The sequence below is a fragment of the Psychrobacter proteolyticus genome (genome assembly GCF_039762275.1).
Lineage (GTDB): Bacteria > Pseudomonadota > Gammaproteobacteria > Pseudomonadales > Moraxellaceae > Psychrobacter > Psychrobacter proteolyticus_C.
This window is the reverse complement of sequence record NZ_JBDLOB010000002.1, coordinates 403,699-461,369: the sequence shown is the minus strand read 5'-3', so window position 1 is coordinate 461,369 and position 57,671 is coordinate 403,699. Positions and strand designations below refer to the sequence as shown.

The 57,671-nt window shown below is 41.1% G+C and carries 47 protein-coding genes (2 of these 47 only partly in view); 39 read left to right on the top strand and 8 right to left on the bottom strand.

Annotation, left to right across the window (positions count from 1 at the left end):
• The 5 genes from ABFV72_RS04990 to ABFV72_RS04970 all read left to right on the top strand — a co-directional run.
• On the top strand, nt 1-636 hold the 3' portion of the coding sequence (locus ABFV72_RS04990; RefSeq protein ID WP_102078269.1) for a LytR/AlgR family response regulator transcription factor. Its footprint begins 102 nt before the window's first position; only the last 636 of its 738 coding nucleotides appear in the window; the start codon falls outside the window, past its left edge; its stop codon occupies nt 634-636.
• Nucleotides 637-864: 228 nt separating this feature from the next.
• Nucleotides 865-1,899, top strand: a complete 1,035-nt coding sequence (hemC, locus tag ABFV72_RS04985; protein WP_347162669.1) for a hydroxymethylbilane synthase — start codon at nt 865-867, stop codon at nt 1,897-1,899.
• A gap of 110 nt (nt 1,900-2,009) precedes the next feature.
• A complete protein-coding gene (locus tag ABFV72_RS04980; RefSeq protein WP_347162668.1) occupies nt 2,010-3,011 on the top strand; it encodes a uroporphyrinogen-III synthase in 1,002 nt (333 codons plus the stop codon).
• 60 nt (nt 3,012-3,071) lie between these two features.
• Nucleotides 3,072-4,106: a hypothetical protein gene (locus tag ABFV72_RS04975; RefSeq protein WP_347162667.1), complete on the top strand. Its 1,035-nt coding sequence runs from the start codon at nt 3,072-3,074 to the stop codon at nt 4,104-4,106.
• Nucleotides 4,107-4,158: 52 nt separating this feature from the next.
• Nucleotides 4,159-4,650 (top strand): acyl-CoA thioesterase, encoded by a 492-nt coding sequence (locus tag ABFV72_RS04970; RefSeq protein ID WP_347162666.1) that lies wholly within the window; start codon nt 4,159-4,161, stop codon nt 4,648-4,650.
• Between the two features lie 143 nt (nt 4,651-4,793).
• Here ABFV72_RS04970 and ribBA read toward each other — a convergent pair whose 3' ends face one another.
• Nucleotides 4,794-5,906: a bifunctional 3,4-dihydroxy-2-butanone-4-phosphate synthase/GTP cyclohydrolase II gene (gene ribBA, locus ABFV72_RS04965; RefSeq protein ID WP_347162665.1), complete on the bottom strand. Its 1,113-nt coding sequence runs from the start codon at nt 5,904-5,906 to the stop codon at nt 4,794-4,796.
• Nucleotides 5,907-6,252: 346 nt separating this feature from the next.
• Nucleotides 6,253-7,542 (bottom strand): replication-associated recombination protein A, encoded by a 1,290-nt coding sequence (locus tag ABFV72_RS04960; RefSeq protein WP_347162664.1) that lies wholly within the window; start codon nt 7,540-7,542, stop codon nt 6,253-6,255.
• Nucleotides 7,543-7,993: 451 nt separating this feature from the next.
• Here ABFV72_RS04960 and ABFV72_RS04955 point away from each other — a divergent pair, with 451 nt between their 5' ends.
• The gene (locus ABFV72_RS04955; protein WP_347162663.1) at nt 7,994-8,527 is read left to right on the top strand and encodes a type IV secretion protein Rhs; all 534 of its coding nucleotides are present in this window, start codon (nt 7,994-7,996) and stop codon (nt 8,525-8,527) included.
• Between the two features lie 220 nt (nt 8,528-8,747).
• A complete protein-coding gene (locus ABFV72_RS04950; protein WP_347162662.1) occupies nt 8,748-9,680 on the top strand; it encodes a hypothetical protein in 933 nt (310 codons plus the stop codon).
• Nucleotides 9,681-9,812: 132 nt separating this feature from the next.
• Here the strand turns inward: ABFV72_RS04950 and gltA are convergent, their stop codons facing one another.
• A complete protein-coding gene (gene gltA / locus ABFV72_RS04945; protein ID WP_347162661.1) occupies nt 9,813-11,093 on the bottom strand; it encodes a citrate synthase in 1,281 nt (426 codons plus the stop codon).
• A 1,016-nt stretch (nt 11,094-12,109) separates the two neighbouring features.
• On the opposite strand from gltA, the gene sdhC reads away from it, so the two are divergent.
• The 15 genes from sdhC (at nt 12,110) to ABFV72_RS04870 (ending at nt 33,878) form a co-directional block, all read left to right on the top strand.
• Complete coding sequence (gene sdhC, locus ABFV72_RS04940) at nt 12,110-12,496, top strand: succinate dehydrogenase, cytochrome b556 subunit (RefSeq protein ID WP_082624524.1); 387 nt, start codon at nt 12,110-12,112, stop codon at nt 12,494-12,496.
• 2 nt (nt 12,497-12,498) lie between these two features.
• Nucleotides 12,499-12,903: a succinate dehydrogenase, hydrophobic membrane anchor protein gene (gene sdhD / locus ABFV72_RS04935; protein ID WP_057762261.1), complete on the top strand. Its 405-nt coding sequence runs from the start codon at nt 12,499-12,501 to the stop codon at nt 12,901-12,903.
• Nucleotides 12,904-13,233: 330 nt separating this feature from the next.
• Complete coding sequence (sdhA, locus tag ABFV72_RS04930; protein ID WP_347162660.1) at nt 13,234-15,084, top strand: succinate dehydrogenase flavoprotein subunit; 1,851 nt, start codon at nt 13,234-13,236, stop codon at nt 15,082-15,084.
• A gap of 225 nt (nt 15,085-15,309) precedes the next feature.
• Entirely contained in the window at nt 15,310-16,020 is a 711-nt protein-coding gene (locus tag ABFV72_RS04925) for a succinate dehydrogenase iron-sulfur subunit (protein ID WP_055123743.1), read from the top strand.
• A gap of 914 nt (nt 16,021-16,934) precedes the next feature.
• Nucleotides 16,935-19,811: a 2-oxoglutarate dehydrogenase E1 component gene (locus ABFV72_RS04920; protein ID WP_347162659.1), complete on the top strand. Its 2,877-nt coding sequence runs from the start codon at nt 16,935-16,937 to the stop codon at nt 19,809-19,811.
• Nucleotides 19,812-19,965: 154 nt separating this feature from the next.
• Nucleotides 19,966-21,213, top strand: coding sequence for a 2-oxoglutarate dehydrogenase complex dihydrolipoyllysine-residue succinyltransferase (odhB, locus tag ABFV72_RS04915; RefSeq protein ID WP_101204629.1), 1,248 nt, complete (start codon nt 19,966-19,968; stop codon nt 21,211-21,213).
• 261 nt (nt 21,214-21,474) lie between these two features.
• On the top strand, nt 21,475-22,929 hold the full coding sequence (gene lpdA / locus ABFV72_RS04910; RefSeq protein WP_347162658.1) for a dihydrolipoyl dehydrogenase: 1,455 nt from the start codon (nt 21,475-21,477) through the stop codon (nt 22,927-22,929).
• Between the two features lie 158 nt (nt 22,930-23,087).
• On the top strand, nt 23,088-24,254 hold the full coding sequence (sucC, locus tag ABFV72_RS04905; protein ID WP_057757869.1) for an ADP-forming succinate--CoA ligase subunit beta: 1,167 nt from the start codon (nt 23,088-23,090) through the stop codon (nt 24,252-24,254).
• A 147-nt stretch (nt 24,255-24,401) separates the two neighbouring features.
• Entirely contained in the window at nt 24,402-25,277 is an 876-nt protein-coding gene (sucD, locus tag ABFV72_RS04900; protein WP_347162657.1) for a succinate--CoA ligase subunit alpha, read from the top strand.
• A gap of 297 nt (nt 25,278-25,574) precedes the next feature.
• Nucleotides 25,575-26,864: a hypothetical protein gene (locus ABFV72_RS04895; protein ID WP_347162656.1), complete on the top strand. Its 1,290-nt coding sequence runs from the start codon at nt 25,575-25,577 to the stop codon at nt 26,862-26,864.
• Nucleotides 26,857-27,906 carry a hypothetical protein gene (locus ABFV72_RS04890; protein ID WP_347162655.1) on the top strand — a complete coding sequence of 350 codons (1,050 nt, stop codon included), beginning with the start codon at nt 26,857-26,859 and terminating at the stop codon, nt 27,904-27,906. Before ABFV72_RS04895 ends, ABFV72_RS04890 begins: the two co-directional genes overlap by 8 nt.
• A gap of 17 nt (nt 27,907-27,923) precedes the next feature.
• Nucleotides 27,924-29,300, top strand: coding sequence for a bifunctional cytidylyltransferase/SDR family oxidoreductase (locus tag ABFV72_RS04885; protein WP_347162654.1), 1,377 nt, complete (start codon nt 27,924-27,926; stop codon nt 29,298-29,300).
• A 70-nt stretch (nt 29,301-29,370) separates the two neighbouring features.
• Entirely contained in the window at nt 29,371-30,681 is a 1,311-nt protein-coding gene (locus tag ABFV72_RS04880; RefSeq protein WP_347162653.1) for a glycosyltransferase family 2 protein, read from the top strand.
• A 45-nt stretch (nt 30,682-30,726) separates the two neighbouring features.
• Entirely contained in the window at nt 30,727-31,869 is a 1,143-nt protein-coding gene (locus ABFV72_RS04875) for a hypothetical protein (RefSeq protein WP_347162652.1), read from the top strand.
• Between the two features lie 92 nt (nt 31,870-31,961).
• Nucleotides 31,962-33,878, top strand: coding sequence for a polysaccharide pyruvyl transferase family protein (locus tag ABFV72_RS04870; protein WP_347162651.1), 1,917 nt, complete (start codon nt 31,962-31,964; stop codon nt 33,876-33,878).
• 49 nt (nt 33,879-33,927) lie between these two features.
• Here ABFV72_RS04870 and ABFV72_RS04865 read toward each other — a convergent pair whose 3' ends face one another.
• Entirely contained in the window at nt 33,928-34,917 is a 990-nt protein-coding gene (locus ABFV72_RS04865; protein WP_347162650.1) for a hypothetical protein, read from the bottom strand.
• 145 nt (nt 34,918-35,062) lie between these two features.
• Here ABFV72_RS04865 and galE point away from each other — a divergent pair, with 145 nt between their 5' ends.
• The 4 genes from galE (at nt 35,063) to ABFV72_RS04845 (ending at nt 40,184) form a co-directional block, all read left to right on the top strand.
• Entirely contained in the window at nt 35,063-36,124 is a 1,062-nt protein-coding gene (gene galE / locus ABFV72_RS04860; protein WP_347162649.1) for a UDP-glucose 4-epimerase GalE, read from the top strand.
• A 69-nt stretch (nt 36,125-36,193) separates the two neighbouring features.
• Nucleotides 36,194-37,078 carry a UTP--glucose-1-phosphate uridylyltransferase gene (locus ABFV72_RS04855; protein WP_347162648.1) on the top strand — a complete coding sequence of 295 codons (885 nt, stop codon included), beginning with the start codon at nt 36,194-36,196 and terminating at the stop codon, nt 37,076-37,078.
• 3 nt (nt 37,079-37,081) lie between these two features.
• Nucleotides 37,082-38,761 carry a glucose-6-phosphate isomerase gene (pgi, locus tag ABFV72_RS04850; RefSeq protein WP_347162647.1) on the top strand — a complete coding sequence of 560 codons (1,680 nt, stop codon included), beginning with the start codon at nt 37,082-37,084 and terminating at the stop codon, nt 38,759-38,761.
• A gap of 37 nt (nt 38,762-38,798) precedes the next feature.
• Nucleotides 38,799-40,184 (top strand): UDP-glucose/GDP-mannose dehydrogenase family protein, encoded by a 1,386-nt coding sequence (locus ABFV72_RS04845; protein WP_347162646.1) that lies wholly within the window; start codon nt 38,799-38,801, stop codon nt 40,182-40,184.
• 102 nt (nt 40,185-40,286) lie between these two features.
• Here the strand turns inward: ABFV72_RS04845 and ABFV72_RS04840 are convergent, their stop codons facing one another.
• The gene (locus ABFV72_RS04840; protein ID WP_347162645.1) at nt 40,287-41,774 is read right to left on the bottom strand and encodes a phosphomannomutase CpsG; all 1,488 of its coding nucleotides are present in this window, start codon (nt 41,772-41,774) and stop codon (nt 40,287-40,289) included.
• 139 nt (nt 41,775-41,913) lie between these two features.
• Here ABFV72_RS04840 and mazG point away from each other — a divergent pair, with 139 nt between their 5' ends.
• The 8 genes from mazG to yjgA all read left to right on the top strand — a co-directional run bounded on the left by mazG (nt 41,914) and on the right by yjgA (nt 49,515).
• The gene (gene mazG / locus ABFV72_RS04835) at nt 41,914-42,780 is read left to right on the top strand and encodes a nucleoside triphosphate pyrophosphohydrolase (protein ID WP_347162644.1); all 867 of its coding nucleotides are present in this window, start codon (nt 41,914-41,916) and stop codon (nt 42,778-42,780) included.
• Nucleotides 42,764-43,138: a ComEA family DNA-binding protein gene (locus ABFV72_RS04830; RefSeq protein ID WP_347162643.1), complete on the top strand. Its 375-nt coding sequence runs from the start codon at nt 42,764-42,766 to the stop codon at nt 43,136-43,138. Before mazG ends, ABFV72_RS04830 begins: the two co-directional genes overlap by 17 nt.
• A gap of 166 nt (nt 43,139-43,304) precedes the next feature.
• Nucleotides 43,305-45,533 carry a polynucleotide adenylyltransferase PcnB gene (gene pcnB / locus ABFV72_RS04825; RefSeq protein WP_347162642.1) on the top strand — a complete coding sequence of 743 codons (2,229 nt, stop codon included), beginning with the start codon at nt 43,305-43,307 and terminating at the stop codon, nt 45,531-45,533.
• A gap of 1 nt (nt 45,534) precedes the next feature.
• Complete coding sequence (folK, locus tag ABFV72_RS04820) at nt 45,535-46,056, top strand: 2-amino-4-hydroxy-6-hydroxymethyldihydropteridine diphosphokinase (RefSeq protein WP_347162641.1); 522 nt, start codon at nt 45,535-45,537, stop codon at nt 46,054-46,056.
• Between the two features lie 119 nt (nt 46,057-46,175).
• The gene (gene panB, locus ABFV72_RS04815; protein WP_347162640.1) at nt 46,176-46,976 is read left to right on the top strand and encodes a 3-methyl-2-oxobutanoate hydroxymethyltransferase; all 801 of its coding nucleotides are present in this window, start codon (nt 46,176-46,178) and stop codon (nt 46,974-46,976) included.
• A 57-nt stretch (nt 46,977-47,033) separates the two neighbouring features.
• Nucleotides 47,034-47,936, top strand: coding sequence for a pantoate--beta-alanine ligase (gene panC, locus ABFV72_RS04810; RefSeq protein ID WP_347162639.1), 903 nt, complete (start codon nt 47,034-47,036; stop codon nt 47,934-47,936).
• Between the two features lie 51 nt (nt 47,937-47,987).
• Entirely contained in the window at nt 47,988-48,953 is a 966-nt protein-coding gene (gene rapZ / locus ABFV72_RS04805) for an RNase adapter RapZ (protein ID WP_347162638.1), read from the top strand.
• Nucleotides 48,954-49,002: 49 nt separating this feature from the next.
• Nucleotides 49,003-49,515 carry a ribosome biogenesis factor YjgA gene (gene yjgA / locus ABFV72_RS04800; RefSeq protein WP_057757930.1) on the top strand — a complete coding sequence of 171 codons (513 nt, stop codon included), beginning with the start codon at nt 49,003-49,005 and terminating at the stop codon, nt 49,513-49,515.
• A 198-nt stretch (nt 49,516-49,713) separates the two neighbouring features.
• Here the strand turns inward: yjgA and ABFV72_RS04795 are convergent, their stop codons facing one another.
• Nucleotides 49,714-50,334 carry a thiol:disulfide interchange protein DsbA/DsbL gene (locus ABFV72_RS04795; protein WP_347162637.1) on the bottom strand — a complete coding sequence of 207 codons (621 nt, stop codon included), beginning with the start codon at nt 50,332-50,334 and terminating at the stop codon, nt 49,714-49,716.
• Nucleotides 50,335-50,839: 505 nt separating this feature from the next.
• On the opposite strand from ABFV72_RS04795, the gene ubiG reads away from it, so the two are divergent.
• The 4 genes from ubiG to ABFV72_RS04775 all read left to right on the top strand — a co-directional run bounded on the left by ubiG (nt 50,840) and on the right by ABFV72_RS04775 (nt 53,782).
• Entirely contained in the window at nt 50,840-51,667 is an 828-nt protein-coding gene (gene ubiG, locus ABFV72_RS04790) for a bifunctional 2-polyprenyl-6-hydroxyphenol methylase/3-demethylubiquinol 3-O-methyltransferase UbiG (RefSeq protein ID WP_347162636.1), read from the top strand.
• Nucleotides 51,668-51,734: 67 nt separating this feature from the next.
• Entirely contained in the window at nt 51,735-52,445 is a 711-nt protein-coding gene (locus ABFV72_RS04785) for an HAD family hydrolase (RefSeq protein WP_101204604.1), read from the top strand.
• 75 nt (nt 52,446-52,520) lie between these two features.
• Complete coding sequence (locus tag ABFV72_RS04780) at nt 52,521-53,357, top strand: YciK family oxidoreductase (RefSeq protein ID WP_347162635.1); 837 nt, start codon at nt 52,521-52,523, stop codon at nt 53,355-53,357.
• 158 nt (nt 53,358-53,515) lie between these two features.
• Nucleotides 53,516-53,782, top strand: coding sequence for a DksA/TraR family C4-type zinc finger protein (locus tag ABFV72_RS04775; RefSeq protein ID WP_101204603.1), 267 nt, complete (start codon nt 53,516-53,518; stop codon nt 53,780-53,782).
• Nucleotides 53,783-53,863: 81 nt separating this feature from the next.
• Here ABFV72_RS04775 and ABFV72_RS04770 read toward each other — a convergent pair whose 3' ends face one another.
• Both ABFV72_RS04770 and ompR read right to left on the bottom strand, forming a co-directional pair.
• Nucleotides 53,864-55,102 carry a CobW family GTP-binding protein gene (locus tag ABFV72_RS04770; protein ID WP_431192075.1) on the bottom strand — a complete coding sequence of 413 codons (1,239 nt, stop codon included), beginning with the start codon at nt 55,100-55,102 and terminating at the stop codon, nt 53,864-53,866.
• Between the two features lie 79 nt (nt 55,103-55,181).
• The gene (gene ompR, locus ABFV72_RS04765; RefSeq protein ID WP_347162634.1) at nt 55,182-55,940 is read right to left on the bottom strand and encodes an osmolarity response regulator transcription factor OmpR; all 759 of its coding nucleotides are present in this window, start codon (nt 55,938-55,940) and stop codon (nt 55,182-55,184) included.
• 378 nt (nt 55,941-56,318) lie between these two features.
• On the opposite strand from ompR, the gene ABFV72_RS04760 reads away from it, so the two are divergent.
• Nucleotides 56,319-57,671 carry the 5' portion of a Tex family protein gene (locus tag ABFV72_RS04760; RefSeq protein WP_347162633.1) on the top strand. Its footprint extends 1,194 nt past the window's final position, so only the first 1,353 of its 2,547 coding nucleotides appear in the window; its start codon is at nt 56,319-56,321; its stop codon lies off the right edge, out of view.

Sequence of the window (57,671 nt, the reverse complement as noted above, 5' to 3'; positions counted from 1 at the left end):
GCAGAAGCCATCGTCGCTGTAAAAACCCAGCAGCCAGATATTATATTATTAGATATCCGAATGCCTGAAATGGACGGCGTGCGTTGTGCTCAAGAACTTGCCAAACTTGAGCATCCACCAGCGATTATATTTGTGACGGCATACGACCATTATGCGATCGCAGCATTAAAAGCCAATGCAATTGGCTATTTGTTGAAACCTGCAAACAAAGATGAGCTACTAGAGGCATTAAACAAAGCAAAGAACTTAAATGCCGCTCAATTAAATGAAATTCGCAAGCTTGAAGACCCGACAGCACGTCCGATACGTGAACATATCGCTGCTCGTACGCATCGCGGTGTTGAACTGATTAAGCTAAAAGATATCTACTATTTTGCAGCAGATCAAAAATACGTTAAAGTGCGTCACAAAGACGGCATGGTATTGATTGATGAAACGCTAAAAGAATTAGAGCAAGAGTTTGATGATCGTCTGTTCCGAGTACATCGCAATGCCATCATCAACCTTAGTTATTTGGACTTTTTAGAAACCCTAGACGCAGGTCAGTATCAGATACGTTTTAAAGGTATTGATGAGACGCTAGCGGTCAGTCGTCGTCACTTACCTGCCTTACGTGATAAAATCCAAAGCATGTAATAGGCTGTCCTGATAGCGACCAATCATTCCATATCATCAAACCCTTATTTATGCTTAAATAGGGGTATTTTTTTGCGTCAGCATCTACTATTAATCATTTGAGTCGCCTATGCTTTGGCAAACTTGCCCTATCGAGTAATATCGATATTACTCATTATAAATATGAATAGTACTGACATAGGGACTATAGCCACTATAGTATTAGTATCGAACTTATTGAGGCCCTTTATGAGCAATCCGCAGCAACCTGTTTTGACTACTCTAAATATCGCTACACGTCAAAGCCCTTTAGCCTTATGGCAGGCCGAGCATATTCGCGATCGTTTATTGACGTTGTATCCTGATATGACGATTAATTTACTAAAAATTGTCACTAAGGGTGACAAGATTTTGGACACGCCTTTGGCCAAAATCGGTGGTAAAGGATTATTTGTAAAAGAGCTTGAACAAGCGCTGTATGACAAACAAGCCGATATTGCAGTGCACTCGCTAAAAGATGTACCGATGCAGCTTCCCGAAGGCCTCACATTAGGCGTCTACTGTAAACGCGCCTCACCAACAGATGCCTTTGTCTCTAATACTTATAATAGTATTGATGAACTACCACAAGGTGCAGTCGTTGGGACATCAAGTTTACGTCGTCAATGCCAGATCAAAGCCTATCGTCCTGACCTGCAAATCAAAACTTTGCGCGGCAATGTTGGCACCCGTTTGGGCAAGCTGGATTCAGGTGAATACGATGCCATTATTCTGGCAACGAGCGGCTTGCAACGTATTGAGTTGGACGAGAGAATACGCGGTGAGCTTGATATCGCAGCTTGCTTGCCTGCAGTTGGGCAAGGTGCCTTAGCAATCGAATGCCGTGAAGGCGATGAAGAAGTCCTCAAATTACTTGCACCACTCAACGATGATAAAGCCCGTATTCGACTTATCGCTGAGCGTGCTCTGAACCGTCATTTAGAGGGCGGCTGCCAAGTACCGATCGCCGCGTATGCAGTTCTGCAGACAGCTGAAGAAACCAGTGTTAATAATGATAACAATGGCGATAACGGCAATAACGATAGTGGGAATGTGCTATGGCTACGCGGTCGAGTGGGTCAGGCCGATGGTAGCGAATTGTTGAAGGCAGACAAACGAGCTACGTTGGTTGGGACACAAGCCGAGCAAGAAGCCCAAGCCAACCAATTGGGTATCGATGTCGCAGAAATGCTACTTGCTGATGGCGCAGGAGATATTTTGTCAGCCATTTATCAGCCTGAGTAGTAAAAGTACAGTCGCTATAGGTTTGATTAACAGTAAGATAGGCTGATCTAAGCATCAGCCATTTTTGTATACTTAAGCCTTTTTCACTCGTTTTTTGTCATGGTATATCGATGTCATCAATGCCAACTCAATCTACATACATAACTTCTCATAAGAACTATTCTAATGAGAAGTCAAAAGTAATGCCGCAAGTTGTCATCAATACTCGCCCAGTAGAGCGAGCAGCACCGTTGACTCAGCATTTGCAAGCGGCAGGATTGACAGTGGTTGAGATGCCAATGTTGACGCTACGACCACGTCCAACAACTGATCTAGATATTGCATTAATGCATCAGTGGCTGGCGGGGGAGTACAAAGCGCTTGTTATCGTCAGCCCAACTGCTGCCGCTTCAGGGCTAGTCGCTTGGCAATCACTTGAACATGAAAAGCGTAAATACAAAACGAAAGACGGTAATGACAAGTACGCACAGAGTTTACTAGAAGGGTTATCCCTACCTAGTCCTCTAATTGCAGTTGGTGAAGCAACAGCGGCAGAGTTTAGTCAGGTGCGTATAGATACAACGAGCTATCAAATACTTCAGCCTGAGACTGCCAATAATGAGGGCATGCTAGCAATGCCTGAAATCGATAGCTTACAAGCAGGCGATAAATTACTGATATGGCGCGGGCTTGGTGGTCGACGATTATTGGTTGATACATTGCAGACGCGCGGTGTACATATCGATAGTATTGCTTGGTACGAGCGTACGATGCCTATCGATGCATTGACTCAGTATCAGCAGTGGCAACAAGCATTTCTTACTCATAGTACTGCGTCAGATATTGCCCTACTGAAGCAGCCAAAGCCAATTGTCGTAATCAGCAGTGCGGCAGCTTTTGAGCATTGGTCAAATATTGTCAATGACAGTCAATCAACGACGGTCGATGAAGAGCAAGATTCTGATGCAGTGGCTGATATAGAGCAGCGGCTTTCGCTTACATTAAAAGATTTTACCTACGTTGTGTTGGGTGAGCGTCTTGCCAATATGGTCGCAGCACAGCAGTTGAACTACTGGCGAGTAGAAGATTTGTCGCCAGATACGATTCTCTCAGCCATTCATTCTAAAATATAATACTTTAAACTTTCCATTTGCTTTAAACATGTTTATCTATACCAATAACGGTACTGCCTTATGTCAATGAATTCTGAGTCCTTATCTAAGGATCCTTCTACTGTTCAGCAGCGCCGGCAAGCAAATATTTTGCTGCTACGGATGCAATGGCTGGTTATCTTATTACTGATCGCTGCATTATTGTGGCTATATATTAGTCAGCAGCGCTTTCAGCATAGTGTCAACGATCGTTTGCAGAGCAATGAGCAAGTAATCAGTCGATTAAACGAAATGGACGATCGTCTATTTGCCATGAGTCAGCAGACGCTGCCAGAACCTAGAGTTAAGGCCAGTAGCCAAGCGCAGAATCAGTTGGACTTGTTGCGTATCCAAATCAAAGCTGCTGATAGACTGTTGGCGGATAGTAATGACAGTGCCGCGATTGAGTTATTGCGAGGTCTACATTGGCAGTTATCGCAAAGCAGTAATGAGATTGCACCTGCGCTAACCATCGTTATCAAGCAAAGTTTGCTAAAAGATATTGAGCATCTGCAGGCCCAAAGCTCTCAGCCAAGCCCATGGCAAATACAAAATCTTGCGATTCAAAATATTCAGGAGTTTTTGCACAGTCATGAGCGTCTTGGCAGCTATGAAGGTACGGATTTACAGCGTCGAGAGCTGGTAGATGCAGCTATTAAAAATAAACAGCAGCTCAAAACAACCAATGCTACTGATGCCCCAGCGGATAGTGGTACAAACTTAACGCGTCGTCAGCTCACTATTCATGAAGTCATCATGACGTTAAATTTAGCAAGCCAAGCCAGTAATATGCGTAAGCAGGATCAACTGGTCAGCTATTTGACGCAAGCACGCAAACAGTTAAAAACGTTGGTGCCTAAGGCATCAAATAGCGACAATAAAAAGTCAGCACAAGCTGGTGCGATTGGCATTGTACAAGCTGATAAAAAACCAATCGATGGTCAAAGTAATCTTGAGACAATGAAAGCACCGAGTGACATACCAGAAGTAATTGTATGGCTAAATCAGTTGATTGCTCATGCACCAAAACCAACGCCATTATTGACGACAGAAATTTTGGATAAGCCGCAACGCTAACGAGAGTTAGTCGCAATAGTTAATACAGAAAATATAAAACGTAAGGTAAGCAATGACCCATTCTAATGAAAGCTCAACATCTATATCTGATACAGCAAACGAACACCGCCCTGAATTACTAGCTCATTATCCTGTTATTCATTATCAGCCGATACAGTGGGGAGAGATGGATGCCTTCAATCACCTGAACAATGTGGTTTACTATCGTTACGCTGAGTCAGCACGTATCAGTTATCTGCATGCGCTAGGTATGTTTGATGGCAGTATGGTCACTGTTTTAGCCCAGTCTAGCTGCCAGTATGTACGCCCAGTTACCTATCCTGATACGTTATTATTAGGAGTTCGTTGTAAGCGTTTAGGCAATACAAGTATGGCGATGGAATATAGTTACTATAGTACCGCGCAAGAGATCATCGTTGCTACGGCAGAGGCCGTGGTAGTGCGTCTGGATAGTGATGGAAAAGATAAGTTGCCATGGACAGCAGCAGAGCGTCAACGGCTGCTAGCACTGGAAGCCAAGTTTGGTCATACGCCTGAGCTTTAGGTTGGTTCCTATGTGAGTCGATTGTTCATTTCTTCAAAAAGACTATTATAAATTAAAAGCTAAAAACAAAAAAAAGGCACGCTAACATAATGTCAGCGTGCCTTTTTTATCACTCATTCTGCAACTATTTTCTTACACAGTCGTTAGTCTTGCTGCGGTGCATGAACAAAATCAACTACGTTTAGATCAAAACCTGACAATGCAAAAAACTTCATTGGTGATGATAATAAGCGCATATCACGCACCCCTAAATGACGTAATATCTGTGCACCAACACCGATACTACGATATGGTTGTTGCGTAATGGTTGATTGAGACTCGTTGACCGCGGCTTTGTCCAGCGCATCTCCTAAATCAACTGGCTGATTGCTACCAATCCATACCAGCACACCACGATCTGAAGCACTGATTTCTTCTAGTGCTGACTGTACGCTCCAGCCACTACGGCCAGTCATATCGTTTTTAGCTGCAAACAAATCGCGTAATGGGTGGAAACCGTGTACACGTACAGTGCTGACGCCTTCGCTGACATCACCTTTTACCAAGGCTAAATGTGTTTCTTCAGCCCCAAACTCACGGAAGCGATGTAGCGTAAAAGTACCGTGTTCAGTTTCAAAAGGATGTGACTCAATCTCTTCGACCGTTTGCTCATTAGCGATACGGTAGTTGATAAGGTCAGCAATCGTGCCTATCTTAATGTCATGCTCTTTTGCAAATATTTCAAGGTCGTCACGGCGCGCCATCGTACCATCTGCATTGATAATCTCTACAATCACCGCTGCAGGCTCTAGACCTGCTAAACGTGCTAAATCACAACCCGCTTCTGTATGGCCTGCACGGTGAAGAACACCGCCGTTTTGCGCCATAATTGGAAAAATGTGACCAGGCTGAACGATGTCTTCAGGCTTCGCTGACGAAGATACCGCTGCCTGAATAGTACGTGCACGATCACCAGCAGAAATACCCGTGGTGACGCCTTCAGCAGCTTCAATCGAGACAGTAAAGTTGGTGCTAAACTTCGCCTCGTTACGATCTGACATCAGTGGCAGTGCCAATTGCTGGCAACGCGCTTGTGATAAGGTCAAACAAACTAGACCACGCGCGTGAGTAATCATAAAGTTAATATCTTCAGGGCGCACATGGGACGCTGCCATGATGATATCACCTTCGTTTTCGCGGTCTTCATCATCCATCAAGATGACCATTTTTCCAGCACGAATGTCTTCGATAATCTCAGGGATTGCATTTAAACTCATAGTAAATCTCAATATTTTATTATTTATAAATAGGTGTCATTTGGAATATAGGGCTCTATCTGCTTATTGTAGCAGTAGGTAATACAAAGCGCTGTTACGGTCAAGCAAAGCGCTACTACGGTCAAGTAAATCGCGCTATAAGCAATATAATTTGATATAAAAGTGACTCGCTTAATTGCTTGTATATATCATTATGAGGTTATTTTAACGCTTTTCAGCGTCATGTGCTGCGCCATCTTCCCACTATATCGTTCAGTATGTCAAAAATAGTCATAAATATTATCAATGACCATTAAAACTGACTCATAAATCTAGGCGCCATCTTTTTTATTGATCTATATCACAGTTAATCATTGCTCGCAGCTTGGCTTTTTAACCAATCCATAAATTGCTTACTGTGCTGCTCACGCTGATTATCTGCAAACTCATAGAAACTGGTACCAACCAAATTATCTGGTAAGTAGCTTTGAAGGTAGTAATGGTTAGGATAATCATGCGGATAAGCATAACCTTGACCGTAGCCTTGACTACGCATCAGTTTGGTGACGCCATTGCGCAAATGTAGCGGTACAGGTGAAGCATCTTTTTCAGCCAACGCCATTGCAGCATTGATCGCTTTATAAGTGCTATTGCTTTTGGCACTGGTCGCTAGATACACCACAACTTGCCCTAAAATAATACGCGCTTCTGGCATACCGATAGATTGCACACTACGCAATGCCGCATCAGCTAGGAGTAAGGCATTAGGATTAGCATTACCGATATCTTCACTGGCCAAAATCACTAAGCGCCGCGCAATAAAATCTGCAGGCTCACCGCCTACCAGCATACGTGCCATCCAATACAATGCCGCATCCGGATCTGAGCCACGGACTGACTTTATCATCGCTGAGATAATATCGTAATGCTGCTCACCATCTTTGTCATATCTTACCAAAGCAGTCTGTGCCACTCGGCTGACCAATTCATCATTGATAATCAACGGCGACTGCTTGGTATCAGCGGTCTGAATGGCTAACTCTAATAAATTTAGCGCTTTTCGAGCATCACCGTGAGCCAGCTGACTAATAGTATCTTTTGCTTGTAAATCGACGGTCAACTTTTTGAGTATATTGTCTTCTGAGAGTGCTCGTTGCAGCACGGTACTTATCTGCTCAGGTGTTAATGGCTCTAAACGATAAACTTGGCAACGTGATAGTAGAGCATTGTTGACGCTAAATGATGGGTTTTCAGTGGTAGCACCAATCAGAGTAATATCACCAGACTCTACCGCGCCCAAAAGTGCATCTTGTTGGGCTTTGTTAAAGCGATGAATCTCATCAATGAATACCACAGGTGATTCAAATGCCAGTGAGTCTTTATTATCTAAGACTTCACGTAACTGTTTGACCCCAGTATTTAATGCAGAAAGCGCATGAAAAGGTCGATTGACGGCATCGGCTAATAACATCGCAATGGTCGTTTTGCCAATACCTGCTTCACCATGCAGGATAATAGATGGCAGATGCCCTTGCTCTACTAAACGTCGTAGCGGTGCACCAGCTGCTAGCAAGTGCTCTTGACCAATGATATCGGTAAGAGAAGTAGGGCGCATACGCTGAGCAAGTGGGGTATCGGCATGGAAGTTAGGTGACATAAGACTCTCTATCGAAAAATGAAAAAGCTATTTACTAGCTGCAAAGGTAGTAACGGCAAGGTCTCTATAGTTAAATTCAAATAACAGCATACTAGGCTAACTTCACCATTCTCATTGGGTTTCGACACTCGTATACGTTTGGCATGATTTTCGCAGCAATTTTATAATAGTAATGAGTATTAGACATCAGCAGTAGAAGTAAGCTAGTTTATAAGGATGGTACTTGTTATAGGCTATACAGGCTAGGCTAACGCAAAAATATGTTAATGAAAGCTATCTAAGCGTATAGCTTGTGTCCGGAGCACTTTAGTTTTCACCATTTACCTATATTAACGGCTCTACTATTACCAGTCCTACCGTATCGATGAGAAAAGTTGGCTAATTGCGACTGTTAACTATTAACTATTAAACACTAAAAATGGCTTATCAAATATAAGGTATTACATTAACGATGTCTGAACCGATTCTTAAACGCTTATTCAATCGCTACTTGCGTAGTGATACAGGCAAACAGCAGTCACGTTATCTGACAGCTGGCGAGATAGCATTGGCGTATTCAGTATTTGGTGACAGCATCAAACTCGATGCAGTGCAATTGAAGACAGCATGGTGGGTACTAAAACATTATGCCGTTAGCCCCAATGGCAATATTTATTTTAATGCTGTCGATTGGATTGCGGATTTTAGCGAAGCTCCACTGAGCAAACAAAGCTGGCTTATACACGAGCTAACGCACGTATGGCAGTTACAGCAAGGCTTAAAGGTTGTACGCGGAGCAATCATCAACCGAAAATACGACTACGTGTTAGAAACAGGTAAATCATTTTTTAAGTATGGTATTGAGCAGCAAGCACGCATGGTTCAAGACTATTTTGTACGTCGTCAGCGTGGTCAGAACTGCCAAGAGTGGGAAGCTTGTATTCCATTTTTGACGGTGCAGTCTATTGTTAAGGCAAAAAATACTGATGATCTATCAGTCCTCTAGTTTTTAAAAGTAATAGTAAGCTTGGCTTATGAGAAGTCCTAACCGAGCTATAGAACGATTAAACTATATAGCAATTGAGATACAGGTCAGTTGGATAAATACTAGATAACTATATTGGACGATTTAACAGTTAATTGTATTGCTAAAAATCAAAAAACAATGAACCGTAATTGTAATTTACCCTTTAATAATTTTGCTTTACCAAAGGATATGCACTCTCATGTTTAAATTTTTGTCAGTAAAGCCTAATGTTGATACCCGCTACCCACCGACTTTGCTTGTAGCCGCACTGTCAGGAGTGTTGTTTTTGACAGGCTGTCAGCAGTCTGACACAGCGCCTGTAGCTGATGACAGTCAAACCAGTGAAAAAACAAGCGTAGAAGACAGTCAGCCTATGCCAAAAAGTGACTCAGCTGCTGCGCGCATAAAACAATTTCAGCCGATATATGTCGCACAGGCACAGAGTTTACAGAGACGATTGCAAGCAGAATATGAGTCATTGCAAGCGGCAGATGCGTCAGACAGTGAGGAGCTTTTATTACTGAATACTAATAATAGTGAAAATACAGATAGTAATAACGAATTAGCAATCGATAATATCACTCCTAACACAAATACTACCGCTACCAGTTCTGAAGAAGTGGTGTCATCGAATATCGATATCGCCCTGGTAGACAATAATACGAATGTAGATGCAGAGGTTGACGTCAATACTAGCACTGAAGTTGGTGAGCGTGATTTAACGGTATTAAAACGCATCAGTCTTGAGCCGCGTAAACCTGTTATGTTGACCGAGGATCAAATCATAGAACGCTATCAGCAAACCATGGATGCCTTATATCAACCGGTGACAACACCGCTGAGCGCAGAGGATTCTGATACATTAATCAATGTGGCGACCTTGGTTCCGCAGTTATTTGAGCATGCAGAGATTGCTGGTAGAGTAAGTGCAAAAAGTCCGGCACTTGCCCGTTTAATTATTCAGCATCAAGTATGGGAACAAATAGAAGCCCAACAAGTGGTTGATATGCAACAAATGAAACAGAAGCAGCAACAAGAGTTTGAAGCTTTAATGGCTAAGTTTAATGAAACCATCGAAGGATACGATGAGCAGATTGCTAAATATGAGCAAACGTTAAAAGAGTTTCAGTAACTGACTATAATTTTATGAACTTATTTAGTTAGTCATTTCTTATAAAGTAGTCAGTATCGAATAAAGAGAGTTAAGACAATAAAAAATCCCGCACGATAGCGGGATTTTTTATTGGATAAATATTATTTTTGCTTACTTGCGATCTTCAACTTTTACAAAATCACGGCGCGTTTCACCAGTGTATAACTGACGTGGACGACCGATTTTGAACGGAGCGCTGTGCATCTCTAACCAATGGCTGATCCAACCTGAAGTACGAGCCAATGCAAAGATTACGGTAAACATTGATGTTGGGATACCAATGGCTTTCAAGATGATACCAGAGTAGAAATCAACGTTTGGATATAGGTTACGCTCGATGAAGAACGGATCTTCTAACGCAATTTTCTCTAGTGCCATTGCCAATTCAAGCTTAGGATCGTTGATACCTAGTGCTTCTAGAACTTCATCACAAGTCTCTTTCATTACTTGAGCGCGTGGATCGAAGTTTTTGTAGACACGGTGACCAAAGCCCATTAGCTTCACTTCACGGCTTTTCACTTTTTCCATGAACTCAGGCACGTTCTCAACAGTACCGATTTCGTCTAGCATCTCAAGAACAGCTTCGTTCGCGCCGCCATGTGATGGTCCCCAAAGGGCTGCGATACCAGCAGCGATACACGCATAAGGGTTTGCGCCAGTAGAACCAGCTAAACGTACCGTTGACGTAGAAGCGTTTTGCTCATGGTCAGCATGCAAGGTAAAGATTTTGTCCATTGCGCGAGTGATAACGTCGTTTTTCTCGTAGTCTACGTCAGCAGGTGTTGCAAACATCATGTATAAGAAGTTTTCTGCGTAGTTAAAGTCGTTACGCGGATACATGAACGGTTCGCCTTGTGAGTATTTATAACTCATCGCAGCAAGCGTAGGCATCTTAGCAATCAAACGAATAGCTGTGATTTCGCGATGTTCTTCATTACTCACGTCTAGATCTTCATGATAGAACGCTGATAAGGCACCAACGACACCAACCATAATAGCCATTGGATGCGCGTCACGGCGGAAGCCTTCAAAGAACTTACGCAGTTGATCATGAACAGGAGTATGCTCACGGATTTTTTCAAAAAATTCTGCTTTTTGCTCAGCAGTAGGTAGGTCACCATGTAGAAGTGCATAAGCAACTTCTAGGTATTCAGCATTGTTCGCTAGCTCGTCGATAGGGTAGCCGCGGTGTAATAACTCGCCTTTGCCACCATCAATATAAGTAATCTTTGATTCAACAGGAGCAGTTACTTTAAAACCAGGGTCATAAGACCAAAATCCTGAGTCTTGTAAAGCAGCAATATCGATAACTGGGCGCCCTAAAGTACCTTTAATAATAGGAAGTTCGTATTCTTCACCATTCACGGTTAGTTTGGCATTAGTATCAGCCATAAATTGCTCTCCATTGGTTTGACTTGTTAGAATAAATTACTACAGACGCATACCCTCGCGTCATTGTCGGTTGAACGGTAAAAGTGCATTCAACTCATTTAGTACGCAGGGTATATTAGCAGCAATTCTTGATGATTTGAAAAAACTTTTATGGACCATGTGTCCAATTGGCGCGGTGTGGCGGTAGTTATTCGCTGTAATTTTTGTATCAAAATATGTCTGTCAGGTTATTTTGCTTAAAATTCATCTATTTTTGAGCAAGTTTATAGCAGCATTATCGGAGCAGTATTTTGGGTTTATAAATATATTTTAGAGACAAAACTCATAAATAATGACACCGAAAACTGGCAGACTATACCTAGCAAGCGGATTAAAGTTTGTCATAATAATCACTGTTAAAATTAGTAATATCCTTATTCATTCATTTACTGATTAAATATGTATATATTCTTACTGAATGGATAAATTTGTAATTATTGCTCAGGCATTTTATAATTGTAGGAATTAACTGGCACTAGCTTTGCGCGAATTAATAAATGACCATGTTATAGTGTCGTTCAGAGCGTCTTCTATTCATGCTTATTTACGATTGTCTGGTGTTATGATAGACCAAACCGCATTCTATGGTTTGAATTTTCTTCTTAATCAATCTTTTTATTTGTTTGGCACAGGATTTCAAGTGCCTAATATAAGGTCTGCTCTGATATAGAAGACATAGTAACGTTGTCTTACTATTCATACGACCTCTAAAATAGACTGGTTAGTCGATGTTACTCATGTTTATTTTCTTTGTTGTATAATAGATAGGTTGTTTGATAGGCCTGTCGATTCGACAAGCGACACTGAACAGTCTATCAATACCTTTATATACATGATCCTTTCTTCATATTTAGCGCAAACTAAACGAAGTCAGCTAGCTCTTCCTTACTTTATTCGTCTCGTGTGTTGCTCAATGCTCAATTGGCACTATTTATGTCAGGCGTTGATAGCAGATACAGGAGTATAACCGCAAAAGGATGCCCGCTGTGAAAAGCAACCGACCTATTGATCTGCCTTTAAGCCAAGTGATTAGCGTTAATCGCTCACCGATCGCGATCGCCTCTATCTTGCATCGTATCTCTGGCATTATTTTATTTTTATTGATTCCTGTCATGTTATGGATACTACAGAACTCATTGGCATCGCCTGAGAGTTTTGCGACCGTATTTGACAACGTACTTGTGCGCTTTTTGGCATGGATATTTGTTGCCGCCATTGCATATCATTTTGTGATGGGTATCAAACATTTATTTGCTGATATGGGCATGAACGAAGAGCTAAAATCTGGCCGCACTGCCTCTATGGTCAGTTTTGTGATTGCAGCGATTTTAGTTGTCGCGTCATTTGTATGGGTGATGTTCTAATGATAAAAAATGATTCAGGAATCAAAAGTGCTACTGGTCTGACAGGTTCAGGCTCACGTGATTGGATTATTCAGCGTATTAGTGCTGTTGTTTTAGCCGTTTATAGTGTGGTATTGCTGGGCTTCTTTTTGACCCATGGCGATGTCACTTTCGTTGAATGGTCATCATTTATGACCAGCCTACCGATGCGTCTATTCAGCTTGGTTGCAGTACTTGCACTAGCTGGTCATGCTTGGGTTGGGATGTGGACAGTATTTACTGACTATATTACAACGGGCAAACTAGGCTCAAGCGCAGCAGGTTTACGTTTAGTACTACAGTCATTGATGATTATCGCTATTTTAGTATTTCTATTTTGGGGCATCATGATTTTTTGGGGTAACGGTTTCGGTATCGCTGCCGTTTAACCATCTCATAAAAACCTCTGATATCTATATATAACGACGGATGCATTCAACTGATACATTAGTTGGCAAAGTATTTTAGAGTCATCCGTTGATAGCCAAGAATAGTCATAGCATTGGACTGGCATTACTGATCAGCTAATCTGATTATAGTTGAGTAGGCTTAGTTCAGTATAACGATAGATATGCAAATTAAGTGGTTAACGACTATTAAGACTCTTTATTTTATAAGCGTAGAGATGGCCAAATAGTAAGCCTTTATAGCTGTAATAGAGATGTCTCAAAAAGTCTTTGATTTACTTTTACGCATTAACAGGCATTAGGAAAACCGTAATGGCAACTAGACAAGACAATACCATTAGTAATATCAAGACCCTAAACTACGATGCAGTTATCGTCGGTGGCGGCGGCTCAGGTATGCGTGCTTCATTGCATTTAGCGGAAGCGGGCATGAAGGTTGCAGTTCTTACCAAAGTATTCCCAACGCGTTCGCACACGGTTGCCGCTCAGGGTGGTATCGGTGCAAGTTTGGGTAATATGAGCAATGACAACTGGCACTTCCACTTTTATGATACCGTTAAAGGATCAGATTGGTTAGGTGACCAAGACGCTATCGAATATATGTGTCGTGAAGCGCCAAAAGTAGTCTATGAGCTTGAGCACATGGGCATGCCGTTTGACCGTAACGAAGACGGCACGATTTATCAGCGTCCGTTCGGTGGTCACACATCTAACTATGGCGAAAAAGCAGTACAACGTGCTTGTGCCGCTGCTGACCGTACAGGTCACGCACTATTACATACGCTATATCAGAAAAACCTAGAGCAGGGCACTGAGTTCTTTATCGAGTGGATCGCTCTTGATTTGATCAAAGACGAAGCTGGTAACATCAACGGTGTCGTCGCACTTGAGCAAGAGACGGGTACGATTGCAGTATTCCAGTCACCAATTACTGTCCTAGCAACAGGTGGTGCTGGTCGTATCTTCGCAGCTTCTACCAATGCTTATATCAATACTGGTGACGGTATTGGCATGGCAGTACGTGCTGGTATTCCATTACAAGACATGGAGTTCTGGCAATTCCACCCAACTGGTGTTCATGGTGCAGGTGTACTATTGACTGAAGGTTGCCGTGGTGAAGGTGCTATCTTGCGTAATAAAGATGGCGAAGCGTTTATGGAGCGTTATGCACCAACCGTGAAAGACTTGGCACCGCGTGATCTCGTATCGCGCTCAATGGACCAAGAAATCAAAGAAGGCCGTGGTTGTGGTCCTAATGCTGACCATATCGTAATGGATATGACGCATTTAGGTGTTGAAACCATTATGAAGCGTCTACCATCAGTATTTGAGATTGGTAAAAACTTCGCCAACGTTGACATCACTAAAGAGCCAATTCCAGTAATCCCAACCATTCACTACATGATGGGCGGTATTCCAACCACTATTCATGGTCAAGTGATTGTACCGGATCTAGATGCAGGTACTGATGAAGACGGCTTATATGCTAAAGGCAACGTCATTAAAGGTCTTTATGCAATCGGTGAGTGTGCTTGTGTCAGTGTACATGGTGCTAACCGTCTAGGTACGAACTCTCTACTGGATCTATTGGTATTTGGCCGTGCAGCTGGTAAGCATATCGTTGATGAGTTCCATCATGCAGATCATAACTATAAGCCACTTGATCCACGCGTACTTGACTTTACAGTGAAGCGTTTAGACAAATTGCAACAGTCTACTGAAGGCTACAACGCGCAAGACGTGGCTGATGAGATTCGTGCTACGATGCAAAAACACGCTAGCGTATTCCGTACGCAAGCGATGATGGACGAAGGCGTTGAGAAGATTTTAGCGCTAGGTGAAAAAATCGACAAGATTCATCTTGGCGATAAATCACAAGTGTTCAACACAGCACGTATTGAAGCATTCGAAGTTGCTAACTTGTATGAAGTAGCAAAAGCGACAATGATATCTGCATCGAAGCGTCATGAAAGCCGCGGCGCACACAGTGTATCTGATTATGATCGTCCAGAAGATGATGATTACGCACCTAACGGCCGTAATGACCACGATTGGATGAAGCATACTTTATGGTACTCTGAAGGCAATCGCATCATTTATAAGCCAGTACGTAAAGTGCCATTAACTGTTGATTATATCGAACCAAAAGTCCGCGTCTACTAATTCTAGACTGCATACTTTATATATATAGTTGATAGATAACAGCAGTGTTAACGTTTTATCCCTTATTAATTTATTAAAAAGGTGACCGCCAGCTACATGCTCATGCCAGCGCTACTATGCTATTAATTGGTATCCGATATTGGTTATCAGTACTGATTAATAGCTAGCGCAAATATGTTGCAATCTTTGTATGCCCGCCATCACCTACGTGTGGAGTTTAGCATTATGAGCCGAGGTACTCGCACCATCGAAATCTATCGCTACGATCCAGATCTGGACGCAGCGCCACGCATGCAAACTTATACGATTGAGCTACTTGATTCAGATCGTATGTTGCTTGACGTACTATTACGCCTAAAGAAAGAAGATGAAACGCTTACTTTCCGTCGCTCTTGCCGTGAAGGTATTTGTGGCTCTGACGGCATGAACATCAATGGTAAGAACGGTTTGGCATGTCTAATCAACATGAACACGCTACCAGAAAAAGTAACGGTTCGTCCGCTACCTGGTTTGCCAGTGGTTCGTGATTTGGTTGTCGATATGAACCAGTTCTATGAGCAATATGAAAAAGTACATCCATACTTAATCAATGATCAGCCAGCACCGCCAACTGAGCGTTTACAGTCACCTGAACAGCGTGAAAAACTGAACGGTCTATACGAATGTATTCTATGTGCTTGCTGTTCAACCAGCTGCCCATCTTTCTGGTGGAATCCTGATAAGTTCCTAGGTCCATCAGCATTACTGCATGCTTATCGCTTCGTTGCTGATAGCCGTGACGGTGATACTCAAGCACGTTTAGCTCGCTTAGACGATCCGTTTAGCTTGTTCCGTTGCCGCGGTATCATGAACTGTGTATCAGTTTGTCCAAAAGGATTGAATCCAACCAAAGCGATCGGTCATTTACGTAATATGTTGATTGATCAAGCTGGTTAAGCATAAATAATTGATCTTTATAGTTATTATACGAAAAACACCACCTATTCATTAGGTGGTGTTTTTGTTAGTTAAAAAGCTGATTATAGGTTTACTACTTTTTATAACTAACTTGTCATCTAGAAAATTCAGTAAATTTGGCCTATTGAAAAATAGGTATTAAATGATTTAAGAGTAAAACTGTATGGTCAATACGTTGGTCGTATGTAAGAAGAAATAATATATAGACAATCACCTTATATAATCGAATATAGACATAGTCGAATTTTGTTATAATTGTATTTGGTATTTAATGAGATGGTTAGAGCGTCTTTTTTAGCGCTTAATATGTGCCGTTTGAGCAGATTATGACATTATCAAGCTAAAATACTATGCGCACAATGATTATGCGTTTATAATTGATGATAGATATTCATTACATAAATACCTAGTATTGAACAAACAAACTATGTCGCAAAAAATGGGCATGATAATCTATACAGCAATGTATGTCTGTCCGAAAAGGCAGGATTTATCAGCAAATTTAGGGTAATTCAGCATCAATAACCAGTTTATAGGTTAGCTGAAAATATAATTGTCTATTAATAGCTTATTATTAATGGATTGGTTATGACTCAAAGAAGTATATATAAATTAATGTTGTGAAACGAGCTAGATAAGAAAACTGAGCGTTCACAAATAGTTTTATTTTTAGACGGGTATTGCAATAAGACTTGTTACCACTATTTAGCATCACTTGCTCTTGTAGACAATGACAGCAATATTCTATGGTGATGGCAATACTTAGGGATAAAAGTGTTTTATCGAATAGTATTTAACAGGATATGACACATTGTCTAACTATCTGAGCATACAACGACTGACACAATAATAAGCACGATTCCATTCATTTATCTATCAAATAGACGATTATTATGAATAGTATAACCAAAGAAAAATCTGGCCAAGTACATACCGAACTGGCTGCCGATAACGCCAACTATATAGAAGCTCTCTACGAGCAATACCTAACAGACCCTGATAGCGTTGATACTGACTGGCAAACTTACTTTGAACAGTATAAGTCGCAGAACGATGCTCAGCATAATGCTATCAAAGATCAGTTCTTACTACTTGCTCGTAATCAAACGGCAAATAAGAGTAGCAGTACTGATACCGACTCTAGCAGCTCTGCCAACTGTGATCCTAAGCAGATGGGCGTACAGCAACTAATCTCAGCATACCGTCGTCGCGGTCATCGCCGTGCCAAGCTTGATCCTTTAGATTTGCATCCACGTGCAGAAGTAGAAGATTTGACGCTTGCTTATCATAATTTGTCAGAAGCTGATCTCGATACCGTATTCCCGACCAATGATTTAGTCATTGGTAAAGATGAAGCGACATTGCGCGAAATCATTGAAATCATGGAACGTGTTTACTGTGGCCATATCGGTGTCGAGTACATGCATGTTACCACCAGTACAGAAAAACGCTGGATGGAAGAATACCTAGAGACTAATCTAGGCTATATCAAATTTGATAAAGAAAAACGTTTATCTATTCTTGAGCGCTTAACCGCTGCTGAAGGTCTAGAAAAATATCTTGCTCGTAAATATACGGGTGTTAAGCGTTTTGGTTTGGAAGGTGGTGAGAGCTTCATTCCTGCTATCAATGAAATCATTCAACGTGCTGGCGGCTATGGCACAAAAGAAATGGTTATTGGTATGGCTCACCGTGGCCGCCTAAACCTACTAGTGAACATCTTAGGTAAAAATCCTGCAGACTTATTTGATGAGTTTGATGGTAAAGTACAGCCAGAAAAAGGCTCAGGTGACGTTAAATACCACAATGGTTTTTCATCTAATGTGATGACACCAGGTGGCGAAGCGCATTTGGCTTTAGCATTTAACCCATCGCATCTTGAAATTGTCGCGCCAGTACTACAAGGCTCAGTACGTGCACGTCAAGTACGTCGTAACGATCAGCCACTACTAGACAATACTGGTGGTAATTCAGTATTACCTATCGTGATTCATGGTGATGCCGCTTTTGCTGGTCAAGGGGTGGTTCAAGAAACTTTCCAAATGTCACAGACTCGTGCTTATACCACTGGCGGTACTGTGCATATCGTGATCAATAACCAAGTTGGCTTTACTACTAGCCGTCAAGAAGATGTTCGTTCAACTGAATATTGTACTGACGTTGCCAAGATGGTTCATGCTCCTATCCTACATGTAAACGGTGATGATCCTGAAGCAGTCGTATTTGCCGCTCAGTTAGCATTAGATTATCGTCATAAGTTTGATAAAGACATCATCATCGATTTGTTCTGCTATCGCCGTAATGGCCATAATGAAGCAGATGAGCCATCTGCAACTCAGCCATTGATGTATGCTGTTATTAAGAAGCTTCCGACTACTCGTACTCTTTATGCGCAAAAACTTATCGCAGAAGGTATCTTGAATGCTGAAGAAGAGAAACAGTACGAAGATGATTATCGTGAGTCGTTAGACCGTGGTGATTATGTTGTTAGCTCATTGGTTCAAGAGCCTAACGAGCAGTTGTTCGTAGATTGGAAACCTTATCTAGGTCATGATTTGGTTGATGACTGGGATACCAGTGTTGATATCGAAAAGCTCAAAGGTTATGGACGCCGTATGGCCGAAATGCCAGAAGGCTATAAGCTACAACGTCAGGTTCAAAAAGTCGTTGAGCAGCGTCTAGCGATGCAAACGGGCGAAGAGCCTCTTAACTGGGGTGCGGCTGAGACATTGGCTTATGCATCATTGGTTGATAACGATGGCGTATTAGTACGTATTACTGGTGAAGATGTAGGCCGTGGTACTTTCTCACATCGTCACAGTGAAATATACAATGTCAACGATGGTAGCATGTATGTACCGTTGTCTCATTTGAGCGAAAATCAAGCGCGCTTTGCTACTTACAACTCATTGTTGTCAGAAGAAGCGGTACTAGCCTTTGAATATGGTTACGCGACCACCGTACCGAACGCATTGATCGTTTGGGAAGCACAGTTTGGTGATTTCGTGAACGGTGCTCAGGTTGTGATTGACCAGTTTATCTCAAGTGGTGAGACCAAGTGGCAGCGTGTTTGTGGTTTGACGATGTTATTACCACATGGTTTTGAAGGTCAAGGTCCTGAGCACTCATCTGCACGTCTAGAGCGTTTCTTACAGCTATGTGCTGAAGACAATATGCAGGTCATTACCCCAACGACTCCTGCGCAAATTTATCATGCATTACGTCGTCAGGCAGTACGTCCTATTCGTAAGCCACTGATCGTTATGTCACCAAAGAGCTTATTGCGTCATAAGCTAGCGACCTCTAATCTAGAAGAGCTTGCTAATGGTAAGTTTGAGACGGTATTGCCAGAGATGGACGATCACAACGCAGATAAAGTGACTCGTATGGTTCTGTGTGGTGGTAAGGTTTATTATGACTTATTAGAGCAGCGCCGCGCATTAGGTCTTGATCATGTGGCTATCGTTCGTATTGAGCAATTATATCCATTGCCAGAGACTCGCTTAATCGCTGAAATCGAGAAATATAGCAATCTAGCTGAAATCGTATGGACGCAAGAAGAACCATTGAACCAAGGCGCTTGGTACTACTTAGCACCGCATATGTTCCGTATTGTCGTACCGCATCCAACCAAAGCAAAAGTCATGGAGCCAGTAGCGCGTCCTCCTAGTGCAGCCCCTGCAACAGGATCACCAAAACTACACGCTCAACAACAGCAAGCACTTATTGCTGGTGGCCTTGGCATAAGTGTTGATGAATTAGCTCAGTAACACCTTGTCTAATCAAAGATTATAGAAGATAAATGAATCAGGCGATGACAGTCAGTGTTTTTTAATAAAATATAAGCAAAGTTATTAGAAAACTACTGACTGCCTATCACGACTTAATAATAAGTATGAATATCCAAATCTAAGGAGTATATCGATGGCTGACATCAAAGCCCCCGTTTTTCCAGAATCGGTTGCCGATGGCACAATCGTTGAGTGGCACGTCACTGAAGGTCAACAAGTTAATCGTGATGACCTATTGGCTGAAATTGAAACTGATAAAGTTGTATTAGAAGTTGTGGCACCTGATGATGGTGTATTGACCAAAATCGTAAAGCAAGTTGACGATACTGTATTGTCTGATGAGCTTATCGCTCAGTTTGAAGCCGGTGCAAGTGCTGGTGCTAGCGCAGAAGAAGCGCCAGCAGTAGATCCAGACCAACCAGCTGCGCCAGTTCAAGCAAAACAAGCTGCTGATGGTGGCGAGCCTGTTCAAGCAACAGATAAGAAAGGCGAAGCTGATCATAAAGATCAAAGCCCAGCAGTTCGTAAAGCAGCAAAAGAGTCAGGCGTAGATCCTAAAGAAGTTGAAGGTAGTGGCCGCGGTGGTCGTGTAACCAAAACTGATATGGCTAATCCAACATTGAAATCAGACAGCAGCATCAAGTCTGATAGCGGCCGTCCTGTTGCTGAATCAATGGGCGAGCGTACTGAAAAACGTGTTCCAATGACTCGTCTTCGTAAGCGTGTTGCTGAGCGTCTATTATCAGCATCACAAGATACAGCGATGTTGACGACGTTTAACGAAGTGAACATGAAGCCATTGATGGACATGCGCGCTAAGTATAAAGAGAAGTTTGAAAAACGTCATGGCGTACGTTTAGGCTTTATGTCGTTATTCGTAAAAGCAGCGACAGAAGCATTGAAACGCTTCCCAGCAGTAAACGCTTCACTAGATGGCGATGACATTGTTTATCATGGTTTTTATGATATCGGTGTAGCAGTATCTTCAGATCGTGGCTTGGTTGTTCCAGTACTACGTGATACTGATCGCATGAGCATGGCTGATGTTGAAAGCACAATCCGTGAGTTTGGCGGTAAAGCACAGCAAGGTAAGCTTGGTCTAGAAGACATGACTGGCGGTACTTTCACCATCTCTAACGGTGGTGTATTTGGTTCACTGATGTCAACACCTATCTTGAACCCACCGCAAACTGCTATCTTAGGTATGCATGCTATCAATGATCGCCCGATGGCTGTCGATGGTAAAGTTGAAATCTTACCAATGATGTACCTAGCGCTATCTTATGACCATCGTATGATTGATGGTAAAGAAGCAGTACAGTTCTTGGTAACTATCAAAGAGTTGGTCGAAGACCCTGCAATGCTACTACTAGACCTGTAAGCTTTTAAGCTTGTATTGGCAACCGCTGATACAAGCTTTTTAACTTTGGTATAGATAATGATTTTTATTACTCAGCGATTACTTGATGCGCTGATAACTGTGTTTAAATGAATTTAATAATGGTGACTTGCTATCGATTATCGATAAGTGAGTCTATCTCACTGACATAGTGTATTAACTATTCAGTGTAGATAACGCTGGTCTAACAGCGAGATGACAACCAGTTTAAATGACACATACAATTAAAAATAGGAACGTACTATGAAAGACAATTATGATTTAGTCGTCATCGGCGGCGGTCCTGGTGGTTACGAAGCAGCTATTCGTGCAGGCCAGCTCGGTATGAGTGTTGCTTGTATCGAAAAGCGCGTTTATAAGGGCGAGCCAGCACTTGGCGGTACTTGCTTAAACGTTGGTTGTATCCCATCAAAGGCCCTACTTGACAGCTCACATCGTTACGAAGCTACTAAGCATGACCTTGACGAGCACGGTATCAGTACTGGTGACGTTGCTATCAATATCGAAAAAATGATAGAGCGTAAAGAAGGTATTGTTAAGCAGTTGACTGGTGGTGTTGCCGCGTTGCTAAAAGGCAATGGTGTTGACTGGCTACAAGGCTGGGGTACTTTAGTTGACGGCACGGGCACTGACAAAAAAGTCAAATTTACTGCTCTAAAAGACGAAAGCGAAACGACGATCACTGCTAAGAATGTTATTCTTGCGGCCGGTTCTGTGCCTATCGAGATTCCTGTTGCCAAAACTGACGGTGACCGTATTGTTGATTCAACTGGCGCACTTGATTTCACTGAAGTACCTAAGCGTCTAGGCGTTATTGGTGCTGGTGTTATCGGTCTTGAGCTTGGTTCAGTATGGCGTCGTCTAGGTGCAGAAGTAGTGGTATATGAAGCACTTCCTAGTTTCTTAGCTGCTGCTGACAAAGATATCTCAAAAGAAGCTGGCAAAATGCTGAAGAAGCAAGGTCTTGATATCCGTGTCGATACCAAAGTAACCAATGCTGAAGTACAAGGTGACCAAGTTGTCGTCACTAGCGAAAGCAAAGGCGAGTCTTCTGAAGAGAGCTTTGACAAGCTAATCGTTTGTGTTGGCCGCCGTGCATATTCTGAAAAATTGCTTGGCGATGACAGTGGTATTAAGCTAACTGAACGTGGCCTGATTGATGTAAACGATCAGTGCAAAACCAATCTTGATGGCGTTTATGCTATCGGTGATTTGGTCCGTGGTCCTATGCTTGCGCACAAAGCAATGGAAGAGGGCATGATGGCTGTTGAGCGTATTCATGGCGAAAAACCTCAAGTTAACTATGACACTATCATCAATGTCATTTATACTCACCCAGAAATCGCATGGGTAGGTTTGACTGAGCAAGAAGCTGAAGAAGCTGGCTATGAAGTTAAAACAGGTTCTTTCAACTTAGCTGCTAACGGCCGTGCATTAGCGCAAAGCGAAGCGCAAGGTTCTGTCAAAGTAGTCGCTGATGCGAAAACAGATCGCCTATTAGGTATGCATGCTATCGCTGCTGGTGCTGGTGATATCGTCCATCAAGGTATGATCGCGATGGAGTTTGTCTCTAGTATCGAAGATTTGCAGTTGATGACATTTGCTCATCCAACTATTTCAGAAGCAGTGCATGAAGCTGCTCTATCTGCAGATGGCCGTGCTATTCACGCTATCCAGCGCAAAAAACGTAAGAAATAAGTAGTTGCTCGTTTAGTTATTATCGATTTACAACCTGATTGGGGTGTCGCTATTTTGGTGATGCCACAATCATGAGTGCGTCAGACGTATGATTAATATGTGTATGTGCGCACTTGATTTCACTTTTTATTAATTGTAAAAAATAAAGGATACAATCAATGAATTTACATGAGTATCAAGCAAAAGAGCTATTAAAAAGCTACGGTTTGCCAATTCAAGAAGGCATCATCGCTCATAATGGCGAAGAAGCTGCTGCAGCTTTTGATAAAACCCCAACTGACATTGCAGTAATTAAAGCGCAAGTACATGCTGGTGGTCGCGGTAAAGCTGGTGGTGTAAAGCTAGTTAAAACTCGTGAAGAAGCTAAGCAAGTTGCTGAAGAGCTGATCGGTACTAACCTAGTAACGTTCCAAACTGATGCTGATGGTCAGCCAGTAAACTTTGTATTGGTTGCAGAAGATATGTATCCAGTACAAACTGAGCTATATCTTGGCGCAGTCGTTGATCGTGCAACTCGTCGTGTAACTTTCATGGCATCTACCGAAGGTGGTGTAGATATCGAAGAAGTAGCACACAGCACTCCAGAAAAAATCTTCAAAGTAAATGTTGATCCTTTAGTTGGTTTAATGCCTTTCCAAGCGCGCGACGTTGCGTTCAAACTTGGTCTAGAAGGTAAGCAAATCAATCAATTTGTTAAATTGATGACTGGCGCTTATAAAGCATTTGTTGAAAACGACTTTGCCCTAATGGAAATTAACCCATTAGCTGTTCGTGAAAATGGCGAAATCGTTTGTGTTGATGGCAAAATCGGTATCGATTCAAACGCACTATATCGTCTGCCAAAAATCGCAGCACTACAAGACAAGACTCAAGAAAATGAGCGTGAGCTTAAAGCTGCTGAGTTCGATCTAAACTATGTTGCTCTAGAAGGCAACATCGGTTGTATGGTTAACGGTGCTGGTCTTGCAATGGCGACCATGGATATCATCAAATTGTATGGCGGCAAGCCTGCTAACTTCTTGGACGTTGGCGGCGGCGCAACTAAAGATCGCGTTGTTGAAGCGTTCAAAATTATCCTAGAAGACAGCAGTGTTGAAGGCGTTCTAATCAACATCTTCGGCGGTATCGTACGTTGTGACATGATTGCAGAAGCTATTATCGCTGCTATCAAAGAAGTTGACGTACAAGTACCAGTTGTTGTTCGTTTAGAAGGTAACAACGCTGAGCTAGGCGCACAAATCCTAGAAGAGTCTGGTCTGAAATTGATTTCAGCTCAAGGTTTATCTGACGCGGCTCAAAAAATTGTCGATGCTGTTAAAGCGTAAGTCTTTAAATATAAGTGTTTAGAGATAAACGTTTAAGCATAGTAGTCAAATCGTAATAGTGGTTTTTATGGTAAAGGTTGGTTATCAAAATTTGATAATAATTATAAAGACCGCTGTTACAAGACAACCGAATACAAGGAAAATATAATGAGTGTATTAATCGATAAAGATACCAAAGTATTGGTACAAGGTTTTACTGGTAAAAATGGTACGTTCCATTCTGAACAAGCCATCGAATATGGTACAAAAGTAGTTGGTGGTGTGACTCCAGGTAAAGGCGGTCAAACGCACCTAGGTCTACCAGTATTCAACACCATGGCGGAAGCCATGGAAGTGACTCAAGCTGACGCTTCTGTTATCTACGTACCAGCACCATTTGTACTAGATTCTATCGTTGAAGCAATCGATGCTGGCGTTAAGTTGATCGTTGTGATCACTGAAGGCGTACCGACTATCGATATGCTAAAAGCAAAACGCTATCTTGAAGAAGCTGGTGACGTACGTCTAGTTGGTCCTAACTGCCCAGGCGTTATCACTCCAGGTCAGTGCAAAATCGGTATTATGCCAGGTCACATTCATCAGCCAGGTAAAGTGGGCATCATCTCACGCTCTGGTACGTTGACTTACGAAGCTGTAGCTCAGACAACTAAGCTTGGTTTTGGTCAGTCAACTTGTATCGGTATCGGTGGTGATCCTATCCCTGGTATGAACCAGATTGACGCATTGAAACTGTTCGAAGCTGATCCACAAACTGAAGCTATCATCCTAATCGGTGAAATCGGTGGTACTGCTGAAGAAGAAGCTGCTGCTTACATCAAAGACCATGTAACTAAGCCAGTTGTTGGCTATATCGCTGGTGTTACTGCTCCAGAAGGTAAGCGTATGGGCCATGCTGGCGCTATTATCTCTGGTGGTCAAGGTACTGCTGAAGAGAAATTTAAAGCGTTTGAAGATGCTGGTATCGCGTACACACGTGACCCATCTAAGCTTGGCGATAAGCTAAAAGAAGTTACCGGTTGGTAAGATAGGCATTAGTCTACTAACTACCAAAACTCTATTGAATTACTGATAAGACACCCCTACAATGGGGTGTCTTTTTATTTGCAGAAATTATTGCTTAGATATGTATGCTTAAATTATTGTAATTTAAGCAGTTTCATTTATGTTCGGAAAGAATAATTTAGAAAGATGTCTGTCAGGTCTCAAGCTAATTTAGAGCAGTTTCTGTTGATATCTCACATGTTTACTTTCTAAATGCTAAGTATATATACTATCGATATTAACTCCAGATATAAATTAAGAAAATAATGGAATAGATACATGAGTAAATTAACTAAGTTAATCAATAATCCTACACTTTTTTTTTCAGATTCAATAAAAAAGCGTAAGCAACAATTGATAAATAAATCTCAAAAAATACTAAATGTTTCTATTACAGAAAATAAGACAAGTGTTAAACCAAGTGTTAAACCAAGTGTTAAACCAAGTCTACTGATTAATACCGAAATAAATTTATTTTCGAAATATTTCATATTACATACTGGTGAAAAACAGTTTTCATTATCTCATGTAAAAATTTGGTATGAGTATTTCTGTCAATCAGGCTTTAGCTTTATTATAGTCACTCGTTATGGTGAAGCATATGATGACATTCTTAGCGAGTATCCGGAAGCAACGATTGTTTTAGCAAAGAATAAAGAGGATATCGATGTATTATTTGAAAGTGTAGCTTCTATAGATGCATGTTTTTATATGTCTAATACGGGTAATAACTCACATTTATTGTATCATGTAGATACTAAACATATATTTATTGGTCATGGTGATAGTGATAAGAGTGCAAGCGCTCATAAGTATTTTAGAGCTTACGATGAAAATTGGACAGCAGGTCAAGCACATATAGATAGATTTAAAAATGCAGGATTTAAATTAAATGGATTGAAACAAATTAAAGTCGGCCGTCCTACATTGATTGATGCTATCAAATCTTCTGAAGTGTACTGGAAAGATCGTTTTGATGGGTGTTATAGATTGTTATATCTTCCAACATGGGAAGGTGCTTATAAAGAGCAAGACTACTCGTCTTTATCTATAGTAACCAATGTCTTAGCAGAGATTTCTAACATAACGAATATTAGTACGTCGATTAAACTGCACCCTTTCACTGGTAGAAGAGACTTGCAGTTCAATAATTTAGAGAAAGATATTTCAGATCTGGAACATGAAGGGAAACTAGGAGCAGCTAATTCTACTACTGTCATAAGCAAAGCAGATAGTCTTTTACATCATATCCAAAGCTCAAATATATTTATCTGTGATATATCTGCTGTAGTATCTGAGTGTTTAGCAGCCAATGCACCAATTTTTCTATATATTCCTAAAGATAAAGACTTTAATTTATCTAAGAGTAATATGCCTTATTCTGAATATTGCTATATTTTTTCGTCGGTACCACAGCTTCTAGAGCTGATAGTTACTGTAGTATTAGATGGCAATGATTTCCTGTTTAATAAAAGGAAAATTGCAGCTGAGTATATAATAAGTGTCGAAGAAACAATGAATAATAGTTTCGTTGAAAAACTACAGGAATTAGGTGTTAATAATGCATAACGATAGTTACTCTGAAAAAGTTAATAACTCAGAATTTATTTTATTGACTGGTGATGGAAAGAATGGACTAAATCATTTGAGATATTGGGTTCCAGAATTCATAAAGGCTCAAGTTAAATTTAGTATACTAGTAAGGAATGCAGAGTTATTAAGACTTGTGCAAAAAGAGTATCGTCTGGTAAATATACTTTTTGCAAAGTCAGCTTTAGATGTAGAAGCTACATTAACTAAGCTTGTAGATCTAAAAGCTATATTTTTCATGTCAAATCCTGCAAACAATATTCACATATTACGATTTAATAAGTATAAGCACATTTTTTTAGGTAGCGAAAATTCGGATAGAGATGCACAAGTGACTAAAGTTTTAAGAGCTTATGACGAGCTTTGGCTTTCGTCTCAATCTTCAATTGATAAACTGAAATTGAAAATAAACATCGAAGACTTAACTATTAAAAAGATTGGTAAGCCACAATTTAGGAAAATACAAGATCCAGTCGTTAAAAAAGATCAAAAAACTGTATTACTATTAATATCAAGCCAAAAAAATATATATTCAAATAGTAATATTTTGACCCAGTTGGTCGGTAATTTTCCCAAAGGTTATAATATAAAAATTGTATTAGAACAATCTCTGGATAATAAAAATTTATTATTTAAAAATTTAAAGGCTCAGCTAGTCGAGTTTGTGTTAATCAATAAAATAAACTGTCACATCTATGATAATTTTAATAAAGATCTTCTGTTAGATACTGACTATCTTGTTTGTGACATTAACAACTATCAACAAGAGTTGTTAGCGGAAAGTGCACTAATATGTATGTATACACCTGATGGTATAAATCTGGAAGATATGTTTGAAAATAAATATATATCATTTAATGGTATTTCAAAGTTCTCAACAGAAGAAGACTTACAAGATATTTTCAGCGAACATGAAAATTTATATCGTAGGCAAAAAGATTTTTCTGAGTATTGGATAGGTATTTCTTACATAGAAAATGATGAGTTTACAAAGAATTTGCAGAATCTAAGTACAAATTAAAAAAATATGAGGAAAATATGACTAAGAATATAGCAGTAATTTTGTCTGGAGGTTCTGGTTCTCGTTTTGGTGGCGCTTTACCTAAGCAGTTTACTAAACTCGCTGGAAAAGCAGTTATTGAGTATACCATTGACGTTTTTGAGCAAAGCGAATTTATCGATGAGATTTTGATAGTAGCGCAGGCGGCGCATATAGAGAGAACGTTGGATCTTATAAAAAATAATAAATGGAGAAAAGTATCTAGAGTTATTAGTGGTGGTGAAGAGCGATTTGATTCGACATATTCAGCATTGACTGCTCTTAAAAACAATGATGATACGTGTAAAATATTGTTTCATGATGCAGTAAGACCGTTAGTAACACAGCAAATTATAAAAGATTGTATTGAAACTCTAGACAATTTTGATGCCATCGATGTCGTGATACCATCAGCAGATACGTTAGTAGAAGTATATGACGATGGTTGTATATCTAACATACCCAATCGTTCGATGATGCGTCGCGGACAGACTCCTCAAGGGTTCAAATTAGGTAGCATTCAAGAGGCTTATAAACAGGCCATAGATAAAGGTAGAAAACAGTTTACTTGTGATTGTGGTGTTATTCGAGCTATGTTGCCACATGTCAGAGTGGCAACTGTTGCAGGTGACGACAGAAATATTAAAGTTACCTATCCTATGGATTTATTTATTGCTGAGAAGTTTCTACAAGCAGGTAATGAAAATGCATTTATTGCTAACGACAGCTTAGATTTCTTACGTGATAAAGTGGTAGTGATATTTGGCGGGACTTCTGGTATTGGACTAGAGATTAATAACTTAGCTCTTTTGAATGGTGCGAAAGTAAAAGTTGCTAGTCGTAGTCATAACGGAATAGATATTACTGATTTAGAAGGTGTGAAAGGTTTCTTAGAGTCCGTTAGCGAAGAGTATGGAAAAATCGATTATATCGTCAATACTGCTGGCCTGCTCATAAAGAAACCTATCGACCTACTCGAGTTAGAAGAAATATCTTCTTTAATTAATATCAACTATGTAGGCGCCGTCAATATAGCCATTGCAAGTAAGGTTTATCTAAAAAAGAGTCGCGGTATGTTATTGAACTTTACTTCCAGTTCTTATACTAGAGGACGTGCATTCTATGCGCTATACTCTTCTACGAACGCCGCTATTGTAAACTTCACACAAGCATTGGCTGAAGAGTGGATAAATGATGGTATCAAAGTCAATTGTATCAATCCAGAACGTACAGCTACTCCTATGCGTACTGCGAACTTCGGTATTGAACCACTTGAGCTATTATTAGATGCAGAGCAGGTAGCTATAGTAAGTCTAAAAGCGTTATCTTCTCAAAAAACAGGTATCGTCATTGATGTGCGTAAAGACGGTAGGTAACGCTTCATAAGTATGATGTTAAAAAAGTTATATAATTATTAAATAAACAACCGAAAGGGATTCAACTGCAATGGAAAAATATGATGTTAGCATAATAGTACCCGTATATAACCGAGAAGAAATCATAAAACCTTGTATTGAATCCATTAATTCACAAACTTATGATAAATCAAAATGGGAAGTTATTTTTGTAGATGATGCATCAACAGACAATTCCATAGATGCTATAGAGTCTCTAATCGATAAAAATATAAACTATAGAATACTAAAGCGCCCAGTAGGATCAGGAAACGCTTCTGCACCTAGGAATGAAGGAATAAAAGCTAGTCTAGGAAAATATGTATTTTTTTTAGATTCAGATGACTACGTAGATTCGCAGCTACTAGAAAATGGCATAGCGATGGCATCAAAGAATGACAGTGATATAGTATATGTAAAAATGAAGGCGTATGGTAGAAGTGTGCCAAGTAGGCCGTTTCAAAACGGTCTTGTAAACGATGCCAGTATTCAAGAAAATCATCTTGTAAGAGCACTAAACCCTTTAAAATTCATCAGATTAAGTTTGCTAAATAAGAGTAATATTTTATTTATACAATCTGTTGATAAGGGAGAAGACCAGATTTTTGTTATGAATGTTTTATCTAAAGCAAAGCGTGTTTCTATATTAGCTGACAAAGCTTATTATACTGCTTTAAGTCATGAAGGGGAACACTTGTCCCAAAAGCCTATAAGTATGGAATCGTTTTACCAGACAATATACTTGCCTTTGAACTATATTTACGTCATGGATGATGATAAAGACTATGTCAATAAGCAACAGTTATATAATGCATGGCTCATTAGAAGTGTAGAAAGAATCAGAGATTTTACAAGAAAAGTTAATCTTAATAATATGAAATTTCGTAATATGTTCGAATTAACTTCTAAGTATTTTAATATTCATAGAGAGCTTTTTAGTCTCTCTCAAATTTATGAAAATGAAAGGTTATTAACGCTTTTATTTTTAACAGGAGATTTTGATGAGTTTCATAAATTGTCAAATAGATCAAAATCTCTTGATCTAATTGAAAAAAATACTCAGGAAAGATTCAAAAATATACCTACATTTAATAGGTCTTGGATATTTAAAAATAAGGTAGTAGTAGTAGATTTCACCATAGATGATAATAAAGTAGCCTTTGATTTTGAAGTAAATGAGAAAAAGAAACAGATGAAGGTTTGGATGTTTTCTAGAAATAGGGCAGAGTCTTTATCTTCTTTAAAGGAGCAAGCAGTCAAAATAGAAGGAAAGAAGCTGCTTGTATTTGATGGGAAAATAGATCAGAGAAAAGAAGCTATAGATATAATTAACGAAAAAATACTACAGATAAAAAATCTGTAGTATTTTTATAAGGCTTTATGATTAGTGATAAGGATAAATAGTAGTATGAGTAGTAATCTCTATTATATTTATATTGATACAAAGATACAGGGAGCTATAGATCAGTTACTAAGTTATTTTCAATCAAATGTTTTCAATGCTAATTCATGCATTGCTATTTATGCAAAATATTATAAAGAGAATTATAAAGTAATTTCAAAGTTATTTGAAAATCATAATATTCGTTATAAATTTATCAAGAAATATTCAGATATTTCATTCGAAGATAATAAAGTAGTTTTTTATTTATTTAATGCTCAATCTAATTGTCGTATGGTTGCTTTTAGAAATGTATCACATGTATTTATTACACATGGTGAAAGTAATAAAAAATCCTCTGTCAAACCAATAGTTCGTATCTATGATCATGTTATAACATCTGGTCAAGTTGGTATTGATAGATACTTAAAAGCGGGTCTGTTTACTGAATCTGATATAGAAGATAATAGAGTTATTAGATTGGGCAGTACCTTTGTAGGACAGAACAACTATTTTTATGAAAAAGAGAGTCGTACTTTATTGTATGCACCTACATGGGAAGGGGGGGTTCCAGATGAAAACTTTTCCTCGATTTCAGACAGGATCAAAGATCTACTAGCCAAAGTTATCAAGAATAATAGTGTTGAGAAAGTTATTATTCAGAAACATCCAAACCTAGGCCATCGAGATAAAAGCTATATATCTGCTTTGAACAATATTATATTAATTCTTGTTCAAAGTGGTATAAAGGTTTCTATAATTAGCAGTAAAGCATCTCTTAAAGAGAAATTAAAAGCTTTGCATGTTGGATTTAAATATATCTCTCCAAATAGAAGAACTAATGTATCACATGCAATAACTGATATTTCAGCAATGGAAGTGCAGCTTTTAGTGAAGAACATACCGACTATGGTAGTAGCAAATGAGCACAGATATAAAGAGTTAATAATTCCTAAAATAATGAAAACATATTATTTAGGCAGTATGTTTTATTTAGATGGTAATAGTAATCAGATGACATTTAATAGTCCCGAATCTATTTCTTCTTATGTGGAAAGTTACCATGAAGAGTTTTTAGAAAATTTAAGTTTTGAAAAAAGAATTGAGTGGTTATGTGAGTATGTTCAATCGTTAAAATGGCTAAGTTATAAAAATAGACATATTATTTAGTATTCTTGTTAGAAACAATAAGATGTTCGAATGTTTATTTTATATTTTATAATACTATTTAAATAATTTTAAATATCGTGGATGATGTTGTCATGAAAAACGTAGATGAAAAAATTGATGAGCTTAATAAACTGCTACAGAAGAATGAATACGATAAAGTGATTGAGAATGCCAACTTTATAATACAAGGGGATGGTCTATCAAATGATATTGTTAATTACAATATTCTTTTTAATACTGGGCATGCCTATAAAAACCTGGCTCAATACGATGAATCTAAGATTCAGTTTGATTTGTTAATACAAAGATTTCCTGAAAAGTATCAAGGTTTTGAAGGGTTAGTTAATATTGCTCAGCATCAACAAGACTGGAATAAGGTGATTGAGCATGCCGTAGTTTTTCAGAAGAAGTTTCCTGATATGTGGCACTCTTACTGGTGGCTTGGGCAAGCTTACAAGAATTTAGGTAAATATAAAGAAGCAGTAGTTCAATTTAATATTCTATTAGATAGATTTCCCAAGAAGCATCAAGGGCTTGAAGGTCTAGTTAATGTTTCTCAGCATCGAAAACACTGGAATAAAGTTATTGAGCGTGCATTAGTTTTCCAAAGTAAGTTCCCTACTTTATGGCATTCTTATTGGTGGCTCGGGCAGGCTTACAAAAACACTGCTCAGTATGATAAAGCTAATGTACAATTCGACCTACTAATGCTGAAGTTTCCAAAAAGACATCAAGGGTTAAAAGGTCAAATTACAGTTTATCAAAGTCTAAATGATTGGGAAAAAGTTGTTGAGTTGGCTCAAAAACTAATTGCATTATACCCAGATCTATGGATAGGTTATTGGTATCTAGGTGAAGCTTATTTCAATATGAAAAGGTATGATGCAGCCTTGGAGCCCCTTGAGATACTTCAAGAAAAATCACCAAGTCATATTTTAGGTATAAACTTTTATGTTAATACGCTTAGCAAGATAGGACGTCTTGATGAAGCTAAAAGATATTCAGAAAATAAAATAAAAGATTTGCCAACTAAAAGAAGCCTTAAAGATAACTACGTTAAACTATTTTCAAATACGGTTTATCAGAAAAATAGTTTTGCTCAAAATTCCAAACCGTTTTTTATTGAGGGCTCATATAAAATTAATGATAATGATATCACTGAGAAACCAATCTTAAAAACGTTCTGGTGGGATGCTAAACCAAATTTTGGTGACTGGATTGGACCATTATTAATAAACAATATTTTTGATATTGAATGTGTAAACATGAGAAACAAGAGTGCGGATCATGTGCTATATACAGTTGGTTCTGTAGTGCAAATGACAGAGTATCAACCACATCGTAATATAAAGATATGGGGTTCTGGATTAATTAGACCTTTAGATACAGGAAAATCTTCTAAGATTTTCGAAAAGCTAAACGATACAAGTGTTATATCCCTCAGAGGGAAATTAACATATCAAGAGCTCGCCAAGCACATAAATATTAAAGAGGAAGAAATATCTTTTGGAGATCCTGCGCTTTTATTACCCAGAGTGTATGAACCGAAAGTTGATAAAAGTGCAAATAAAGATATTTGTATTGTTCCTCATTATGTGCATAAATATTATTTTCTCTCAGAAAAGAGCTTAATGGAAAATTTTAATGTTGTAGATGTTCAGACTACTCCCGCTAACGTTATTAATCAAATAGCATCGTCGAAAGTCTGCATTTCGTCATCGTTACATGGAGTTATTATTGCCCAAGCATATGGTATACCTTGGATTTGGTTAAAAATAGAAGATGATCTTTTAACTCGTGATCAACATCAAGACTTCAAATTTTTTGATTTCTTTTCTGTAATGGACTTTCCAGATAGGTTCAGCAAACTATCAATTTATACTAAAGATATTAATATCAAAAATATCAATATTGCTGCAAAAACAGCTAAATTAATGGAAATGTCGAGTAACTTCAACGATATGATAGAAGATTTAAATGGCTTTATACACGAAAAGGCAATGTTGTAGAAATAGCTTTTTCTAATAATAGTATGATGCCGAGTAAGTTAGAAGATTATTAATATAAAAGTTGGTAAATGAATACTAGATATAACCATTGAGGTGTTATTAAGCTCTTTTTGACGTGTATTTGATTCTGATTAATCAATGCTAAGCTTCTGTAAAAAGGTCGCCCTAACACGGTGACCTTTTTGCCTCTTAATAATGCCTCAAGTCCACCTAACGACGTAATCGTATAGACATGATCGATAGTCTCTAATGCATCGACCAAATGAATAGATTGAGTAAGGATAAGGCAATCTAGCTCGATAAGTGTACTAACAATGTCAGGGTTGTCTAACGTCATTGGATGTGGTTTGACGATTATCTGAGCGTCAGCACTTTCTTTGATTGCCTTCTTCACTACATCAAGTAAAGTAATACCCTCACCGCCACCGTATTTCAGTGAGTCATCAAGTGGTACTTGACCTAATACCAGAATACGTTCTTTATTCTTAGTACCATATATTGGTGCGACATCGACATAAGGTTGATGATTATATTTGCTCACTCTATGCGATACATAATAATCAAGCATCTCTTGTGCTAGCACCTCATCATAGTTATCTTGCTCAAAGTCAAAATTTGCAATGAGGTCTGTCAGATCGTTTGGTCGCGTTGTGTCAAAATATGGCGCTTGGCTATCCATTACAATAGATAACGGTGGCATGCTGCTATCATCATCAGGACCTGAACGGATAAAACCATCTTCTAAGAAAAAAATATCTAAACCTTGCTCGCGGACATACTCAATAAAGTATTGGGGCGCTTTATATCCCCAAATATAGATGACAGGATTTACCTTTTGGATAAAAGGTTTGAGCCAAAGATTAAAATACTGCTTATCAAAATGTCGTTGTATTTGTACATGTGCCGACTCAAACACCCATTCGTTGACGATATCTTTCCATGGCAGCATACCAACCACTAGCGCCAAACGCTGGTTAGGGTAGCGATAGTGTTTATAGTAACCTGACAATAGTGGCTTTAAGTAGTTATTGAATTTCATGAAGTAGGCGACGGCTTGGGCTGGTAGCGAAAAATTGGATATATATTATTAATATATTTACGTTGGCAATGTATTATAGTTCCCAGTATAGTTGCATTTATGAGCAAAGACGAATAACTAATTCATAAAGTAACGGATCGATGTTATGAAGAATAAAATATTAGTTACTGGCGGTGCTGGATATATCGGTTCCCATACTTGTATAGCACTACATGAAGCAGGCTATGATATTGTTGTATACGATAACTTATCCAATAGTAGCCGTGAAGCGATTGACCGTCTCTCTATTCTTATTGGACAGACAGTTGAGTTTATCGAAGGGGATATACGAGATTCTGAGTTACTGAGAGAAGTCTTTGCTTCGCACAAATTCTTTGGCGTGATTCACTTTGCTGGGTTAAAAGCAGTTGGAGAGTCAGTAGCAAAGCCATTGCTGTATTACAATAACAACGTTAGCGGTACCATCACATTATTAGAAGTTATGGCAGAATATAATATTAAAAATATAGTTTTTTCATCATCTGCCACTGTCTATGGTGATCCTGAATCCTTACCCATCGATGAGAGCTCGAAGCGCTCTTGTACCAATCCTTATGGACAAAGTAAGCTGACCGTTGAGCATATATTAGAAGACCTAGCTGTGTCTGATGACAGCTGGAATCTGATTGCTCTTAGATACTTTAATCCAGTAGGCGCGCATCCATCAGGACAAATTGGCGAAGATCCAAATGATATTCCTAACAACTTGATGCCTTATATTTCTCAAGTGGCCGTCGGCAAACTTGATAAGCTCAGTATCTTTGGTAATGACTATCCTACTGTCGATGGAACAGGTGTCCGTGACTTTATTCATGTCACTGATTTGGCGCAAGGTCACGTGTCTGCACTAAATTATCTAAATAAACAAACCAGACCAAATGAAGGTGGTACGGCAAAAAAGAACTCAGTAGGCTTTTTACCTATTAATTTAGGCACTGGCAAAGGTACTTCTGTATTAGAATTGGTATCTGCATTTTCTGATATATCTGGTCAGAGCATTCCTTATCAGTTTGCAGAACGTCGTGCAGGGGATATCGCCAGTTGCTATGCCAGTGCCGATAAAGCGAAAACCCTGTTAGGGTGGCAAGCTGAATTATCGATTGCTGATATGTGTCGAAATACATGGCGTTGGCAGAGCATGAACCCGAATGGATACAATGTATCTTGATACTTGTTAAGTTATCATCGTTTATCTACTACCTTATTCTCACTTAACTTTTGAAACAGTCTTATTTATATGAAAAAAATCACTCACGCTGTTATTCCTGTCGCAGGCTTTGGTACTCGTATGTTGCCATTGTCGAAATCTGTGCCAAAAGAGTTATTGCCGCTTGGCAATCGCCCTGCTATTCACTACGTGGTCGAAGAGGCTATCGCTGCGGGTATTAAGCATATTGTCTTGGTCGGTCATGCGCAAAAAAGCGCGATTGAAAATTATTTTGATATCAATGCGGAGTTGGACAATCAATTGCGTCATAAAGGCAAGGATAAGCTGGCTGATAGCTTAAATTGGTTGCCAGAAGATGTGACGGTATCGATGATACGCCAAGGTAAAGCGTTAGGTTTGGGACATGCGGTACTGGCAGCGCGACCAATCATTGGTGAGCATGACTTTGCCGTATTGTTACCTGATGTCGTACTTGATCCATTTACCACTAACATGTCAGCTGATAATTTGGCCTTTATGCTAGATGCCTTTTCTACAGATGGTCATTCACAGATATTGGTCGATCAGGTAGCAGATGAAGATGTGCATAAATACGGTATTGCTCAACTAGATGAAAAGCTCAGCAATACTAATGAGATTGATGAAGAAATAAATACTAATGCTAGCTTTAAAGTGGCTGGTTTTGTGGAAAAGCCCAACTTAGCTGCTGCTCCTTCAAATCTGGCTGTGGTAGGACGCTATGTATTTAGTAACCATATCTTTGATTACTTAGCCAATACTAAAGCATCTGTCGGTGGTGAGATTCAGCTGACAGATGCGATTGATGCGCTCATTAGTGAATATGGTGTCCATGTCACAACTATGCGCGGCAATAGCTACGATGCAGGCGATATGCGCTCGTATATGCAGGCGTTCATCTACTTTGCCGAACAGCAATTAGCAGATGATGAATAGCTGATGAATGAGATAAAGGGCGACAAGGCATATAGTAGTGCTCGACATTCTAAATACTGGCAGCAACTACAAACGCTTGCAAAGCATCCATGGTCGCTTGCACAGCTATTCTCGCAAGATGATAAGCGTGCCAAGCATTTTAGCGTGCAGGCTGGTGCGCTGTATATGGATTTTAGTAAGCAACGTATTGATCAGACAGTATTGTCTAATTTGCTAAGTTTGGCCGATAGTTGTGAGCTGGATGCTCGTATTGATTCATTACTGCAAGGGGTGATGGTAAATACCAGCGAGCAGCGTGCTGCATTGCACACAGCATTACGATTGCCAGAGACAGCGACATTACAAGTCGATGGACAAAATATTGTCGATGATGTACATCATAGTTTGGCACAAGTAGCACGCCTATCTGAGCGTGTGCGCAATGGCACATGGCGCGGGTTTTCGGGCAAGGCAATTACAGATGTTGTCAATATCGGGGTTGGCGGTTCTGATCTAGGCCCACTCATGGCGACTACAGCGCTCGACGAATGGGCAAATACCAGTATTGAAGTGCATTTTGTCTCCAATATGGACGGCACTCAGCTTGATAATTTGCTCAAGCATTTAAATCCTGAGACCACACTATTTATTATCTCTTCCAAATCCTTTGGTACGGTTGATACTTTATCAAATGCTAAGACAGCATTATCTTGGCTACTTGCAACAGCAAAACTCCGTGCAGGCACAGAAGATAGTGTATTGCGTCGACACTTTATCGGCATTTCAGCCAATAGCGAAAAAATGAGTGCTTGGGGAATTCATCCTGAACATCAGTTGCAGCTTTGGGAGTGGGTCGGCGGTCGCTTTTCTTTATGGTCGGCGATTGGCCTTGCCATTGCTATTCGTATCGGTATGAATGGCTTTAAGGCTTTATTAAGTGGTGCTCATAGTATGGATGAGCATTTTGCACAAGCTGACTTTGCCGACAATTTACCCGTACTGTTAGGCTTGCTAGCTGTTTGGAACAGTACTTTTTTACAAGTAAATGCGCATACCGTATTGCCTTATGACGGTCGATTGGGATATTTACCCAGCTATTTAACCCAGTTAGAGATGGAGAGTAACGGTAAGTCTGTTACTCGGAACGGGGATCATATTGACTATGATACGTGTCCAATTCTATGGGGTGAAATTGGCTCAAATGCACAACATGCATTCTATCAGCTGCTACACCAAGGCACGCAGCAGGTTTCCTGTGACTTTATCGCTTGTGTACGTCGCTACGGTGATGAGGCGCGAAACTCCTCATTGCAACAACAGCATGAATTGTCTTTAGCGAATTGTCTGGCGCAAAGTCGAGTGTTGGCATTTGGCAATGCTGCTGTGACAGATCTGGTCGATCCACAGACAGTTTCCGAAGCAGACAAATATAAGTATTACCGTGGGAATCAACCGTCAACCACATTACTGATTGATGAGCTGACGCCGCATAGCTTAGGCGCATTGATAGCGCTCTACGAGCATAAGGTCTATGTCATGGCCAGTATTTGGGATATCAATCCGTTTGATCAATGGGGCGTCGAGATGGGCAAGCAAATGGCAGACTCCGTACACCATGCTATGCAGCATATCCAGCAAGACTCTCAAGGTCAATTTGATACGTCTACTGACCAATTACTACAGCGTATCAAACAGCTGTCCTAGCGATAATGGTGTGTCAATAATATAGGAAAGCACGCTCATGGAAACGGCTTTAGATGGTAGCCATATGAATAAATATAACAATAAATCTGAACCAAACCAATTAACTGACTCTACAGTTTGTGTGCTTATTGGTCACAGTATAGAGGCGATTACCAGTGCAGTGGTGCTGGCAAGTCTCGGTCAGTGTGTGCATCTTTACGCAGACAAGGCGCTACTGACGCAGCAGATACAACAGTATAGTTTTGAGCATCATCTGCAAGCGCTATGGCAAATGTATGAGCAGCAGCAGGCCATTATCAGTAAGGAATTACCTGTTAGTGCCGATATACTAATAAAAGGCTATGAAGCAGCTGGTCATAACGAAACTGATGCTCAAAATACTTTGACGCTTTATTGGTTGTTTTTAGACAGTGTCAAGCTAGCATGGACAGAAGACAGTTGGATTACCGCGTTTAATCAAAGCCATCAGCAGGCGCTACCTATAATTATGAGCGGCATTGAGCAATTAGGCCATGTAGCCGATTTGGCTCAGCGTTTACAGCGTGCTTGGGTCTACTATGTGCCATTTGTATTCTTACAAGATGGCGATGCGTATAGCTCGATGTTGAATCCTTCGTTATGGCTACTGGGTGAAAAGACAGCAAGTAGCAGCCAGCACTTGAATATACTGAAGCCTTTGATGCAGCACGCACGCGCTACTCATCATGCTGATATCGCAACGATAGAGTTTGCTCGCAGTAGTATCATGGCGATGCTAGCAACCAGAGTAAGCTTTATGAATGAAATGTCACGTTTGGCTGATAGTCAAAACGTCGATATCAGTCAAGTCAGTCGCATTATGGGATTGGATGAGCGGGTAGGGAGCAGTTATTTAAAAGCAGGGTGGGGCTTCGGTGGTAATACTTTGCCCACTGAGCTGGCTAAATTGCAACAGTCAAGCCGCACACACAGTTTGGATATGCCTTTATTACAATCTATTGTGCATATCAATGAAGACCAAAAAGAGCTGATATTCCGTAAATTCTGGCAATATTTTGATGGTTTTATCGATAATAAAACGGTCATGATTTGGGGCGGTAGTTATAAATCAGGTTCAGGACGTACCGCTGGTTCAGCTATCCATCCGTTGTTAGCATTACTGTGGTCTTATAATATTCGCACACTGGTTTATAGCGATAAGGCACAGCATGAGCTTGCCGAACTTTATCAGCAACAGCCATTGCTTGAGCTTATTACTAGTCCCTATCAACAGCTTTGCGATACCCATGCTATTTTCATCATTAGTTGGTCACCGCGAGATCAATTAGATATTGGCAAAATCAATCAACAAGCCATGCCAGTATTTGATGCGCAAAATGCCCTGACACGCTCACAAATTAATAGCTTAGTAGGTGACTATATGGGTATTGGTCGAACTAAATAGTTTGATTTGAGGTTTTCTGTGTACAGAAAAAAGGCTCGCTAATACTCATTAGCGAGCCTTTTTCGACTGACAGTCAGAACTGTTTCTAATGGGTTAATGACTTTATGCTGGTACAGCACCTTGCGTTGCTAGCCATTGTTGAATGTCTTGAGTTTTAGCAGCCAGTAACGGTTGATCACCGCGACTTTCGATATTCAATCTGATAAGCGGCTCGGTATTCGATGCACGCAGATTGAAGCGCCAGTCACCAAAATTCAGACTGAGACCATCGAGTGTTGATTTATTTGGATTCTGTGAACTAAACTTCTCTTCAATAGCATCGATGATAGCTGGTGCGTCATAGGTTGTAAGACGGAAGTTTAGCTCACCTGAGCTAGGATAGGCAGCAATATAGCCTGTGACCAATTCTGATAAGGTTTTACTGGTGATAGACAACAGCTCAATGGTCAACAACCATGGAATCATGCCACTATCGCAATAGAAGAAGTCTCGGAAATAATGATGGGCGGACATTTCACCGCCATATATGGCACCTGAGTCCCGCATGACTTGCTTGATAAATGAATGTCCAGATTTACTAATGACAGCCTTACCATTATGTTCTTCTACCACTGCTTCGGTGTTATAAATCACTCGTGGATCATAGACGATTGACTCGCTTGGGTATTTGTTCAAAAATGCTTGAGCGAGCATACCAACGATATAGCTACCATCGATAAATTCGCCATGTTCATCGAATAGGAAGCAGCGATCAAAGTCACCATCAAAAGCAATACCAAGATCAGCATTATTTTCCAAAACGGCTTGCTGGGTAGCCACTCTATTGGCTTCAATCATTGGATTGGGGATGCCGTTAGGGAAGCTACCATCCGGAGTATGATGCAATTTAATCACTTCAATCGGTGCATCTGCTTGTGCTAATTTATCAACTAATAAATCGACCACAGGACCTGCACTACCATTGCCTGAATTAACGACCAGTTTGAGTGGTTTTAGTTTATCAGTATCGATAAAAGTCATAACATGATTGATGTACGCGCTTTTATCCGTCAATAACCGCAATTTGCCTGATTGATTATCCGTAGTGAACTGCCCAGATTCTGCCAGTGCTTGAATCTCTGCCAAACCATCATCAGCGCTGATTGGTTTTGAATGTTCTTTAACCAGTTTTAGGCCATTATAATTGATAGGGTTATGACTGGCAGTTACTTCGATACCACCTAACGCCTGATAGTGACTGGTAGCAAAATATACTTCTTCCGTACCACTCATGCCCAAATCAATAACATCAACGCCTGCATCAACGATGCCTTTGATAGCGGCTTGTTTTAATTGCTCACTAGAGTGGCGAATATCACTACCGATAACGATAGCAGGTTTTAGAGTTGCTACATCATCGGCTTGGGTTTGAGCCGCTGCCTGATAACGCTGATACAAAATCTGTGCAAACGCGCGCCCGATACGGTAGGCGATCTCTTCATCGAGATTGACCCCAAGCTCACCCCGAATGTCATAGGCCTTAAATGAGCTGATAGTAATAGGGTCGAATTTTGCGGCTGGTTGATAGCTGGTAGTCGCAGAAGTGAGCATAATGATAAAATTCCTCGCGCATGAGCGGTGGTAAAATGAAAAACGTCAGTAGCACAATTATAAGCCAAGCTGTGTTCAATGATACACTAACTATTAGACGAATCAGCAAACAACATATAAAACGATAAGAGCCGCCCTTATGAGTATTTCAGACAATAAAATTACCGTGCCTAAGCCTGTACAAGGAACGCCAGACGCCACTGGCCAGCTTGATGATTTGTTAGCGTTGATGGCACGACTAAGGGCAGACTGTCCGTGGGACAAAAAGCAAACCAATCATAGCCTTATTCCGTATGCCATTGAAGAGGCTTACGAGCTAGGCGAAGCGGTACAAAGCGACGATGATGAAGACATCAAAGGTGAGCTTGGCGATGTGCTGCTGCAAGTGGTGTTTCATTGTCAGATGTATGCGGAGCAAGGGCGCTTTGATATGAGCGATGTTATCAGTACTTTGCAAGAGAAGCTGGTTCGCCGTCATCCACATGTGTTTGAAGCTGAAACGCTCAAAGACGATGCGGCAGTAAAAGTACGCTGGGACGAAATCAAGCTTGAGGAGCAGCAGGCACGCGAAGCACGTGGTAAATCAAAGCGTCGCTTAGATCAAGTCAAAGCGGGTAGCGCTTTGATGCAGGCGCAAGATGTACAAAAGCAAGCGTCAAAGTTGGGTTTTGATTGGGAAGGTATTGCAGGTGCCGTAGATAAGTTAGACGAAGAGATTGCTGAGCTAAAACATGAGCTAACAGATAAGTCTACAGCTGAGGTCAAAGCTAACATCAGAGAGGTCGAAAAGGAGTTAGGCGACTGTATGTTTGCACTCGTGAACGTTGCACGTAAACTAAACCTTGATGCAGAAGCGGCTACCTTAACTTGCGTGCACAAGTTTAAGTCACGCTTTGGTTATATTGAGGAGCAGCTAGAATTCGCTGGCAAGCGTCTTGAAGACAGCGATATAACAGAAATGGATGCACTGTGGGAAGCGGCGAAACAGCATGAACGCTCATCGTAAATTTTCACTTGTCAGCTTACTGACGACCACAGTTTTTAGTCTCCTATTGTCTGTGGTCGCACTCAATAACGCCAATGCAGATCCTTGTTTTGACGACCCTAAACGTGCCTATGAGTATTTAATCGCAAAAGAAAAAGCTATCACACAAGCGCGTGAGCAGAAAGTCATCAATATCAATCGAGCCAATGAAGGAGAGCTGGTTTCGTTAGATGGTATCGGCAGCAGTAAAGCGCAGGCAATAATTTTATATCGTGATATATTTGGCGATTTTAAGACAGTGGATGAGCTGGCAAAGGTGAAAGGCATTGGCGCAAAAACGGTCGAGAAAAACCAAAGACGTTTAAGCGTGCGCGATTAATGAGGGTGTTTTGCATTAATTAACCCCAATATTGACAAAATAGCATGTAAGTAAATGTCATAACACCCCCAGTAGGTCCAAAATTTGTTAAACTAGCGGGTACATCCGCCTGATAAACGCTGTGTTATTCAGGGGTAGTTAAAGAATACCGGCGAGGAGTAGATGCATGGCCGAGCGTGCCGCCAAGCAGTTAGAACTGAACAAATCTGAATTACCCAATTCCATTACTGAAGTGATTGCCACATTGACCCGTGCTGGGTTTGATGCGTATATCGTTGGTGGTGGTGTGCGCGATACTTTATTAGGTCTGCGCCCGAAAGACTTTGATGCCGTCACCGATGCCAAGCCACATGAGATTAAAGATGTCTTTGGTAAGCGCTGCCGCATTATCGGTCGCCGCTTCCAGTTAGCGCATGTGTATTCAGGTCGCGAGTTGATTGAAGTTGCTACTTTCCGTGGTCCACCAACCAGTGATGCTAATACCAATCAAGACGGTATGATTCTGCGCGACAATGTTTGGGGCGATATCCAACAAGATTTCTCCCGTCGCGACTTCTCTATTAATGCGCTTTATTATCAACCGCTCAAAGGCATCGTTCATGATTTCTGCGGCGCGCTTGATGATATTGATAAAAGAATCATTCGTCTATTGGGCAATGCGCCAGTACGTATCGAAGAAGATCCTGTGCGCTTGCTCCGTGCCTTACGTTTCAAGGCCAAGTTGGGTTTTGAGTTTGATGAAGCGTTGTCTGCTCAATTTAATGACGGAAACTGGGCGCTGCTTGAGCAAATATCACCGCATCGTCTCTATGATGAAACGCAAAAGATGTTTACTGGTGGCTATTTAGTACCCCTATTGCCATTATTGTTTGAATCAGGTGCGATTGATAGTCTCATTATCTATCCACCATCTGAGCCAAGCTCTTTAGTCAATCAGGTAGCTATCAATACTGATAAGCGTATTGCAGCGGGCAAGAGTATCAACCCTGCGTTCTTCTATGCTGCCTTACTGTGGGAAAATTACCTACATCAATTAGCAAAAGCCAAGAAACGCAATATGCCGTTCGCCGAAGCGCAAATGCATGCTGCTGGTAAAGTCATAGACCGTCAGCGTATCAAAACCGCTATTCCAAAATTTGCTGAGCAATTTATCCGTGATATCTGGATATTGCAGCCGAAACTTGCAGCCCCACGTAGCAAGCAAATCGTTCAGCTATCTGAGCATCCGCGCTTCCGTGCTGGCTTTGACTTTTTGTTATTGCGTGAGCAATGTGGCGATGCTGAGCATCCGCTATCAGAGTCAACCAATGATATGGGTGACTGGTGGCAGACGTATCAAACATTGTCTGAACAAGGGCAGCAGCAAGCGATTGATGAGTTTGATGAAAATATTCGCCGAGGTGCTTATAAAAAAGGGCAACGTGGTCGCGGACGTAATCGTCAAGAATCAAAAACACAAACTACTGATAACGCAAAACCTAATCAGAATAGTACAAAGCAAAACAAAGCCGATGACTGTGCTGAAAAAGGTAGAAATGAGCAATCAATGGTAAATGATTCGTCAAATATTCCAGCCCGTCGCCGCCGCGCTGCCAGTCAATCTAAAGCTGGTCGCAATGACAGCGGCAGACACAACGTGCAGCAAGTAGAGCAAGACAATAACGAGCTTGCTCAGTTGCAGAAGTTGTCTCTTGCTAATAACAAACAATCGGCAAGTCAACAGGCAAAGCCTAAGCCGTTATTTGTTATCGAGCACGAGAATGTTGTGCCACCTTTACAGAAGCAACTGTCAGCTGACGATACGTCGAAGCGAAGCAAAGCACCTGTACGAAAGCAAGCATCAACCAATCAAGATGCACCAAAGCAAGCGGCTAAAGCTGAGCGCTCAAATAACGTTCAGCCGTCTAATACTAATCAGCCAGAAGCTCAAGCGTCAGCTAATCAGGCTAGACCAGTTCGCTCGATCGCAAGATCACCTGCATTAGTCAGTATGAATAACGAGCCGATCCCGCATAAGCGTCGCCGTCGTCAACCTACTGTAGATAGTGCGAGCAATATCGAAGTACAAGGCAATAGCGATGCGAAGGGTAGTAATAGCAAAGCACAATCAGCAGCGAAGTATGCGAAAAAAGCGCCTAAACCTGCAGTTGAATCCACTGCTAAAAGCGATACTAAAAGCGTAAAGGAAGTAGCTAGCAAGACAGTAGATAGCAAAGACGCTACAAAAACTGCTGCACCTGCGAGAGCCAAGAAATCGGTGAAAGCAACTACTGCAAAGGCTGCTAAAGCGAAGCAAGATACGAATGATCAGATACCTGCTATAAAAGTAACTGATAACAAAGGCCCTGTACCATCAAAGCGCCGCCGCCGTCAGCCTAGTACTGAAAGCGCATAATATGGATAACAGTACAGATAATAGTAACTGGGTTACCTGTTATGTGGGCTTGGGTAGCAACCTCGCTAATGAGCTAGGTTCGCCTGCCGATCATTTGCAGCAGGCGCTTGCAGTAATGCGAGCACATGAGCAAGTACGTGAAGTAAGTGTCTCTTCTTTTTACGCTTCAGCACCGATGGGGCCACAAGACCAGCCTGATTTTGTCAATGCAGTAGCTGGTTTTGAGACGACACTTACCCCTTATGAACTGCTTGCTTTTTGTCAGCAGTTAGAGAGCATGGCTAAGCGAGCACGTTTGCGCCGTTGGGGTGAACGTAGTCTAGATGTTGATATTTTACTATACGGCGAGACACAGATTATTGATCCAACACTGACAATACCGCACGCTGGTTTAAGTGAGCGCAATTTTGTCTTAATACCACTGCGAGAGGTGGCATCAAATTTAACCATCGCAGGTAAGTCGATAAGTGACTATGCACAAAGTCGTGACTGGACAGGTTTAACATTACTATCAAGCGATTGATTATAAATAACTAATGCTAAGTAATAGGTGATTGGGATATTGGTCTAAGACTTCTCGATCATAGCTAGAATAGTAGCAGTATTGATAATCAAAGGCATTGCAGATTAATTGAGGGTCATATGACAACATTATCTACTCTAAATAAGTTTAAAAAAGAAGGTACCAAGTTCACTTGCTTGACCTGTTATGACTCGATGTTTGCACGAATGATGGAAAAAGCCGAAATTGATGCGATTTTAATTGGCGATAGCTTGGGCATGGTTGTACAAGGCCATGACTCGACACTACCTGTAACAGTCAATGATATGGCTTATCACACTGCCAATATTGCCCGTAGTAACAAACACGCGCTGATATTGGCTGACCTACCGTTTATGAGTTATGTGACACTACCAGAAGCCGTTGCTAATAGCCGCACACTAATGCAAGCAGGGGCGCATGTCATAAAAATCGAAGGTGGTAGCGAGCTGTGTGAATTGGTAACGACCTTGGCGCAAGCAGGTACGCCAACTTGTGTACATCTTGGTTTGACTCCGCAATCAGTCAACGTGTTTGGTGGCTATAAAATTCAAGGTCGCGGTGATGAAGCGGCTGATAAACTGCTTGCTGATGCCAAAGCAGTCGTCGATGCTGGTGCTGCATTACTAGTACTAGAATGTGTTCCAGCGGCGCTTGCAAAAGCCGTTACTGAAGCTGTTGCCGTGCCAGTCATTGGTATTGGTGCTGGAGCCGATACTGATGGTCAGGTACTGGTGATGCATGACATGCTAGGTATGGCGCATGGCCGAGTGCCACGTTTTGTCCATGACTTCTTAACCGATGAGCGTAATAGCGCACACAGTATCGAAGGTGCTTTTGCGCTCTATCAGCAGTCAGTACGCGAAGGTATTTTCCCGACTGAGCAGCACCAGTTTAGCTGATTTTGAAGTTATTAAAGTTATTGAACAACAGAACGTCTGAATAGAAGAAAAGTAATCATGTCTCCAATTATTTATCATGATATCTCGTCACTACGTGAAGCGCTGCAGCCTTATCGTGGTCAACAACGTGACAAACAAGACCGTCAGCAGCGCATTGCGTTAGTACCAACGATGGGTAATCTGCATGACGGTCATCTTGAGCTGGTAAAAATTGCCAAGCAGCATGCAGATGTAGTGGTGGTCAGTATTTTCGTTAACCCTACGCAGTTTGGCGTTGGGGAAGATTTTGACAGCTATCCGCGTACGCTAGATGCAGATGTGGCTAAGCTTGCGACAGTTGATGCAGATTATGTGTTTGCACCTAGTATTGATGCGATGTATCCAGTATTACCACCACCTACTGCGGTGTTGGCTGGTGCTATTGCCAATCAGTTATGTGGTCAATCGCGTCCTGGACACTTTGATGGTGTTGGTATTGTTGTTGCTAAACTATTCAATATCGTACGACCAGATGTGGCAGTATTTGGACAAAAAGACTATCAGCAGCTTGCTATCATTAAGCAGTTGGTACGTGACTTGAGTTATCCTATTAATATCATTGGTGCGCCTATTGTTCGTGCTGATGATGGCTTAGCGCTATCATCGCGCAATCAATACTTAAGTGCAAATGAGCGTCAAGTTGCCCCTGTATTACATCAAGCATTGCAAGAATTAGCGCAGAGTTTGAAAAGTACGGCTCTTAGTCAGCAAGCATTTGATAAGCTATTAGTAAATACGCGGACACGTATTAGTGACGCAGGTTTTATTATTGATTATCTGGAAATAAAGACTGATGAGTTAGGTTCTGTCGTAAGTGACTCTAAAGCCTTTAATATAGAAAACAAAAATATCGTTATTTTAGTTGCAGCGTGGCTAGGAAAAGCGCGTTTGTTAGACAATCAGTTGGTAGTGGTAAATTAGCTTTTATGACATAGCAGTAGACTAGATACAATAGACTTGGATGAGTAGATCATGGGTGTAAGTCAGGATCAAAATAGTAATGCAGCAGCAACGATAGCGGATCAGACGTCTACGAATAAGCTCAGTATATTGGTGGTCTCAGGGCGTTCAGGATCTGGTAAAACCTCAGTATTGAATATCTTAGAAGATCTAGGCTATTACTCTATTGATAATCTGCCGCTGTCTTTGTTACCTAATGCTGCTCATAAACTGGTCAATGAAAGCGGCATTCATCGTATTGCGCTGGGTGTCGATATTCGAACGCCACGTGCTGATTTATCTAACTTTGCAGTGACATATGCTTCTCTCAAGGAGACTTATGGGTCTCATGCGGTACAGATTTTATATGTGACTGCACAAGAGAGTACGCTGATAGCTCGTTTCAATGCGACGCGACGCGTACATCCTCTAATGTCACAAGATATCGATAGTGATAACGCTAAGCATATAGCCTTTAATTTACCTGCTGCTATCAAAAAAGAAGTTGAGCTATTAGAGCCAATTGCTAGTCATGCTGATATTAGGATTGATACCAGTAGCCTAAATATTCATCAGTTAAAAGACAGCCTGCGTGAACACATAGGCATGGACAATCAGATTGTCATCAATCTACTGTCTTTTGGTTTTAAATACGGTAGCCCTATCGATGCTGACTTTGTATTTGATGTTAGAATTTTACCGAATCCGCACTGGAATCCTGAGTTACGTGACTCGACAGGTCTGGATACTGAGGTAGGTGCATTCTTCTCAGATTATCCAGAAGTAGCAGAAATGATGGGTGATATCGATAAGTTTTTGACCCGTTGGCTACCAGAGTTTTTGCACAATAATCGTCATACGGTCACGGTTGCCATAGGCTGTACAGGCGGCAAACATCGCTCTGTTTTTATCACTGATCATCTACAACGCCGCCTTGCTGAGGCCATGCCTAAAGGCGTGAAGGTATTGGCAAAACACCGCGAAAAAAGTCGTTGGTAATGATATCAGACACTATTTAATTTATTAATTATTATTTTGGAAAGCTTTTATGATCGACTGGAAAGAACAGGATATGCGCGTTTCGCGCACAGAACTCAAAAAAGCCCATGAGCGCTTGCAGCAATTATCTATACCGCTTGCTAGCTTATCGAAAAAACAGCTAAAAGCCTTACCTGCCAGTGATTATTTTATGGCGGAGCTAATGGCATTGGCTGATATTACTAGCGCAAATGCTCGTAATCGTCAGACCAAACGTGTTGGCAAGCTTATGATTGAAGAGAATCGTCATGAGCTGATAAAGGCACTATTTGATGCCTTTTTTCCTAAAGAGCAAGTCTCAAAAATAGAAAGCTGGTACGAGCGTTTAAACATCAATGATGAAGGTACACTCAAGCAGTTTGTGAAGCAATATAAAGCTTCTGAGCACCACAGTATGTATCAGTTATTATTGTGGATAGAGTATGCCAAACATATGCAAGATGATGAGTTGCTGGCAGAATCTAAAGCAGATTTGGCAAGTTATATTCGTGAAGTGGCTATTTTATCGCAGCTGAAGAAATAGCATCTATAACCAAGCTAGAAATCTATTAATTAGAATTTTATTAGTTGAAAGATTAGTAGTTAAAAATGAGTGATTAAAAGACGTATAGCTAAAAGGTTAAGATGCAAAAAAGCCAATCAATTTATGATTGGCTTTTTTGTTCATGGCGTATAGATAGATCGTACGTCATGTGAGTTATTCAAGTACTTATGGCTTGAATTATTTCTTTTCAGCGCGGGCTTTATCAACTAGATAGTCAACAACTTTAGCGACTTTAGCGTTTTCACCAGTTACCACATATTTGCCTTGTACCACGACAGATGGAACACCAGTTATCTGATAACGCTTGGCGCCTTCTTGAGAGCGACCAATTTTTGTACCAACAGCGAATGAGTTATATAGGCTGTTAAATTTCTTTTCATCAACGCCTTTTGATGCATACCATTTGCTTAGTGACGCTTGATCAAACAGTTTTTTGCCATCTTTATGGATAGCGTCAAATAATGCGTCATGAGTTTTGCTTTCAAAGCCTAAAAGCTGAGCCGCATAGAAACCGCGTGCATTGGCTTCCCAAACAGGGTTAAGTGCCGCTGGTGTCTTGAAGAAGGCAACGTCTTTGTCTTTAGTTTTTGCCCATTTTTCCATGTGCGGGTTAAGCGCATTACAATGTGGACAACCATACCAAAAGAACTCACGAACAATGATAGCATCACCGCTGATTTTCTCTGGGTTGTCTAGCACACGGTAATCTTTTCCAGCGACATAGTCTGCAGCTTGTGCGCCCATAGAGGCAAGTCCAATGGCCATGGCTAGACCAGTCAGTGTGATGACACGTTTCATACTTTATCCTTGAGGTGTGGAGACTTAGAATGGGTTAAGAGGTTGGTGTCTATATGGTTGTTAAACATGTGACATTTTAAAATATATAGCTTTTAAAGCGTCTAAACCAGACAGTGTCGAGTATAATCGAACAATAGCAAAGTATCGACTATGATAACGTAAAATGTATGTACTTGTGAATCGCATTCTTAACCGATAGTTGTAAAGCTGTTAGCTATTATTTAAGGTATATTGCTTGTTACTTTCTGAACCTACTGTTTCTCAAACGTCTGCTTTATTTCTATGTAATATTTAAGACAGTCGAAAGTATCAGGATGCGATATTGTCACGAGAATGACAAGCTCTTTTATATTGAGATACTGCCCAAAAAACAGGGTAAAGTTTAAGCCTATTCACAATTGCTGACGATGTGCTTACGACAAAACTGCTACTCTCATGCTAATATTAAGCACATAATCGTGCACTGTAAACGATAATAACGATAGTGACAATCAAGGAATATACCATGAGCTCAGCTTTAAATTCTTCATCAACTTCGAGTGATCAAAATAACAATAGCGCTTTCAATAATACAGAGTCTAACACCATCAACGTGGATCCTAGCGAAGTCGAAAAATTTAATAACTTGGCGAGTGAATGGTGGAGCAATACAGGGGCGTTTGCAACGCTACATGAGATCAATCCATTACGTTTAAACTGGATAGAAGAAAACGTCAAACGTGGCTATCAAGACGCTGCTAATAAAACCGCTGAGCAAGGACTTGCTGGCAAAAAAGTACTCGATGTAGGGTGCGGCGGCGGAATATTGTCAGAATCTATGGCACGCCGCGGGGCTGATGTGACAGGGATTGATTTAGGTACAGAGAACCTAAAAGCTGCTGCGTTACATGCAGAGCAAAGCCAGTTGGAGAGTACGCTTCGTTATCAGCATATACCTGTTGAAGAATTGGCAAAAACGCAGGCTGGTCAGTTTGATGTGGTGACTTGCATGGAGATGTTAGAGCACGTGCCAGATCCTAGCTCGATTGTGCAGGCTTGTTATGAGTTACTGGCTCCTGGCGGTGTCTGTGTACTATCAACGATTAATCGCAATCCTAAATCTTATCTGTTTGCCATCGTTGGTGCAGAGTATGTGCTGCGGTTGCTTGATCGTGGTACCCATGACTATGCCAAATTTATTACGCCAGCTGAATTAGACAAAATGGCACTTAATACTGGATTTGTTCGTCAGGATATTATCGGTTTGCATTATAATCCGCTGACCAAACGCTACTGGCTTGCCCAAAATGTCGATGTTAATTATATGATAGCCGTACAAAAGCCACTGGCTTGATGCTGCACGCAGCCATTTATTTGCCATACTTTCACTAAACACGTCATCAATCTCAAGAGCCTTCACTATGACCCAATTTGTAAAAGCTGTTTTATTTGACCTTGATGGGACATTAATCGATACTGCTGCTGATTTTGTTCGTATCATTGGTAAGATGAGTCTCGAAAACGATTGGCAGGCACCGCCTGAAGCAGAAATCCGTGAGCAAGTCTCTGCGGGTGCCTCAGCTATGGTGCAATTGATGCTAAGACATAACGATCAGCTTGAAGTCAGCGAGGAAGCGTTGCTTGAGTTTCGTCAGCAGTTCTTAGATGATTATGAAGCAGATATCTGTGTCGATAGCTGCGTGTTTCAGGCGCTTGAAGCGGTGCTGACTGAGCTTGAAGCAAAAGGTGTGCCTTGGGGTATCGTTACCAACAAGCCACGTTATTTAGCCGAAAAGCTATTAAGTGAGATGCAACTGGATCAACGCTGTGCGGTTTTGGTCTGTCCAGATGACGTATCACGTACCAAACCAGACCCAGAGCCAATGTACATGGCGCTAGAAAAACTCGGTATTCCGCGAGGGGCGGCAGGCTGCGTACTTTATGTCGGTGACCATGTACGTGATATTGAAGCTGGCAACGCTGCTGGCATGCCAACGATTTTGGCCGCTTATGGATATATTCCACCTGAAGATCAAAAGTCTTTGAAAAAATGGGGCGCTGACTATATTACGGATACGCCTGAGCAGCTAAATAAATTGCTGCTATCGTCTGGTAAGTTTGAGTATTTATAGACTGCTGTATATCACCATATTTACAACCATAAGCACATATCCTCAACGATTTAATGATAAGTAGTGAGTAATGCCATGAGTGACAATAATAACCAACCAGTCGATCGACAAGACAATAAACAAACTGTTCAAAGTCCTATTCAGCCTTTGACTCATGATGATATTCGTAACTTTGTACCGTCCAGTAACTGCCTAGATGGTAAGACTATTTTGGTAACAGGAGCGGGGGATGGTATTGGCCGTGTTGCCGCATTGACCTATGCGCGTTATGGAGCCACTGTTTTATTATTAGGACGCACTAGTAGCAAGCTTGAATATGTCTACGATGAGATTGAGAGCCTTGGTGGTAAGCAGCCTGCTATGTTGCCGATGAATCTAGAAGGGGCAACTTACGCTGAAATGCAGCAGCTCGAAGGGCTAATCAATAAAGAAGTCGGCCAGTTAGATGGCATATTGCATAATGCTGGTGTATTAGGACAACTGACGCCGCTTGAGATGTATGACGTCGATACTTTCGCCCAAGTGATGAAAGTCAACTTTACAGCGACTTTTATGCTGACTCAAGCGCTATTGCCGCTATTAAAAGATGCTGATCATGGCTCTGTTGTCTTTACCTCTAGCACTGTAGGTACACATCCTCGCGCATTTTGGGGTGCTTATGCACTTTCCAAACAAGCAGTAGAAGGTATGAGTGATATCTTTACTCAAGAGACTCAGAACACCACTAATCTACGTTTCAATTGTGTCAACCCAGGTGGTACTCGCACCAATATGCGTGCGCATGCGTATCCAGGTGAAAACCCTATGAGCTTAAAAACACCTGAAGATATCATGGCAGGCTATGTTTGTCTGATGAGTGACGAAAGTATTGGCGTACGCGGGCAAGTCATTGAGCTACAACCAAAAGACTAGTAGCGAAGTTTTAAGGTGAGTCAAAATAATTACGTCATTCTTTATGGATGATTTTATACACTATCACAGGTTGCAATTAACCATAGCTAGCCCCATCTATTTGTTATTAAAGACATTTGTATTGTCTAATTATAATGAACAAAAAATAGGATAAGATTATGGCAGGTGGCTGGTCAAGAGATGGTGCTGAGCACGAACAGATGGATGCAACTGTCAATGATGCATTGGAACGCGCGCGACGTTCGTTGCCAACAGGTGTAAGTGCTGAGCTGTGTGACGAATGTGGTAAGCCTATTCCAGAGGCACGTCGACTAGCGGTGCCCGGTATTCAGCATTGCGTTAGCTGTCAGACGGAGCTTGAACAAGAAGCAAAAGCGGCTGAGCTGTTTAATCGTCGTGGCAGTAAAGACAGTCAATTGCGTTAAAAAATAGTTAATTATGTTGAAAAAAGAAAGGGTGGACATTGCTAGATAAAATAGCAATGTCCGCCCTTTTTTTGTCTGTTGCTATATAACCAGTGCCATCAGTTCGCGATCGCACTCTTCCCAATCTATCAATAGTGATGACGCTTTGGCATCATTCTCAGTTTCTTCTATATCTGTATCGACAGTATTTGTATCGACAGTATTGTCTAATTGCAAAATAATTTCCAATCGACTATCCGTCTGTGGGTCGATGGTTCTGGTGGTTAGACTACCAGGGTTAAAATTGATCTGCATCCAGCCATCAGAAGTATGCACCACGCCTTTGATACGTTGCCAGTTTGGCAATGCTAACAACCAATTCTGTAAATCGTCAGCGTTTAATATGTAGTGTGCAGGTAGTCGCCATCCAGCCAATTGAAAATCTTGCTGCTCTTCATGGTAGCGATAAGGGAGACCACTATCAGCACTGGTCTGAGGATTGGCCTGAGCCTCGCTCTCATCGGTAGATGAACTCGATGATGGCGCAGCTGCTAAAGAATTGGCTTGAGACTGTAAACCAATCATCGATTTTTGAGGATTCGAGATACTGACTTTTCGTTGATTCGAGATAATATAGCTGGGCTTATTCAGTTGGTCATTTAACATTTTAGAGTATGCATCTGCTACAAGTTTATTTGCTACAAACTTATCTGATGAGTCTGTTGCCTCAGATGACGTTAGTCCTGATGCTGCCCAAATGATTTTTACTTGTGAATTTAGGGTGGTTATCCATTCTAGTAGGGTTTGTTTTTCGCTAGTATTTAATTGGGTATAACGATTGATTATCAGCACATCGGAATCACGGACATGCGCTTGAAACCCATCATGGTCACGATACTTAATCTGTTGCCACTGCTCGCCACTCAGTACGGTTATCACAGCATTCATCTTTAGGGCAGTTTGCCAATGCGGCGCACTAAGTTGTAGTATCAGCTCACGTGGATGTGCCAAACCTGTGGGCTCAATGAGTAATCGCTGCGGATGATGTTCACTGAGCAGGCGACTGATTGCAATTTGTAAGGGCAGCTGACTGGTGCAGCAAATACAGCCACCACTGACCTCACGAATGGCGATATTTTTTTGCTCAAGATCGTTATCTTGGGAGCTTGCTAGAAGTGCGCCATCAATACCGATACGGCCAAACTCATTGATTAAGAGAGCCCAGCGTTCGTCATCAGGTTTTGTGGCCAGTAACTGATTAATTACGGTGGTTTTACCAGCACCTAAAAACCCTGTCACTAATATGCAGGGTATGTTTTGGAAAATAATTGGATTTTTCACAAACAGGCTCATCATATCGGCACGTGTTTGAGAGTAACCAAACACGGCCTATATTAAAAGAAATTAGATCGGTCAAAAGTTATTCACTCTTGATGATTTCTACCTCAGCTTCATCAGGAACGAACACATAACCAACGCCCCAGACGGTCTGGATATAACGCGCTTGTGAAGGATTGTCTTCAATCAGACGACGCAGACGTGATACTTGGACGTCGATAGAACGCTCCATCGCACCCCATTCACGACCACGGGCAAGGTTCATCAACTTATCACGGGTCAATGGCTCACGTGGATGCTGTACAAGCGCCTTTAGTACTGAAAACTCACCTGTTGTCAAAGTGACTACGTTGCCATCACGTTTGAGCGTACGAGTCGATAGATCTAGTGTCCATGGACCAAACTCGACCACTTCCATTTGATGACTTGGCGCACCTGGCAATTCACGGTTTTGACGACGTAATACAGCTTTGATACGAGCCAACAGCTCTTTTGGATTAAAAGGCTTGGGCAGATAGTCATCTGCACCCGCTTCTAGACCTGCAATACGGTCAGCATCGCCACCTTTGGCAGTCAGCATAATGATAGGAATATCTGCATTGTCTTCACGCAGACGCTTACAGATACTGATACCGTCTTCGCCTGGCAGCATCAAATCGAGTACGACCAAAGAGAAAAGCTCACGTTGCATGAGTTTGTCCATCTGACTGCCATCATGAGCGGTACGAACGACAAAACCGTCGTCTTCTAGGAAGCGTTGCAACAAAGAGCGCAGACGAGCATCGTCATCGACGACTAAAATACGCTGAGTTAACGTGTCAGGGCTGTTGTTATCAGTCATACAGGCATCCTTTTATAAAAATTATTGTTATCAGAAACTACAAGTAAATAGCTATGAGCAAAAACACTGCCACTAATTATCATTATTTAATTATTGGTTACGAATAAGCACTTCATAAAATTAAAAACTATTGTTCAATATGTCAGCACATATCAATATTTGTGTTATTGATACTTTAGTGTATAAGATTGCACCGAGAATTGCATCACCCATGATAATAAATGCTGTATGCGTTTGTTTAACAAGTCCATAGGATGTGTGATATAGAACGATTTGCGTCCTAAAATGCGCAATAAATAACGAAAAGATAAAAAGGATTTTTATTCATGCAGCTTTTGCTATAATGCAAAGCTACATTTCTCAACGATTGATACGTATATGAGTAGCACTGATACCTTAACGTCATCTCAAACCTCGACAAATGCACAGGTTTTAGATGCAACCACACACGCGAATATTCACGACAAGCTTGCTCGCGCGCTTGGCATTAAGACTGCTCAAGTCAATGCGTTTGTCAAACTTTATGATGAAGGCGCGACGGTTCCTTTTATTGCGCGTTATCGCAAAGAAAAGACTCAGAATCTTGATGATGCGCAGCTACGTGCTTTAGAGAAGTCGCTTAATTATGAGCGTGACATGGCAACACGTCGCCTCAAAATTACTGAGCTGCTAAGCACACAGGGCAATCTGACCGATGAGCTACAGACGCGTATCGATAATGCGACGTCTAAGCTTGAGCTTGAAGACATCTATCTGCCATATCGTCCGCGTCGTCGTTCACCTGCTGCCAAAGCTCGCGCCGCTGGTCTTGATACTGCTGCCCAAGCGGTCTTGACCCAAGAAATCACCCCGATGGATGCCTTGGCTGATTATCAAGTCCAGTCAAGTATCACTGATGACAGTGGTAATGAAATCGAAGTTGATTTTAGCGATATCGAAAAACAACTCGCTGGCGTACAAGCAATTATCGTTGATGAATGGACACAAGCATTGGGTTTGTTGGACAACTTACGCAGTGGTTTTGCCAAAACTGCCAGTATCGTATCGAGCGTTGCGAGCGAAGAAAAGCGCGAGGTTGGTGAAAAGTTCAAAGACTATTTTGAGCATAGCGAAAGCCTTGCTCGACTGCCAAATCATCGCCTATTAGCGATGTTGCGCGGTCGTCAAGAAAACGTCTTGGGTCTAAAGATTGAAGGCGAAGACGCACCCTTTATCGAAAAAATCATCAGTCATTTCGATGTCGATGCTAAAGCCCCAGCAGCACGCCGTGAATTTTTGGCAGAGGCAGCCAGTAGCTTGTGGAAAGACAAATGGCGTCCGCATATTGAGCACCGCTTGTTAACTGAAAAGCGCCTAGCCGCAGAAGCGGATGCGATTGATGTGTTCGCTAGCAACTTACAGCATTTGCTAATGTCTGCACCTGCAGGTCCTAAAGTAATCTTAGGTGTCGATCCTGGTATCCGTCATGGCGTAAAAATGGCCATCGTCGATGCACAAGGTCATGTCATGTCAGATAGCGAAGAGAAACCTGTCATCGCGACAGTGTATCCGTTTGCCCCTGATAATAAGATGGATGAGGCCAAAAAAGTCATCGATGCGCTGTTGAGTACTTATAACGTTGATTTGGTCGCTATCGGTAATGGTACGGCAAGTCGCGAAACAGATGCGATGATCAAAGAGATTTTGGCTGCGAACGATGCACTAAAAGCCAAAGCTGTCATTGTTAATGAG

Bases quoted from the DNA above. Each gene is read 5' to 3' on its own strand.
- hemC (WP_347162669.1), top strand. From the start codon at position 865: ATGAGCAATCCGCAGCAACCTGTTTTGACTACTCTAAATATCGCTACA.
- ABFV72_RS04980 (WP_347162668.1), top strand. From the start codon at position 2,010: ATGTCATCAATGCCAACTCAATCTACATACATAACTTCTCATAAGAAC.
- ABFV72_RS04975 (WP_347162667.1), top strand. From the start codon at position 3,072: ATGTCAATGAATTCTGAGTCCTTATCTAAGGATCCTTCTACTGTTCAG.
- ABFV72_RS04970 (WP_347162666.1), top strand. From the start codon at position 4,159: ATGACCCATTCTAATGAAAGCTCAACATCTATATCTGATACAGCAAAC.
- ribBA (WP_347162665.1), bottom strand. From the start codon at position 5,906: ATGAGTTTAAATGCAATCCCTGAGATTATCGAAGACATTCGTGCTGGA.
- ABFV72_RS04960 (WP_347162664.1), bottom strand. From the start codon at position 7,542: ATGTCACCTAACTTCCATGCCGATACCCCACTTGCTCAGCGTATGCGC.
- ABFV72_RS04955 (WP_347162663.1), top strand. From the start codon at position 7,994: ATGTCTGAACCGATTCTTAAACGCTTATTCAATCGCTACTTGCGTAGT.
- ABFV72_RS04950 (WP_347162662.1), top strand. From the start codon at position 8,748: ATGTTTAAATTTTTGTCAGTAAAGCCTAATGTTGATACCCGCTACCCA.
- gltA (WP_347162661.1), bottom strand. From the start codon at position 11,093: ATGGCTGATACTAATGCCAAACTAACCGTGAATGGTGAAGAATACGAA.
- sdhC (WP_082624524.1), top strand. From the start codon at position 12,110: ATGCCCGCTGTGAAAAGCAACCGACCTATTGATCTGCCTTTAAGCCAA.
- sdhA (WP_347162660.1), top strand. From the start codon at position 13,234: ATGGCAACTAGACAAGACAATACCATTAGTAATATCAAGACCCTAAAC.
- ABFV72_RS04925 (WP_055123743.1), top strand. From the start codon at position 15,310: ATGAGCCGAGGTACTCGCACCATCGAAATCTATCGCTACGATCCAGAT.
- ABFV72_RS04920 (WP_347162659.1), top strand. From the start codon at position 16,935: ATGAATAGTATAACCAAAGAAAAATCTGGCCAAGTACATACCGAACTG.
- odhB (WP_101204629.1), top strand. From the start codon at position 19,966: ATGGCTGACATCAAAGCCCCCGTTTTTCCAGAATCGGTTGCCGATGGC.
- lpdA (WP_347162658.1), top strand. From the start codon at position 21,475: ATGAAAGACAATTATGATTTAGTCGTCATCGGCGGCGGTCCTGGTGGT.
- sucC (WP_057757869.1), top strand. From the start codon at position 23,088: ATGAATTTACATGAGTATCAAGCAAAAGAGCTATTAAAAAGCTACGGT.
- sucD (WP_347162657.1), top strand. From the start codon at position 24,402: ATGAGTGTATTAATCGATAAAGATACCAAAGTATTGGTACAAGGTTTT.
- ABFV72_RS04895 (WP_347162656.1), top strand. From the start codon at position 25,575: ATGAGTAAATTAACTAAGTTAATCAATAATCCTACACTTTTTTTTTCA.
- ABFV72_RS04890 (WP_347162655.1), top strand. From the start codon at position 26,857: ATGCATAACGATAGTTACTCTGAAAAAGTTAATAACTCAGAATTTATT.
- ABFV72_RS04885 (WP_347162654.1), top strand. From the start codon at position 27,924: ATGACTAAGAATATAGCAGTAATTTTGTCTGGAGGTTCTGGTTCTCGT.
- ABFV72_RS04880 (WP_347162653.1), top strand. From the start codon at position 29,371: ATGGAAAAATATGATGTTAGCATAATAGTACCCGTATATAACCGAGAA.
- ABFV72_RS04875 (WP_347162652.1), top strand. From the start codon at position 30,727: ATGAGTAGTAATCTCTATTATATTTATATTGATACAAAGATACAGGGA.
- ABFV72_RS04870 (WP_347162651.1), top strand. From the start codon at position 31,962: ATGAAAAACGTAGATGAAAAAATTGATGAGCTTAATAAACTGCTACAG.
- ABFV72_RS04865 (WP_347162650.1), bottom strand. From the start codon at position 34,917: ATGAAATTCAATAACTACTTAAAGCCACTATTGTCAGGTTACTATAAA.
- galE (WP_347162649.1), top strand. From the start codon at position 35,063: ATGAAGAATAAAATATTAGTTACTGGCGGTGCTGGATATATCGGTTCC.
- ABFV72_RS04855 (WP_347162648.1), top strand. From the start codon at position 36,194: ATGAAAAAAATCACTCACGCTGTTATTCCTGTCGCAGGCTTTGGTACT.
- pgi (WP_347162647.1), top strand. From the start codon at position 37,082: ATGAATGAGATAAAGGGCGACAAGGCATATAGTAGTGCTCGACATTCT.
- ABFV72_RS04845 (WP_347162646.1), top strand. From the start codon at position 38,799: ATGGAAACGGCTTTAGATGGTAGCCATATGAATAAATATAACAATAAA.
- ABFV72_RS04840 (WP_347162645.1), bottom strand. From the start codon at position 41,774: ATGCTCACTTCTGCGACTACCAGCTATCAACCAGCCGCAAAATTCGAC.
- mazG (WP_347162644.1), top strand. From the start codon at position 41,914: ATGAGTATTTCAGACAATAAAATTACCGTGCCTAAGCCTGTACAAGGA.
- ABFV72_RS04830 (WP_347162643.1), top strand. From the start codon at position 42,764: ATGAACGCTCATCGTAAATTTTCACTTGTCAGCTTACTGACGACCACA.
- pcnB (WP_347162642.1), top strand. From the start codon at position 43,305: ATGGCCGAGCGTGCCGCCAAGCAGTTAGAACTGAACAAATCTGAATTA.
- folK (WP_347162641.1), top strand. From the start codon at position 45,535: ATGGATAACAGTACAGATAATAGTAACTGGGTTACCTGTTATGTGGGC.
- panB (WP_347162640.1), top strand. From the start codon at position 46,176: ATGACAACATTATCTACTCTAAATAAGTTTAAAAAAGAAGGTACCAAG.
- panC (WP_347162639.1), top strand. From the start codon at position 47,034: ATGTCTCCAATTATTTATCATGATATCTCGTCACTACGTGAAGCGCTG.
- rapZ (WP_347162638.1), top strand. From the start codon at position 47,988: ATGGGTGTAAGTCAGGATCAAAATAGTAATGCAGCAGCAACGATAGCG.
- yjgA (WP_057757930.1), top strand. From the start codon at position 49,003: ATGATCGACTGGAAAGAACAGGATATGCGCGTTTCGCGCACAGAACTC.
- ABFV72_RS04795 (WP_347162637.1), bottom strand. From the start codon at position 50,334: ATGAAACGTGTCATCACACTGACTGGTCTAGCCATGGCCATTGGACTT.
- ubiG (WP_347162636.1), top strand. From the start codon at position 50,840: ATGAGCTCAGCTTTAAATTCTTCATCAACTTCGAGTGATCAAAATAAC.
- ABFV72_RS04785 (WP_101204604.1), top strand. From the start codon at position 51,735: ATGACCCAATTTGTAAAAGCTGTTTTATTTGACCTTGATGGGACATTA.
- ABFV72_RS04780 (WP_347162635.1), top strand. From the start codon at position 52,521: ATGAGTGACAATAATAACCAACCAGTCGATCGACAAGACAATAAACAA.
- ABFV72_RS04775 (WP_101204603.1), top strand. From the start codon at position 53,516: ATGGCAGGTGGCTGGTCAAGAGATGGTGCTGAGCACGAACAGATGGAT.
- ompR (WP_347162634.1), bottom strand. From the start codon at position 55,940: ATGACTGATAACAACAGCCCTGACACGTTAACTCAGCGTATTTTAGTC.